Genomic DNA, 46869 nt, shown 5'->3' with positions numbered 1-46869 from the left:
CACGGCGGCATAAACTCCCAGCCGCCTATCAGCAGACTCGGTTTAACCGAGGACAACCTCCTGAGGCTCCACAGCTAACAAGCCGGACACCGGGGAGAGCGCGCCATAACCGTTAAAGCCATCGCGCAGGGAGGGCCGGGTCGTTCCGGCTGTACCTGTGGTTCCTGCCGCCTGCATTTTTTTCGCAGGCGGGCCACGGGCCTCAGCCGAGGCCCGGCCTTCCCTGCGCCCTCGATTTCCAGAGGGCGGACGAATTTGCAGAGCTCGGACGCGTGAGGCGTCGCGAGAAGGTCAGGCCATGCTCCGTCATTGCGAGCGAAGCGAAGCAATCCAGAGTCTTTACAACAGCCCTGGATCGCTTCGTCGCGTTGCTCCTCGCGATGACGGTGGAAGTGTGCAGAGATCCTTACCTGATCGGCGGTGCATACTGGACGCCGCCGGCGTTCCAGAGCTGGTTCATGCCGCGCGGAATCTTCAGCTTCGACTCGCTGCCGACGTTGCGCTCATAGACCTCGCCGTAATTGCCGACGTGACGGATCACGCGCGCGGCCCAGTCCTTGGTCAGGCCGAGGTCCTGGCCATAGCTGCCCTCGTTGCCGACCAGACGCATCACGTCCGGCTTCTTCGACTTCAGCGCCTCGTCGATGTTCTTGGAGGTGATGCCGAGCTCCTCGGCATTGATCATCGCGTACAGCGTCCACTTCACGATCATCATCCAGTCGTCGTCGCGCTGGCGCACCACGGGCGCGAGCGGCTCCTTGGAGATCAGGTCGGGCAGGATGTCGTGATCGCCGGGCTTCGACAGCGTCAGGCGCAGCGCGTAGAGCTGCGAGACGTCGGCGGTGAAGGTATCGCACTTGCCGCCGTCATACGCCTTGATGACGTCGTCGAGCTTGGGAAACTTCACCTCCTCGTACTTCATGTTGTTGGTGCGGAAATAGTCCCCGACGTTGAGCGCGTTGGTGGTGGAATCCTGCACGCAGACCTTGCTGCCGTTGAGGTCCAGCGCGGTCTCCAGCTTGCGCGCGCGCGGCACCATGAAGCCCTGGCCGTCGTAATAGGCGACCGCCGGGAAATACAGATCGTAATTCTGCTCGCGTGCCATCGACCAGGTGGTGTTGCGCGAGAGGATGTCGACCTTGCGGCTCTGCAGCTCCTTGAAGCGCTCACTGGCGTCGAGCGGCACGAACTTCGCCTTCTTCGGATCGTCGAAGATCGCAGCCGCCACGGCGCGGCAGAAGTCGACGTCGAAGCCGCTCCAATTGCCCTTGTCGTCGGGAATCGAGAAGCCGGGCAGCCCGGCGTTGACGCCGCACAGCACCTCGCCGCGGCGGATGGTCCGCTTCAAGGTGCGGGTGTCGTACATCTCATAGGTGACGGCGAGCGCCGCGACGAGGACGGCGACGGCGAGCCCGATCAGCAGGCCGCCTCGGAAAGTGCGCATGGTCAATCTCTTTCGGAAAATGTCAGGACAAAGCGATGGCTGGAAAATCGGCGGCCTTGGCCGCCGTCACAGTTCCGGCTTCTGCCGCACCACGATCTTGGTGCCGACGGGCACGCGGTCATAGAGATCGGCGACATCGGCATTCACCAGCCGGAAGCAGCCGGACGAAATCTTGCTGCCGATGGTCCAGGGCTGATTGGTGCCGTGGATGCGGTACACGGTGGTGCCCAGATACATCGCACGCGCGCCCAAGGGATTGCCGGGGCCGCCGGCCATGAAGCGCGGCAGATAGGGCTGGCGCTGGATCATCTCCGGCGGCGGCGTCCAATCCGGCCACTCGGCCTTCTTGGTGATCGACAGCAGCCCCTGCCACTGGAAGCCGTCACGGCCGACGCCGATGCCGTAGCGGATGGCGCGGCCACCCGGCTGCACCAGATAGAGGTGGCGTTCGGCGGTGGACACGATGATGGTGCCCGGCGGCTCGGTGGTGCGGAAATAAACCACCTGCTTGCGCCATTCGGGATCGAGCTCGTAGCCGTCATCGGCGACGAGGCCGGGCTGATCACCGGGATCCTCGGATTGGGCGAAACTGTGCGACGTAGACAGCGCCAGCGCGATGATGGCGCTGGTGGTACACAGCAGGCGACGGAAACTCGGCATTCAAAGCTCTCCTCAACGGACCCCTGCGAAGCTCGCCCGATCAAATCCACCCGCCAAATTTCAGGGGCATATTCGCAGCAAAGTCAAGGTGAGCGCGGGGCGCCCGCCGTCATCCAAGCTTCATCCAGAGCCGCAGCAGGAAGGCGACCGTGCCGACGGCCGCCACGCCAGCGAGCCATAGCACGACGAACCAGGCGAGGCGCTTCGCGAGCGGGGCAGGCTGCTCGGACGGCATCAATGATAGCCGCTGTCGTGCCCGACCTTGCCGCGAAACACCCAATAGGCCCAGCCGGTGTAGCCGAGAATCAGCGGCACCAGCACGAGCACGCCCGGCAGCATGATCAGTTGGCTGCGCTCCGGCGCCGCCGCCTGCCAGATCGTGATGCTCTGCGGCACGATGTAGGGGTACATGCTGATGCCGAGGCCGGCATAGGACAGCAAGAACAGCGCCAGCGCGAGAAAGAACGGCCAGCTATCGTGCTTCTGGGCGAGGTTCTTCATCATCAGCACGGTGACGCCGATGACGGCGAGCGGCACCGGCGCGGTGAGAATGATCGCCGGCCACCTGAACCAGCGGTCCGAATATTGAATGGTGAGCAGCGGCGTCCACAGGCTGACGGCGGCAATGGCGAGCAGCATCGCGAACAGCAGGACCCAGCTGATGCGATACGCCTTGTCGCGCAGGTCGCCCTCTGTCTTCAGGATCAGCCAGGTCGCGCCGAGCAGCGCGTAGCCGACCACGAGCGAGACGCCGGTGAGGATGCTGAACGGCGTCAGCCAGTCCCACCAGCCGCCGGCATAGTGCCGGCCCTCGACATGCACGCCCTGCAGAATGGCGCCGAGCGCGATGCCCTGCGCCAGCGCCGCGACCCAGGAGCCGCCGGCGAAGGCGAGGTCCCACAGATTGCGCTGGGCGCGGGTGCGCCAGCGGAATTCGAAGGCGACGCCGCGGAAGATCAGCCCAACCAGCATCGCGATCAGCGGCGCATACAGCGCGGGCATCAGGATCGCATAAGCGAGCGGGAAGGCGGCCATCAGGCCGCCGCCGCCGAGCACCAGCCAGGTCTCGTTGCCGTCCCACACCGGCGCCACCGTGTTGGTGATGATGTCGCGGTCCTGCTTGCCTGGAAACAGCGGGAAGAGGATGCCGAGGCCGAGATCGAAGCCGTCCATCACGACATAGATGAACACGGCGAGCGCGATGATGAAGGCCCAGAGGGTGGCGAGATCGATGGCGACGCTCATGATCCGACCGCTCCCTGCACGACGCCGGCGGCCGGCGTGATGCCGGCGGTGCGGACCGGCTGCTCGCTGCTCGGGCCCGGCTCACCGGGATGCGGCGGCTCGGCCATCAGGCGCAGGATGTACAGCACGCCGGCGGCGAAGATGATGAAATACACGATGATGAAGGCGAGCAGCGAGGCACCCACGGCCGGGGCTGCGAGCGGCGAAACGGAATCGGTGGTGCGCAGCAGCCCGTACACGGTGAACGGCTGGCGGCCGGTCTCGGTGGTGATCCAGCCGGCCATGACGGCGACGAATCCCGCTGGTCCCATCGCAATCGCGAAGCGGTGCAGGCCGCGATTGATGTACAGCCGGTCGCGCCAGCGCTCCCACAGGCTGAACAGGCCGAGCGCCATCATCAGGAGCCCCAGGCCGACCATGATGCGGAACGACCAGAAGGTGATCGGCACCGGCGGCCAGTCCTGCCGCGGCACGGTGTCGAGGCCGGCCATCGGCGCGTCGATCTGGTGCTTGAGGATCAGCGAGCCGAACTTAGGGATCCCGAGCGCCCATGTCAGCTCGCCCTTGGCCTGGTCCGGCCAGCCGAACAGATACAGCGGCGCGCCGTCCTTGTGGCTCTCGAAATGGCCTTCCATGGCCATGATCTTCACCGGCTGGTGCTCGAGCGTGTTGAGGCCGTGCTGGTCACCGACCAGGATCTGCAGCGGCGCCACTAGCGCCGCCATCCACATCGCCATCGAGAACATCACGCGCGGGCCCGGCAGGTGCGGATTGCGCAGCAGATGCCAGGCGCCGACGGCGCCGACCACGAGCGAGGTCGTCAGATAGGCCGCCAGCACCATGTGCACGAGGCGATAGGGGAAGGACGGATTGAAGATCACCTTGAGCCAGTCGACCGAGACGAACTGGCCGTCGGCGTTGACGGCGTAGCCGGCGGGCGTCTGCATCCAGGAATTGGCGGAGAGAATCCAGAACGCCGAAATAAGGGTGCCGACGGCGACCATCAGAGTGGCCAGGAAATGCAGCTTCGGGCCGACCCGCCTGAGGCCGAACAGCATGACGCCGAGAAAGCCGGCCTCGAGAAAGAAAGCGGTCAGCACCTCATAGGCCATCAAGGGACCGATCACCGGGCCGACCTTGTCGGAATAGACCGACCAGTTGGTGCCGAACTGATAGGACATCACGATGCCGGAGACGACACCCATGGCAAACGCGATGGCGAAGATCTTGAGCCAGTAGTTGAAGACGTTGAGATAGACGTCGCGGCCGGTCCACAGCCACAGCGCCTCGAGCACGGCGAGGTAGGACGCGAGCCCGATCGAGAAGGCGGGGAAGATGATGTGGAAGGTGACCGTGAAGGCGAACTGCGCGCGCGCCAGCTCAACCGCATCCAAACCGAACATTAGCACCGTCCGTCATTGCCACGGGGTTTGTAGCATCGCCCCATGACGGAAGATTGCACCGGCGCCGCGCGATATCAAATGGTCAAATCGCCCAAGGCGGCGCTGCAGGACCATAAACGACGAAGACCCGGCGGGGGCATCCGCCGGGTCTTCGGAGCAACCTTGGGAGGTGGAGGTTATCCTTGAATTTGCTCGCTCGAAACCGAGATCAGCTGGGGGACTGAGGCTCGGTCGATGGATAACGTTCTAGCGGCCGAAATTTTCCAGGTGATTTCGCCGATTGTTTCAATTGTTTCGTTCGGCGATTTTCGTGCGTCGTCTTTGGAACCCGTCGGGACATCAGCCCCGACGAGAATGAACCTTGGTCAGGCGGCGAGGCTGTGGACGCCGGCACAGCGCAGGAGCTCGGCGAGGTGCTTGCGGGCATAGAACATGCGCGTCTTCACCGTGCTCTGCGGAATGCCGATGATCTGCCCGACCTCCTCTACCGACTTCTCGTGGTAGTAGATCAGGGTGATGATCTCGCGATGGGCCGGCGACAGCTTGGCGACGCAGGCGCGCAGGATGGCGCTGGTGGTGGAGCGCTCGAGCGAGGTCTCCGGCGTGTCGGAGTCGTCGGCGATCTCGCGCACCTCGTCCTGGTCGATGTCCTCGAAGCGGCGCTGGCGCAGCGCGGTCAACGCCTTGAAGCGGGCGATCGACAGCAGCCACGTCGAGACCTGTGAGCGGCCCTCGAACTGCTTGGCGGTGCGCCAGACGTCCAGGAACACCTGGCTGACGAGGTCCTCGGCGATCGTGGTGTCGCGGACGATGCGCAGGATGAAGCGATAGACCCGCACATTGTGGCGCGCATAAAGCGTGTGCATCGCGGTGCGATCGCCATCGGCAATGCTCTCCAGGAGCATGCCGTCCGTGGTCGCCTGGGCTGCGATGATGCCCTGGCTGGCTGCGGAATTGATGGCAACGACGTTCTGCATGGCACTCTCCCGTTCCGCCGCCCCCTTGCGGCGTTTCGACGGGAGGGATTGTTAAGGAGCGCCCGTTTCGGGACGTCTGCACGAAAACAGGAAAATGGTTTCGTGCGCCTGCGGAAATGTTTCGTCGCGGCGCACATCGCGAAACACTCGTGGCGGAATTGTGCCCTATTCCAAGATACGGAACTGGATGTGGAAGCAGAGGCCGCTTCCACCGCCGCCGACCGGCCGTCCTCAGGCCTTCTCGCCCGCCGGCGAGAACAGGTAGCCGCCGCCGCGGATGGTACGGATCACCGCCGGCTTGGTCGGATCCGGCTCGATCTTGCGGCGGATTCGCATGATTCTCAGGTCCACGGCGCGGTCGAATGCCTCGGCATCGCGGGCATTCGCCAGCTCGAGCAGCCGTTCGCGCGACAGCACCCGCTTCGGGTTGGCAGCGAACACTTTGAGCAGGCCGAATTCGGACGCTGTCAGCGGGTGCTCGTTGCCCTCGTCATCCCGCAGCGCCTGGGCATCGAGATCGAGCCATTTGGTGCCGAACCGCACCAATTGCGGGTCCTTCGCCTGGGCGGGAGCGGAGTCCGTAGCGGCCGCCGCAGTCTTGGCCGGCCCACTGCGGCGCAGCACGGAGCGGATCCGGGCCATCAATTCGCGCAATTCGCACGGCTTGGCGACGTAATCGTCGGCCCCGAGCTCGAGCCCCACCACCCGGTCGATCGGGCTGGCGGTAGCGGTCAGCATGATCACCGGGATGTTGGTGCGGCCCTTGAGATCGCGGATGATCGACAGGCCGTCCTCTTCGGGCATGTTGAGATCGAGCACGACGAGATCTGCCGGGCCGGTCTCGATGGCGCTGCGCAGGCTCTTGCCGCCGTCGCACAGCGTCACCGCGAAGCCGTGCATCTTGAGGTAATCACCCACCATTTCGCGGGCAGGGGCCTCGTCGTCGACGATGATGATGTGCTGGCTCTGACTCATGACAATTCGGCCGCCGGCAGTGTGATCGTGAAGGTCGATCCGGATCCCGGCCCATCGCTTCTGGCCGTCACCTCGCCACCATGCATGTCGACGATGCGTTTGACAATCGACAGGCCGAGCCCGGTCGAGCTCTCGCCGGCGGTCGGCTTGGCCGACAGCCGCTGGAACCGGCCGAACAGGCGGCCGAGATCCTCCGGCGACAGCCCGGCGCCCTGGTCGGTGACGCCGATGATGGTGTTGTCGCCATCGTCGGCGGCATTCACGGTGATCCTGCCGCCGATCGGGCTGTACTTGATCGCGTTGCTCAGGAGGTTGTCGATCGCCTCGCGGATCCGGTCGATGTCGCACATGGTCGACAGATGCGGCGGCGCCGACACGGCAATGACCTGCTGCTTGTTGAGCGCGAGCGGCTGGTTGGCCTCGACCACCTCGTGGACCAGGGCAGCGATGTCGACCGGCTCACGGCGGATGGTGATGTCGAAGGCGTCGGCCATCGCATCCGAGATCAGGTGGTCGACCATCGACGTCAGCCGCCTGGCAGCATCTCGGATATGTCCGACCTGGCTGGTGATGCCGTCGGCGGAGGCGCCGGTCGCGATCAGCTCGGTCAGCATCTCCGTGCGGCCGAGGATGACGCCGAGCGGATTCTTCAGGTCGTGGGCGACGGTGCCCAAAATCTCGTTCTTGAAGCCGTTGGCGCGCTGCAGCCGCAGCCATTGCGCCGACAGCCGCCGGTTGGCCTGCATCAGCGCGCGGGTGCGCTGGGCGACGCGGTCCTCAAGCTGGGTGTTGGCCTCATGCAGCTGCTGATAGAGGATCACGTTGTCGAAGGCGATCGACAGCCGGCTGGAGAAGATCTCGACCAGCGAGCGATCGGTCTCGGACAGCGGCCGCTCCGCCTGCAGCAGCACCACGACCTCGCGCCCCGAGCCGGTGCGGACATAGAGCACGGTGCGATGGTCGGCGAATTCGTTGCTGCGCTGCCTGAAGGCGGCCTCCACCATGTCGCGCAGATCCGGATCGAGCGAGCGCGAGGTGACGGCGCCGGAGAAACGGCTGTAGCAGCCGGAGCCGGCCAGCACCGAAAAATCGTCGGTCTGGCTGCCGTCGTCGCGCAGCACCAGGATGCCTGCGCAATCCACGTTCAGCAGCGACGCGATCTGGGTCAGCACGCCCTCGGCCAGCCGTTGCATGGACTTGAAGTCGTACAGCGTCGAGGCGGCGTCGATGATGATCTCGAGGCCGCGCCGGGTCTGTACCATGCGCTCGAGCTGCTGATAGCTGCGCAGCGCGGCGGTGAGCGAGGTGAACAGCTTGTCGGCGGTGAGCTCGGTCTTGGCCTTGTAGTCGTTGATGTCGTACTGGACGATGACGCGCCGCTCCGGCGCCTGACCCGGCTGTCCGGTGCGGAGGATGATGCGGACGGTCTCGTTCTTGATCTCGTTGCGGATGTATTCGACGAGCTCGAGCCCGGCGACGTCGGTCTCCATGATGACGTCGAGCAGCACGGCCGCGATGTCGGTGTGCTCCCGCATCAGCGCGCGGCCTTCGGCCGCCGAATAGGCGGACAGGATTTCGAGCCCCTGGCCGTTCAGGCTGTAATCCGACAGCGCAAAGCGGGTGCCCTCGTGCACGGCATGGTCGTCGTCGATGACGGCGATCTTCCATTTCCGGGCCGAACCGTCATCCTCGTCGAAACCGGCATCCTCGATCAGTTGGAGGACATCGTCCTGTTCGGCCATTGCGTCGTTCCGTCGCCCATTGCTGTCTCGGCGCCGCCCTTGGCGACCCGCGGCATGATAATCCGAAAGGTGGTGCCTTGTCCCTCGCGGGATTCCAGCATCATGCGGCCGCCGAGCTGCTGCGTCACCAGATTGTAGACGATATGCAGCCCGAGCCCCGTTCCCCCTTCGTTGCGGCGTGTCGTGAAGAACGGATCGAAGGCCTGACGCTGGACGTCGGGGGTCATGCCGGCCCCGTTATCGGCGAAAATGATCTCGATGTCATCCGCGCCGCGCGGCCGCGCCGTAATCGAGATGGTGCCCGCGCGTCCGTCGACAAAGGCATGATTGACGGCGTTGAGGAACAGGTTGGTGAGGATCTGACCGTAGAACCCGGGATAGCCATCGATGAAAAGTCCCTCGGGTACGTCGACCGCAAGCGTGATCGGCGCGCGCTTGAGCACCGGCTTGAGGCTGGTGATGATCTGATCGGTCGCCTCGCTCAGGACGAAGGTCCGTCGCTCCGCGTGGGAGCGGTCGACCGCGACCTGCTTGAACGATTGGATCAGCTCGCCGGCGCGCTGCAGATTGGCGACCAGCTGCTCGGATGCATCGCGCGAGGAGCGCACGAACTCCTCCAGCTGCGACCGGCGCAGGCCGCCTTCGGGCGACCGCAGTGCGGCCTCGAACATCTCGACCCGGCGCGCGAAGCTGGAGGCCACCGTCAGGCTGATGCCGATCGGATTATTCACCTCATGTGCGACGCCGGCGACGAGCCCGCCCAGCGCCGCCAGCCGCTCGGCATCGATCAGGTTGCGCTGCGCGGCGTTGAGTTCGAGCAGCGCGCTCTCGGCCTTTTCCTTCGCGGCGCGGAGCTCGTCCTCGGTCTTGCGCTTGGCGATTGCGTTCTCGCGGAAGGTCTCGACGGCGCGGGCCATCGCGCCGACCTCGTCACGCGCCTCGGTGCCCTGGACCTCGCGGTCGTAGTCGCCCAGCATGATCGCGCGCATCGAGGCCATGATCTGCTGCAACGGCAGCCGGATCGACAAGGCGATCAGCACCCCGGCGGACAGGATGACTCCCAGGAAGATCACGGCGATCGAGAGGACGCGACGGGAGATGTCCTTCAACGTCCGGTCGAAGGTCGCCTGCGCCTTCTGCTCGTGCTGGCGCATCTTCACCGACAGGCCGTCGATGGCGCCGATGGTTTCGGCCTGGCTCGCATCGATGGTGTTGCGCAGCAGTTCGGTGCGGTTGGTGAGCTGATCGGTGAGCTTGGAGAATCCTGCGCGCAGCGCCGCGGTCCGGGCTGACAGTCGCTGCAGCGCCAGCCGCTGCAGATCATTGTCCGCAAGACTCGACATCACCGGGATGGTCTTCTCGATCGTCTCCGTGTTGCGGCGCGCGTCGTCGGCGGAGGCGGGCGCGAGCGACAGATAGTAGGAATTGGCCGCGACCAGCATCGCGGTGAAGGCCTCGCGCGACTTGCCGAGCGAGGGCCAGATCTGCGCGTCGCGATGGCCGGTCGCGCCTTCGATCACCGAATAGAGCCCGGCGATGTCGCGGGCGGGGCCGAGAACCTCTTCCTCATAGGTCTTGGAGATCGTCGCCTGCAGACTGCGCAACTCGCCGAAGCCGTCCAGGAAACGCACGGTGACGCGCTCCAGCTCCTCGACCGACCCCGACAGCATCGGGTCGGTCGAGGCGCGCGTCGTGAGCGTCCCGAGCACGGCCTCGCGCAGCAGCAGGATCTCGGCGAACAGCTCCGGGCTCGGCTGATTGATGTAGCGATGAATGAGGTTCTGCAGCCGGCTCGTCTCGCTTTCGAGCAGGGCCAGCACCTTGTCGGATTCGCGGACCTGGCGAACGTCGTCCCAAGCCGTGCCCAGCACCGTCGCGCCGTTCCAGATCAGCGCCGCCAGCACGATCACGACAGCCGAGTTGAGCGCGGCGATCGAGAGGATGCGCCAGCGGATCGGAACCGCCCGCAGCGCGCGAACGATCCGTGCCCGCCCCAGGACCGCCAGACTGAGCGGCCGCGCGACGGATTTCCGCTGCTCGGATCGCGCCACGATCGCTACCTCGGGCCGGTCGTGCGGAGCCTGCCTGCGTCCGCTCTGCCGCGCTCTGCCGCGCTTGTATGCTGCGGCGCAGCCAGTCGCGACGCCGAGCATGAAAGGGACGAGCGGTACCGCGCGCCCGCCTCAGCGCGCATCAGCACCGGCGTGACGTCCACTCTCGAGATCGACGAAAGATGGGCGCGGTACACAGGCAACACTCTTCCCCCTGATGATGAGGTCGGCCCGGACATGAAAAGGTTCAATGCACTCCCGAACAGGTGCTATAAGGCCATTCTGACGTCAAAGCGATACGCGTCAATGGTTTGTTGATAGGCTATTGCAGCCTTGGGTTGTTGGACCCCATTTTCGGTCCGATTGCGATCTCAGCCCGGGCAGATTCATTCATCGAATTGGAGTTGGCTCCCGTTGACGGTCCTCTTGCGTTCTGTTTCGTCTGCAATCCTGCTCTGGACGGTTGTTTGCGCAAGCACGGCCCAGGCCGCGACCGAGATCATGTGGTGGCATGCGATGTCGGGTGAGCTCGGCAGGCAGGTCGACAGACTGGCCGCCGACTTCAATGCGTCGCAGTCCGACTATCGCATCGTGCCGAGCTACAAGGGCAGCTATACCGAGACCGTGACGGCGGCCATCTTCGCGTTCCGCTCGCGCAGCCAGCCGGCCATCGTGCAGGTCAACGAGATCGCGACCGCGACGATGACGGCGGCGAAGGGCGCGATCTACCCCGTCTACGAGTTGATGCGCGACGAGCAGGAGAGCTTTTCGCCGTCGGCCTATCTGCCCGCGATCGCCGGCACCTATGCCGACGCCGACGGCAACATGCTGTCGTTTCCGTTCAACGCCTCCACGCCGATCCTCTACTACAACAAGGATCAGTTTCGCGCGGCCGGGCTGGATCCGGGCGCGGCGCCGAAGACCTGGCCCGAGCTCGGCAAGGCTGCCCGGCGGCTGCGCGACAACGGCGTCGCCTGCGGCTTCACGACGTCGTGGCCGGCCTGGATCAACGTGGAGAATTTCTCGGCCTTCCACAATCTGCCGATCGCCACCCGCGCCAACGGCTTTGCCGGACTGGACGCCGTGCTGACGTTCAACAATCCGCAGGTCACGCGGCACATCGCCCAGCTCGCGGAATGGCAGAAGGGCAAGGTCTTCGACTATGGCGGCCGCGGCCAGGCAGCCGAGCCGCGTTTCCAGAAGGGCGAGTGCGGCATCTTCATCGGCTCCTCGGCGACGCGCGCCGACATCAAGGCGAATTCGAAGTTCGAGGTCGGCTACGGCATGATGCCGTACTGGCCTGACGTTGCGGGCGCGCCACAGAATTCGATCATCGGCGGCGCGACGCTGTGGGTGCTGCGTGACCGTCCCGCGGCCGAGTACAAGGGCGTTGCCAAGTTCTTCGCCTATCTGTCGCGGCCCGATGTTCAGGCCGCCTGGCACCAGAATACGGGCTATCTGCCGATTACGCAGGCGGCATTCGATCTGACGCGCGCGCAGGGCTTCTACGACCGTAATCCGGGAGCAGCGATCTCGATCGAGCAGGTGACGCTCAATCCTCCCACGGAGAATTCGCGCGGCCTGCGGCTGGGCTCGTTCGTGCTGATCCGTGATGCCATCGAGGACGAGATGGAGCAGGCCTTCAGCGGCCGCAAGCCGGCGCAGGCGGCGATCGATGCGGCCGTCGACCGCGGCAACCGTCTGCTGCGCCAGTTCGAGCGCGCGAGCCCGGATCGCTGAAAATGGCTTTGCCACCGGTCGCCGATAGCGCGCAGCTCCGGCGCCTCCGTGCCGACGCGACGCGCTGGCTGCCGGCTGCACGCGATATTGCGCGCGACCATGGCTACGACGACGCGCGGCTGGCGCCGTTCGCGGCGGGCACCAATCTGGTTCTCGCGCTGAACGACGGACTGATCCTGAAAGTCTTCCCGCCGTTTCATCGCGGCAAGTTTCAGTTCGAGCGGGCGGCCTTGCGCGTGCTCGCCGGTGGCGTCGGCGACGTCCGTACCCCCGACCTGCGCCATGAGGGGGAGCGCGACGGCTGGTGCTATCTGATCATGACCAGGCTCGGCGGCATGCCTGCTTCGGATGTCTGGCGGCAACTACAGGAGCAGGACAAGCAGCTCTTGCTCAGGCAGGTCGGTCGTCTGATCGCCGCCGTGCAGCGGGTCCCGCCTGGCGAGCTGCTCGCGCTCGGTCCGCGCTGGTCGGATTTTTTGAGGATGCAGATGGCCGGATGTCATGCACGCCATCAGAGGCTCGGCTTGCCGCCGACGCTGCTCGCCGGGCTGGACGATCTCCTGCGCGAGGCCGCAGCACTGCTGCCGAAGGATCCGCCGCCGGTCATCCTGACCGGTGAATACATTCCGGAGAATTTCCTCGTCACGCGCAGCGGTGATGGCTGGCAGCTGAGCGGGCTGTTCGACTTCGGAGACGTCATGACCGGTCTTGGCGAATATGATCTGCTCGGGCCGAGCGCCTTCATGGCAGCGGGTCAGCCCGGGCGCGTGCGTGCCTTGTTCGATGGTTACGGATTTGCCCTGGAGGACATCAACTGGCAGTTGAAGCGACGGCTGCTCGCCTTGATGCTACTGCACCAGGCGAGCGATCCCGTTCGCCACATCTGCATTCCGGATTGGCCGGCCAAGGTCCGCGACTTCGACGAGCTGCAGGCGCTGATCTGGCCGGAGTGATCCCCAACCGGGGCGGCGGTCCAACAGGCGTTGCGTAAATCTGTCGCAGGCTATTTGAGGTGGTTATAAATGCAGCAAATATGCAGCTTTGTATGCAATAGGGGGCATCGAGCTGTGCCACTCGGTGAAGGCGCGTCGATATTTCAATAGCTTAGCTTTCGGCCGGGCTTGGCACGAAGCTTGCGATCACTGTTCCCGACAGTCGTTATTCTCGGGAGCATTTGATGAAGCGTCGCGATTTTCTGAAATCCGTGTCCGGTCTGGCTGCGGGGGCCGCGCTGCCAATGGCGCCGGCCATCATGTCTTCCGCCAAGGCCGATGCGCGGTCCGAGACGCTGCTGATCGTGTCCGAAGGCGGTCCCAACAACCTCGACATCCACGGCGTCGGCACCAACGTACCGGGCTACGAGGTGTCCTGGAACTGCTATGATCGCCTGATCAGCCACGAGATGAAGAGCGGCCCCGGCGGGGTGCCGTACTATGACCGCGACAAGTTCAAGCCCGAGCTCGCCGAGGACATGACCATCGGCGACATGTCGGCGACCTTCAAGCTGCGCAAGAACGCCAAATTCCACGACGGCACGCCGGTCACGGCCAAGGACGTGAAGTGGTCGCTCGATCGCGCCGTCAGCGTCGGTGGCTTCCCGACCTTCCAGATGAGCGCGGGCTCGCTGACCAAGCCGGAGCAGTTCGTCATCGTCGATGACCACACCGTGCGCGTCGACTTCCTGAAGAAGGACCGGCTGACGATCCCCGATCTCGCCGTCATCGTACCCTGCGTGGTCAACTCGGAGCTCGTGAAGAAGAACGCGACCGACAAAGACCCATGGGGGCTCGAATATACCAAGCAGCAGACCGCGGGCTCCGGCGCCTACAAGGTGACGAAGTGGACCGCCGGTACCGAAGTGATCATGGAGCGCAACGATGACTGGGTGTGCGGTCCGCTGCCGAAGATCAAGCGCGTGATCTGGCGCATGGTGCCGCAGGCCGGCAACCGCCGCGCGCTGCTCGAGCGTGGCGACGCCGACATCTCCTATGAGCTGCCGAACAAGGACTTCCAGGAGATGAAGTCGAACGGCAAGCACACCGTGATCTCGCTGCCGATCTCCAACGGCATCCAGTATATCGGCATGAACGTGACCAAGCCGCCGTTCGACAATCCCAAGGTTCGGCAGGCGCTCGCCTATGCGATGCCCTATCAGAAGATCATCGACGCCGTGATGTTCGGCCTTGCCAATCCGATGTTCGGTGCGCCGTCCGACAAGGCGACCGAGGTGGCGTGGCCGCAGCCGACGAAATATTTCACCGACATGGTGAAGGCGAAGGCGCTGCTGGCAGAAGCCGGCTACCCCAACGGCTTCGAGACCACGATCTCGTTCGACCTCAATTTCGCGCAGGTCAACGAGCCGCTGTGCGTGCTCGTGCAGGAGAGCCTCGCCCAGCTCGGCATCAAGACCACGATCAACAAGGTGCCCGGCGCCAACTGGCGCACCGAGCTGAACAAGAAGGAGATGCCGCTCTTCACCAACATCTTCTCCGGTTGGCTCGATTACCCCGAGTACTTTTTCTACTGGTGCTATCACGGCAACAATTCCGTGTTCAACACGATGAGCTACAAGTCGCCCGAGATGGACAAGCTCATCAACGGCGCGCGCGACGCCGCCGCGACCGGGGACAAGGCCACGTACGACGCCGACGTGAAAGGCTTCGTCGATCTCGCCTTCGCCGAGGTGCCGCGCATTCCGCTATATCAGCCGTTCGTCAACGTCGCGATGCAGAAGAACATCTCCGGCTATCAGTACTGGTTCCACCGCAGGCTCGACTATCGGGCTCTGGTGAAGGGGTGAGGACGTGGGTGACCTCGGTGGTGTGAGCCCAGCTCTCTCATTCCCTCCCCCCTTGTGGGGGAGGGGCAGGGAGGGGGGTAGCCGCACCCACTGTCGCCGCGGCTTACCCCCCTCCCCAACCCTCCTCCACAAGGGGGGAGGGAGCAGACAGCGCCGCGCTGTGGGATCTGGGCCAATTCGGGCGGGGGGCTGCCCATGCTGAGCCTTATCGCCAAGCGCCTCTCCTTCGCGATTCCCTCCCTGATCGGCGTCGTGATCGTCACCTTCCTGCTCACGCGTGCGCTGCCCGGCGATCCCGCGGCGTATTTCGCCGGCCCTGCGGCGACCAAAGAGGCCGTCGAGCAGATCCGCAAGAAGCTCGGCTTCGACAAGCCGCTGGTCGAGCAGTTCTTCCGCTACACCGTCGATCTCGCCCATGGCGATCTCGGCAGTTCGCTGACCACAGGCCAGCCGGTCGCCAGCGAGATTCGCAACCGACTGCCGGCCTCGGCCGAGCTGACCTTGCTCGGTCTGTTGGTATCCGTCGCGATTGCGCTGCCGCTCGGCGTGCTCGCGGCGACGCGGCCGGGGTCGTGGATCGACCATACCTGCCGTATCGTCACGACCGCGGGCGTCTCGCTGCCGGTGTTCTTCACCGGGCTGGTGCTGGTCTATGTGTTCTACTTCCGGCTCGGCTGGTCACCGGCGCCGCTCGGCCGGCTCGACGTGTTTTATAGCGCGCCGGACCCCGTGACCGGCTTCTACCTCATCGATACGCTGATCGCGCGTGACGGTGAGGCGTTTCGCTCGGCGCTGAGTCAGCTGATCCTGCCCGCCGCCACGCTCGCGATCTTCTCGCTGGCGCCGATCGCGCGCATGACGCGCGCCTCGATGCTGTCGGTGCTGTCGTCGGAATTCGTGCGCACGGCGCGCGCCTCGGGCCTATCGCCCGCGACGGTCACCGTGACCTATGCGTTCCGCAACGCCATGCTGCCGGTCATCACGACGCTGTCGATGGTGTTCTCCTTCCTGCTCGGCGCCAATGTGCTGGTGGAGAAGGTATTTGCCTGGCCCGGCATCGGCTCCTACGCGGTCGAGGCACTGATCGCCTCGGACTTCGCGCCGGTGCAGGGCTTCGTGCTGACGATGGCTGTGATGTACGTCGTCCTGAATCTCGTCATCGACATTCTCTATGGCGTCATCGATCCCCGTGTGAGGCTGGAAGGATGAGCTCCGTCGCGCCGACCATTGAGCCTGCCACCGTTCCCTCGCGAATGTCGGGACTGTCAGCCCTGATCGGGCACACGCGCTATGTGCTGGCCGAGAACAAGGTCACGGGCTTCGCCTTCGGCCTCCTGGTCGTGATCCTGTTCGCCGCGGTCTTCGGTCCGTGGATCGTCCCGTATGATCCGCTCGCGAGCGACACGGCGTCGGCGCTGAAGCCGCCGTCGGCGGCGCACTGGTTCGGCACCGATCAGCTCGGCCGCGACATTTTCAGCCGTGTCGTCGTCGCGACCCGCCTCGACACCTTCATCGCGATCGCCTCGGTCGCGCTGGTGTTCTTCCTGGGCGGTCTTGCCGGCGTCGCCGCCGGCTTCTTCGGCGGCTGGACCGATCGCATCGTCGGCCGCATCGCCGATACGATCATGGCATTCCCGCTGTTCGTGCTGGCGATGGGCATCGTCGCCGCGCTCGGCAACACCGTGCAGAACATCATCATCGCCACGGCCATCGTGAACTTCCCGCTTTACGCGCGGGTCGCGCGCGCCGAGGCCAATGTCCGCCGCAACGCCGGCTTCGTTCAGGCGGCGCGGCTGTCGGGCAACAGCGAGCTGCGCATTCTGCTCGGCCACATCCTGCCCAACATCATGCCGATCATGATCGTGCAGATGTCGCTGACGATGGGCTACGCGATCCTCAATGCCGCAGGCCTGTCGTTCATCGGCCTCGGCGTGCGGCCGCCGACGGCGGAATGGGGCATCATGGTTGCCGAGGGTGCCTCCTTCATGGTGTCGGGCGAATGGTGGATCGCGCTGTTTCCGGGCCTTGCGCTGATGATCGCGGTATTCTGCTTCAACCTGCTCGGCGATGGCCTGCGCGACATCGTCGATCCGCAGCGCAGGACGTGAAGCGATGAGCGCGCCACAAAGAGACTCCGTCATTGCCGGGCTTGACCCGGCAATCCATCCCTTGGAACAGGCCTTCCCTGGCTTGATGGATGCGCGGGTCAAGCCCGCGCATGACGGTCGTAACAAGCGGAGCCATGGATGACCGCCCAGCCGCTGCTCGACGTTCGCGATCTCACCGTCGAATTCTCCACCCGGCGCGGTATCGTCAAGGCCGTGCAGCATGTCGACATCTCCGTCGCCAAGGGCGAGACGCTCGCGATCGTCGGCGAGTCCGGCTCGGGCAAGTCCGTGACGTCCTACGCGGTGATGCGCATCCTCGACCGTGCCGGACGGATCGCCGAGGGCTCGGTGATGTTCTCGGGGATCGACGTCAAGGCGGCCGAGGAAAGCGCGATGCGCGATCTGCGCGGCCGCGAGATCTCGATGATCTTCCAGAACCCCCGCGCGGCCCTCAATCCGATCCGGAAAGTGGGCCAGCAGATCGAGGACGTGCTGAGGCAGCACGCCCAGGCGGCCGCGACTGATCGCGCCGAAAAGGCGATCGCAGCGCTCGAGCAGGTCAAGATCGCCCGCCCGCGCGAGCGCTACCACGCCTATCCGTTCGAATTGTCCGGCGGCATGTGCCAGCGCGTCGTCATCGCGCTGGCGCTGGCCTGCAACCCGCAGCTCCTGATCGCCGACGAGCCGACCACCGGCCTCGACGTCACCACGCAGAAGGCGGTGATGGATCTCGTGGTCGAGCTGACCAGGAGCCGGGGCATGTCGACCATCCTGATCACGCATGATCTGGGTCTCGCCGCTGCCTATTGCGATCGCGTCGTGGTGATGGAGAAGGGCCGGGTGGTCGAGACCGCCAGGGCCGCCGACATCTTCGCCAACCCGCAGCATCCCTACACGCGCAAGCTGATGCGGGCGACGCCGCGCCTCGGCGTGTCCTTGCGCGAATTGCTGCCGGAGGAGGAGGCGTCGCAGCAACCTCACTCCGTCATGGCCGGGCTTGACCCGGCCATCCATCCCGTTGCGCGAGACTCGTCGAAGGTGATGGACCCCCGGGTCAAGCCCGGGGGTGACGAGCGGAGTGGGGAGGACGACCGGAGTGCGAGGAGCACCAAGCCGCTCCTTCTCGTCGACAAGCTGGTCAAGGAATATCCCCGCCAGGGCGCCTCGGCGACATTGTCAAAGCTGTTCGGCCGCAAGCCGGCGGTCGAGCCGGAGATGTTCCGCGCCGTCGACGGCATCAGCTTCACGGTCGGTCATGGCGAGAGCGTCGGCCTGGTCGGCGAATCCGGCTGTGGCAAGTCGACGACGTCGATGATGGTGATGCGGCTGCTCGACCAGAGCTCGGGCCGCATCAGCTTCGATGGCGAGGAGATCGGCAACATCCTGCCGCAGGCCTTTGCCCGGCTGCCGCTGCGCAGCCGCATCCAGATGGTGTTCCAGGATCCGACCGACAGCCTCAATCCGCGCTTCACCGCGGCGCGCGCCATCGCTGATCCGATCCTGCAATTGGGTGACATCAAGGGACGCAATGCGGTCCGCACGCGCTGTGAAGAGTTGGCCACCATGGTCGGCCTGCCGCTCGATCTGCTCGACCGCTTTCCGCACCAATTGTCGGGCGGCCAGAAGGCGCGCGTTGGCATCGCCCGCGCGATTGCGCTGCACCCGAAGCTCGTCATCCTCGACGAGCCCACGGCGGCGCTCGACGTCTCCGTGCAGGCGGTCGTGCTCAATCTGCTGCAGGATCTCAAGCAGAAGTTAGGTATGAGCTATCTGTTCGTCTCCCATGATTTGAATGTGGTGCGGCTGTTGTGCGATCGTGTGATCGTGATGCGGTCGGGCCGAATCGTCGAGGAGGGCACCTCCGAACGTGTGCTAGGTCATCCGCAGGATGCCTATACGCGCGAGTTGCTGACGGCGATTCCGCACCCGCCATTGCCGGCGCATTGAGCGCGAAAGCTTGAAGGGAAGAGCTGATGGCGGAGCCATTGGACGATTACATCGACGCGGTCGGGCGTGCATTGGCTCTGCCGATCGAGGACGCGTGGCGCCCGGCGATTCGCGCCAATCTCGAGGTCTCGCTGAAGATGGCGAAGCTGGTCGACGAATTCTCCCTGCCTGACGAAGCCGAGCCTGCCAGTGTCTTCACCGCTTGATCCTGCCGACATGACCGCGAGCGCCATCGCGGCCGCAGTCGCCACCCGCAAGCTCTCCGCCGTCGAGGCCACCGATGCTGCGCTGGCGCGGATTGCGGCGAGCGATGGTGTGCTGAATTCGTTTACGGACATCACCGCCGAGCGTGCGCGAGCGAGGGCGCGCGCCGTGGATGCGGCCATCGCTGCGGGCAAGCCCGTCGGCCCGCTCGCCGGCGTGCCGTTTGCGGTGAAGAACCTGTTCGACGTCACGGGGCTGCCGACCCGGGCCGGCTCCAGGATCAACCGCGATCGCCCGGCGGCGACGCGGGACTCGACGCTGATCGCGCGGATGGAAGCCGCCGGCGCGGTGTTGATCGGTGCGCTCAACATGGGCGAATACGCCTACGACTTCACCGGCGAGAACGTGCACGACGGCCCGTCGCGCAATCCGCATGATCCGACGCGGATGAGCGGCGGCTCGTCGGGCGGCTCGGGCAGCGCCGTCGGCGGCGGCCTGGTGCCGATCGCGCTGGGCTCCGACACCAACGGCTCGATCCGCGTGCCGTCCTCGTTCTGCGGCATCTTCGGCCTGAAGCCGACCTATGGTCGGTTGTCGCGCGCGCGCTCGTTTCCGTTCGTCATGAGTCTGGATCATCTCGGTCCGTTCGCGCGCTCAGTCGAGGATCTCGCGCTCGCCTATGACGCCATGCAGGGGCCCGATCCGGACGACGCCGCGTGCACCACGCGGGCACCGGAACCGGTCTCCGGTCGGTTCTCGCAAGCCATCGGCGATCTGCGCATCGCCCTTGCCGGAGGGCACTTCCAGAAGAATCTGTTTCCCGAAGCCGCCGAAGCGGTCGCTCGTGTCGCGGCCGCGCTGAAGGTCACCGAGGTGATCGAGGTGCCCGAAGCGGCGCGCGCCCGCGCCGCGGCTTACGTCATCAGCACCACCGAGGGCGCCTCGCTGCATCTCGACCGGCTGCGCACGCGCCCGGGTGATTTCGATCCGGCGGTGCGCGACCGCCTGATTGCGGGTGCGATGATTCCGGCGCCGATGGTCGACCGCGCGCAGAAGTTTCGCCGCTGGTACCGCGCCCGGGTGCTGGAGCTGTTCAAGTCCGTCGACGTGCTGATCGCGCCGGCAACGCCCTGCGTTGCACCCAAGCTTGGGCAGACGACCTTCGTGCTCGACGGCGTCGAGCTGCCGGTGCGCGCCAATATCGGCATTCATACCCAGCCGATCTCGTTCATAGGGCTTCCCGTCGTCGCCGTTCCGATTCCGCTCGAGCCGATGCCCATCGGCGTGCAGATCATCGCGGCGCCGTGGTGCGAACATGTCGCATTGCGTGTGGCCCACGCCTTGCAACAGCTTGGCGTCGCCGCTGCGCCGGCCCCGCGAGGAGTTCTGGAGAATGGAAGTCGATCTGCCTGACGTCGTCGCGGAAGTCACCGCGCAGTTCCAGCGTTATGAACAGGCGCTGATCAGCAACGACGTCGCCGTGCTCGACGAGCTTTTCAAGCAGGACTCCCGCACGCTGCGCTACGGCATCGGCGAGAACCTCTACGGCTACGGCGAGATCGCGGCATTTCGCGCCGCGCGCTCGCCGGCCGGGCTGATGCGGCGGACCGCGCGCACCGTGATTACCGCTTACGGCCGTGACGCGGCGGTCGCCTCGACGCTGTTCTATCGCGACACCGCGCCCGGCAAGGTCGGACGCCAGATGCAGACCTGGATCCGGTTTCCGGAAGGCTGGAGAATCGTCGCTGCCCATGTCAGCATCATCGATGAAGCAAAAGGCGGCTGAGGATGAGCCTGGACGATCTTCCGCCGCGAACGCGGCAGCGGCCCGCCCGCGACTCCGAGATCAAGCGCATCGACCGCGCGCCGCCTGCGGTTGCGAAGATCACCCGCGCCGAGGAGTTGCGCCTGCAACTCGCCGATGAGATCGTGCGCGGCGCGCTGGCGCCGGGGGCGCCGCTGGACGAGACCGAGATCGCCAAGCGCTTCAATGTCTCGCGCACGCCGGTGCGCGAAGCGCTGCGTCAATTGGCGACTTCCGGGCTGATCGAGGCGCGTGCACATCGCGGCGCGGTGGTGGCGCGACCGTCGGCCGACCGTCTCACCGGCATGTTCGAGGCGATGGCCGAGCTCGAGGGCCTGTGCGCCGGTCTCGCGGCGCAGCGCATGACGCCGGTCGAGCGGCAGCGGCTGGAAGCCATCCACGAGGAGCTGCGCAATCTCAGCCACGCCGGCAATCCCGAGCGCTTCCACGAGGTCAACGAGCGCTTCCACAACGCGATCTATGCCGGCGCGCACAATGCCTACATCGCCGAGATCACCTTGGCGACGCGGGTGCGCGTGCAGCCGTTCCGCCGCGCGCAGTTCCGCAATCTCGGCCGCCTCGCCAAGTCGCATGCCGAGCACGACCGCGTCGTCGTCGCCATCCTGCGCGGCGACAAGGCCGGCGCGGCGAGTGCCATGAAAGCCCACATCGAGCTGGTGCGCGGCGAATACGAGATCTACGCGGTGTCGGTGTAGCTCTTCGTTCGAGCGGTAGGGTGGGCAAAGCAGCCGCCGTTAGGCGGCAGCGTGCCCACCATCGGGCCACGGACTCCGCGGCGAAACGGTGGGCACGGCGCAACCGCGATCTCGCTCGTTGGGACAGTACGGGCGCGCCTTTGCCTACCCTACGGCAGCGCACGCAATCATGACGCGCGAAATAGATCAGCCCTTCTGCGCCATATACGCTCGCCAGCCGCCGAACTCCGAGATGTCGCGGGCGCCATCGAGCGCGGCCGGCTCGACGAGGAAGCCCTTGGCGGTGCGGCCGTCCGCCAAGCGGATGGTGCCGACCGACAGCGGCGGCGGAATCAGGTTGACGAATTTGCCGAAGCTCGCCGCCGACAGCGCCCAGAGCTCGACCGCCATCGAAGTACCCTGGCCGTCGTCGATCCGCAGCATGCCGGGCTTGGGCGGCGTGGTCGACAGCGCGTAGAGCTTGTAGTCAGGCGCGGTGGTCGTTGCTTCCAGCAGGCGGCCGCCGAGAGCGGTCAGCTCGTGATTGAGCGCCATGCCAGAGAGATGCGCGCCGACGACGACGACGGCGATCTCGTCGCCGTGCAGTGACGGCGACACGGGCGCGAGCGGCGGCTGCGGTGTCGCCTTGGCGCCGACCGGCAGCGCCGTGTCGGCATGGAAGGCGCGGCCGAGACTGGCGAGCGCCGCATCGCGGCCGGCAGGCGCCAGCAGGGTGATGCCGAACGGGACGCCGTCGCTGCGCATCGCAGCCGGCACGGCAAGCCCGCAGAGATCGAGCAGGTTGACGAAGTTGGTGTAGGTGCCGAGCCGGCTGTTCAGCTCGATCGGGTTCGCGAGCACGTCCGATGTCGTGTAGGCGGTCGGCGCGGTCGGCAGCACCAGCGCGTCGACATTGGCGAAGGTGCGCTCGGCCACCTTGCGCAGGGCCTGCAGGCGGTACAGCGCAGCAAAGGTCTCGGCCGCGCTGCCGCGCGCGCCGCCGATGGTGATCTCGCGCGTCACGGGGTGGATCGCATCGGGATCGGAGGCGAGGAGATCGCGGATCACGAGATAGCGCTCGGCGACCCAGGGGCCTTCATAGAGCAGCCGCGCGGTCTCGTAGAACGGCTCGAGGTCGAACTCGACCAGCTGGGCGCCGAGCTTGACGAAGCGCGCGGCCGCAGCGCCATAGGCGGCGTCCGCTGCCTTGTCGCCGAAGAAGATCAATTGCCCGGGGCGGGGAATGCCGAGCTTCACGCCCTCGGGAAATGCCGTCACGGCCGCAAGCGGCCGGTCGCGCGAGAACGGATCGAGCGGATCCGGCGCCGCCAGCACCGAGAGCGCCGCGACGGCGTCGTCGACCGTCAGCGAGAACACCGAAATGCAGTCGAGCGTGCGGCAGGCCGGCACCAGGCCGGACGTCGAGATCATGCCGAGGCTCGGCTTCAGGCCGACGATGTTGTTGAGCATTGCCGGCACACGGCCGGAGCCTGCCGTATCCGTCCCGAGCGACAGCGGCACGAGACCCGCTGAGACCGCGACCGCCGAGCCGGAGCTCGATCCGCCCGGCACGAGATCGGCGTGAACGGGATTTCTCGGGATGCCGTAGGGCGACCGCACCCCGACGAGGCCGGTGGCGAACTGGTCGAGATTGGTCTTGCCGATGATGATGGCGCCGGCCGCGCGCAGCCGCGCCACCGCCGTGGAATCGCGTGCGGGCGTGTAGGCAAAGGCCGGGCACGCCGCTGTTGTCGGCAGGCCTGCAACGTCGATGTTGTCCTTGACCGCGACGGGCACGCCGTAGAGCGGCAGCGCCGCGGCGTCCCTGGCCGCGAGGCTCTCGGCTTCGGCCAGGGCATCCGTCTCGTCGCGGAGGCTGATGAAGATGGCGGGGTCGTTGTGCGCGCGGATGCGGGCGAACGTGCGCGCGACCGTGTCCTTTGGCGTCGTCAGGCCGGCACGATGGGCGGCAACGATCTCGGCGACGGTCTCGGTCACGCCGCGCTCCGAATCTGTCGTGATCCCGATGTCTGGCTTGCCATTTCCTTGCGCTCCGCTTCGCCGATACGGCTGCAAACGTAGCAAGCCACATGCCATTGTGTACACGGCGCAGACGCCGGGTCTGAGACGAAAAATCTTGTCTGTCAGAGGGTTGGGAGCTGGTGGGCAACGCTGCAGGTCGACGGATCGTCGCGGATCTCGGCGCGTTGCCTAATTGGCGGGCAGTCCTGGGCTAAGGGAGCCGCCTACCACCCGCGCCGTCCGGTGTCGCCGCCGGTGATCCGCGCGAGGCGCGCCTCCGTCGCCGAGCTCGCGCTGCGGGAGCTCTGGAAGGGGGCAGACGGCGTGCGGCTGACAGGGGTGCCGCCGGACAGCTGTGCGTCGTCAGCCCCGCTGGGGAAGAACAGCAGCGCAACGCTCAGGCCGAGATTGACCAGGGCGCCAACCCACGTGCCGTGGTGCGATGATGTCGCCGCGTATTCGGGAAACCGGCCGGCGATCACGTAGTCCAGCACCATGACGGCGATCCAGGCCGGGATCACACAGACCGGGTCCCAGCCGATGTCGCGAAAGCGCATCGCCTGCAGCATCAGGTTCGCCACCAGGCACAGGCCGATCAGCACCACGATCGGCAAGCTCACCGTCAGCTCCGACTTCTGAGGGGCGAGGGCGGCAAGACCGACGGCCACGACCACGATCAGAACCACCGAAACCAGTGCAAGACCGAGCGAGGCGAGAAAATATTGCAGACGGCCGAGACGCGCATTGAAACCGAAAATGAACCCCAACATCCGCCTCTCCCCGCAGGCCGCGCCGCAATCGGGAGCGCGGCCGACACGGCATATCAGGGCGAAATTGCCGCGCGCCTTCGCCGATAGCTAGAATTTGAAGGATCGAGTGCGACGGCGCTTTCGCGCTGCGGGATCTCATGCGGCCGAAAATATATCGTTGCTAAAGCAACTAATATGTGGAACGATCGACCCGATCAGCAATGGAGGCGCGGGATGATCCGCGTCTCGAAGAAGGGACGGGAACGTCATGCGCAGCCTGCTCGCCGCAGGCGCGGCCGCTTGCGCGCGCGCCAACAGATTGCCGCAGCGAACGGGTCAGCCGTTCGGCGGCTCCTGCCTGAGTGGCTCAGCTCGCGCCCGTGACGGCGTCGAGATTGTCGTGGATTCGGCGCAGCAGCGTGATCAGGACTTCCCGCTCATCCTTGTCGAGACAGGCGAGCAGACGCCGCTCGCGTTCCAGCGCGGCGATGATGACCTTGTCGTGCGTCGCGCGGCCCTTGGCGGTCAGCGAGATCGAATGGCTGCGGCCGTCCTCCGGATCGTTGCGGATCGCGATCAGGCCGCGGCCCTTCATCAGCGCCAGCGTACGGCTGACCGGCCCCTTGTCGAAGCCGATCACGCTGCAGATGCGCGAGGCCGGGATGCCCGGCTCGATCGCCAGCAGCGACATGATACGCCATTCGGTGACGTTGACGCCGAAATTGCGCTGATAGAACGCGGTGGCGCTGTTCGACAGCTTGTTGGCGATGAAGGTGATGAAGGCCGGCACATAGCGGTCGAGATCGAGCGTGAGGCCTTGCCCCTCAGCTTCGCGCGGCTGCGCCTTGCGCGGCGTCCCGGATTTCTCGCTCATGATCCCCAACGTCCATGCATCGCCACTCATACGGATACGAAAAGCCGCATGACAAGGCCAAACTTCGGGAGCTCCGCATGAACCCAACAGGTCTTTCCCCCGCTGCCGGTGTTGCGCCGGTCATCCCGCACCTCGCCGTCGACCCGTTCTCGTATGAATTCTTCGACGATCCCTATCCCGCGCATCAGGAGATGCGCGAGGCCGGCCCCGTCGTCCATCTGGACGCGTGGAACGTCTACGGCGTCGCCCGCTACGCCGAGGTCTATGCCGTTCTCAACGATCCCCAGACGTTCTGCTCCAGCCGCGGCGTGGGCTTGAGCGACTTCGCCAAGGAGAAGCCGTGGCGGCCGCCGAGCCTGATCCTCGAGGCGGATCCGCCGGCGCATACGCGCACCCGCGCCGTGCTGAGCAAGGTGCTGTCGCCGGCCGTCATGAAGCGGCTGCGCGACGGCTTCATCGCCGCGGCCGAGGCCAAGGTCGACGAGCTCGTAGGCCGTGGCTCGTTCGACGTGATCCCCGATCTCGCCGAGGCCTATCCGCTGTCGGTGTTTCCCGATGCGCTCGGGCTGAAGCCGGAGGGGCGCGAGCATCTCATTCCCTATGCGAGCCTGGTGTTCAACGCGTTCGGTCCGCCGAATGAGCTGCGCCAGCAGGCGATCGAGCGCTCGGCGCCGCACCAGGCCTATGTCACGGAGCAGTGCCAGCGCGACAATCTCACGTCCGGCGGCTTCGGCTCCTGCATCCACGCCTTCACCGATAGCGGCGACATCACGCCGGCCGAAGCGCCATTGCTGGTGCGCTCGCTGCTGTCGGCCGGGCTCGACACCACCGTCTACGGCATCGGTGCTGCGGTCTATTGCCTCGCGCGCTTCCCCGATCAATGGGCGCGGCTGCGCGCCGATCCGTCGCTGGCGCGCAACGCGTTCGAGGAGGCCGTGCGGTTCGAAAGCCCGGTGCAGACCTTCTTCCGCACCACCACGCGTGACGTCGAACTCGGCGGCGTCACGATTCCCGAAGGCGAGAAGGTGCTGATGTTCTTAGGTAGCGCCAATCGCGACCCGCGCCGCTGGGAGCAGCCCGACGCCTACGACGTCACCCGAAAAGTCTCCGGCCATGTCGGCTTTGGCTCGGGCATCCACATGTGCGTCGGCCAGCTCGTCGCGCGGCTCGAAGGCGAGGCGGTGCTGACGGCGCTCGCACGCAAGGTCGGGAGCATCACGATGAGCGGCGAGCCGAAGCGCCGCTACAACAACACGCTGCGCGGGCTGGAGAGCCTGCCGGTCACCTTTACTCCAGCCTGAGCTGTACCATGACCACGATCACCTTCATCCATCCCGACAACCGCAGCGAAAGCGTGGAGGCCGAGGACGGCGCCAGCGTCATGCTGGCGGCCCTGACCCACGGCATCGACGGCATCGTCGCCGAATGCGGCGGCAACGCCGTCTGCGCCACCTGCCACGTCTATGTCGATGACGCCTGGACCGGGAAGCTCGATCCGGTCTCGGACGATGAGGACGCGCTGCTCGACGGCACCGCCGCCGAGCGCCGGACGAACAGCCGGCTGTCCTGCCAGATCAAGGTGCAGCCGGCGCTGGCCGGACTGGTGGTGCGCATTCCGGATCGGCAGGGCTGATTTCGCAACTGGAGACGATCTCCAGTCGCAACGACAACAATCAAACAAGCAACACACGGGGAAGGACATCATGAAGCAGCTCAATTCGTGCGCGCTGGCGCTGGTCGCAATATTCTGCCTTGCAGGCGCGGCGCGGGCCGGCGAGATCTCGGACAATGTCGTACGCGTCGGCGTGCTCAACGATATTTCCGGCATCTTCCAGGACACCAACGGCATGGGCTCGGTCGAGGCCGCGCGCATGGCGGCGGAGGATTTCAACGGTGGCGGTAAAGGCATCAAGGTCGAGATCGTCTATGCCGATCACCAGAACAAGGCCGATGTCGGCTCGGCGATCACGCGCAAATGGCTCGATGTCGACAAGGTCGACGCCGTCGTCGACGTGCCCAACTCCGCGGTCGGCCTCACCGTCAACGAGCTGCTGCGCAACAGCCGCATGACGTTCCTGGCCTCGTCCACCGCGAGCTCCGATCTGACCGGCAAGGCGTGCTCGCCCAACACCATTCAGTGGGTCAACGACGCCTGGGCGACCGGCAACACCACGGCAGCCGCGATGATGGGCCGCGGTGGCAAGGACTGGTACTTCATCACGGTCAACTACGCGCTCGGCCAGGGCATCGAGGCGGAGGCCACCAACTACATCGAGAAGCACGGCGGCAAGGTGCTCGGCTCGGCCAAGCATCCGCTCGGCACGACGGACTTCGCCTCGTTCCTGCTGCAGGCGCAGGGCTCGAAGGCCAAGGTGATCGGGCTGGCGAATGCCGGCGGCGACACCATCAATGCGGTCAAGCAGGCGTCCGAGTTCGGCATTCAGCAGGGCGGCCAGTCCCTGGTCGCGTTCCTGCTGTTCATCAATGATATCCACGGTATGGGCCTGAAGGCGGCGCAGGGCCTGCAACTGCTCGAAGCCTTCTACTGGGACATGGACGACGACACCCGCGCCTTCGCCAAGCGTTTCGCGGCGCGCCCCGGCATGAACGGCAAGATGCCGAGCGGCAATCAGGCCGGCGTCTATGCCTCGACGCTCGCCTATCTCAACGCGGTTGCGGCCACCGGCAGTGACGATGCCAAGGACGTCGTGCCGCAGATGAAGACGGTGAAGGGCAAGGACAAGCTGTTCGGCGATGTGACGATCCGGGCCGACGGCCGCGTGATCCACCCGATGTATCTGTTCGAGGTCAAGAAGCCGGATGAGTCGAAATATCCTTACGACTACTATCGTCTGGTCTCGACGATTCCGGCCGAGCAGGCGTTCCGGCCGATTGCGGACGGTGGTTGCGCGCTGGTGAAGTGACGCTCGTTGCGAGTGATACCGAGAGTATCGCAGCCGGCCGTGTCAGGCTGACGCGGCCGGTTCTGCCGTGCTGCGGTATCCTTAACAGGCACTATAGTTCTTGCCTTTGTCCGTTTCCGGGAATTATGGTGCATGGATCGATGACCCGCAGGATCAGCACCGCGCGACGGATGCTGCGGCGAAACGCCGCCGCTGGTCGTGCTACTGCGTGCCGGCGACGAAACAACGATAAGAACGATTTGCTTGAGGGGAGGGAAGACCATGAAGAGGTTCTGGCTGGCAGGCGCCGCGGCGCTGCTGTTTTCGAGCACGGCCTTCGCCGGCGACACCATCAAGATCGGCTTCGTCTCGACGTTCAGCGGTCCGACCGCCGTGATCGGCAACGACATGCGAAATTCGTTCGAGCTCGCGCTCGACCATCTCGGCCGCAAGATCGACGGCAAACCGGTCGAGGTGATCTACGAGGACGACCAGCAGAAGCCTGACGTCGGCAAGCAGAAGACCGAGAAGCTGGTGCAGTCCGACAAGGTCGATTTCATCGTCGGCTACATCTGGTCGAACGTGCTGCTGGCGTCGCTGAAGACCGCGGTGGATTCCCAGACCTTTCTGATCTCGGCCAATGCCGGCCCGTCGCAGCTCGCCGGTGAATTGTGCTCTCCTTACGTGTTCTCGACCTCCTGGCAGAACGACCAGACGCCGGCCGCGATGGGCCTCTACATGAACCAGAAGGGCGTCAAGTCGGTGTTTCTGATCGGCCCGAACTATGCGGCCGGCAAGGACATGCTGGCGGGCGTGAAGAGCACCTTCAAGGGCCAGGTCGTCGGTGAGGAATACACGGTGTGGCCGAGCCAGCTCGACTTTTCCGCCGAGCTCTCCAAGGCGCGCGCCTCGGGCGCCGAATCCATCTTCGTGTTCTATCCCGGCGCTGCCGGCGTGCAATTCCTCAATCAATATTCGCAGGCCGGCCTCAAGGAGAAGATGCCGCTCTACACCGCCTTCACCGTCGACGAATTGTCGCTGCCGCTGCAGAAGGACAATGCGATCGGCGTGCCCGGCGCCCAGGAATGGGTCAACGACCTGCCGAACGAGCAGAACAAGAAATTCGTCGCCGACTACCGCAAGAAATACACCGGCCTGCGTCCGACCTATTACGGCGCCCAGGCCTATGATGCGGCGCAGCTGATCAACAGCGCCGTGGTTGCGGTCAAGGGCGACACGTCCAAGAAGGACGCGATGAAGGCCGAGATGGAGAAGGCCAACTTCAAGTCGCTGCGCGGCTCCTTCAAGTTCGGCAACAACCACATCCCGATCCAGAACTTCTACCTGCAGGACGTGGTCAAGGACGCCGACGGCCAGCTGTCGCTGAAGATGGTCGCCACCATCGTCGAGAACGACCAGGACCGCTTCCACGACAAGTGCCCGATGAAGTGAGCGGAAAGAATTCCGAGCCAGGGGACGAAACAGGCCTGGAATTTGCTTGAAGCTTAAAACATCTCCGGCCTAAGATCGGGATGGACATGGCGGCAGCGCCTGGAACGGGTTCTGCCGCCGTCTTTTTGAGCGTGAAGTGAGGGGCATGCTTCTCGTCGTCGAACAATTCCTGAACGGGCTGCAGTTCGGACTGCTGCTGTTCCTGCTGGCCGCCGGCCTGACGCTGGTGTTCGGCATCATGGACCTCGTCAACCTCGCCCACGGCTCGCTCTACATGATGGGCGCCTATTTCGCGGCGACCTTCGTGGCCTGGACCGGCAGCTTCGTGCTCGGCGCGGTCATGGCGCTCGGTGCCACGCTTCTGCTCGGCATCGTGCTCGAATTCACGGCACTACGCCATCTCTATGGGCGCGACCATCTCGACCACGTGCTCGCGACGTTCGGCCTGATCCTGTTCTTCAACGAGGCCGTCCGGCTGATCTGGGGCCCGGCGGGACTGGCGCTGCCGCTGCCGTCCTGGCTCGCCTTCCCGGTCACGATCCTGCCCGGCATCCAATATCCGGCCTATCGGCTTGCGATCATCGTCGTGGCGTTGCTGGTGGCGCTTCTGCTCTATCTCGGCGTGATGAGGACGCGGATCGGCATGCTGATCCGCGCAGGCGCCTCCAACCGCGAGATGATCGGCGCGCTCGGCATCAACATCAAGCTGCTCTACACGTTGGTGTTCGGCCTCGGCGCCGCGCTCGCCGGCCTCGCCGGGCTCATGCAGGCGCCGATCCTCACGGTGCAGATCGGCATGGGCGAGAACATCCTGATTCTCGCCTTCGTGGTGATCGTGATCGGCGGCATCGGCTCGATCCGCGGCGCCTTCATCGCGGCGATCATGATCGGCCTGATCGATACCATGGGCCGCGCCTTTCTGCCCAATCTGCTGCGCCAGGTCCTGAACTCGGCCGCGGCCTCCACTGCGGCGCCGGCGATGTCGTCGATGCTGATCTATCTCCTGATGGCGATCGTGCTGGTGGCGCGGCCTGAAGGTCTGTTTCCGGCCAACCGCAGATGAAGTCCTCGCTCAACGTTTCGACCATCGTGGCCATCATTGTCGTGGCCGGCCTGGTGCTGCTGCCGGTCTATTCGAACCTCTCCGGCAATATCTTCATCCTTACGCTGTTCACCCGCATCGTGATCCTGGCGCTGGCGGCCGTCAGCCTCAACCTGATCATGGGCTATGGCGGCATGATGAGCTTCGGCCATGCCGCCTATCTCGGCATCGGCGGCTACGCCGTCGGCATCCTGGCGCAGGAGGGCATCGGCTCCGGTTATGCACAGTTCGCGGTCGCCATCGCGGTTTCGGCGCTCTACGCGCTGGTCATCGGCGCGCTCTCCTTGCGTACCCGCGGCGTCTATTTCATCATGATCACGCTGGCCTTTGCGCAGATGGCCTACTACGTCGCGTCCGGCCTCGCCCGTTACGGCGGGGATGACGGGCTCACCGTCTACAAGCGTAGCGATTTCGGTGGCCTCATCAATCTCGGCAACCGCGTGCAGTTCTATTATCTCTGCCTGTTCTGCCTGCTCGCCGTCGTCGTGCTGGTCTGGCGCATCGTCAATTCGCGCTTTGGTCTCGTGCTGCAGGGCCTGCGTTCCAACGAGCAGCGCATGCAGGCGATCGGCTTCCCGTCGAAGCGCTACAAGCTGGCCTGCTTCGTCATCGCCGGCATGCTGTGCGGGCTGTCCGGCGCGCTGCTCGCCAACAACACCGATTTCGTCAGCCCTGCCGTGATGTACTGGACCCGCTCCGGCGACCTCATGGTGATGGTCATCCTCGGCGGCATGGGCACCCTGATGGGGCCAGTCGTCGGCTCGGTGGTGTTCCTGGTGCTGGAAGAGGTGCTGTCGCAGATCACCGAATATTGGGCGCTGATCATGGGGCCGCTGCTGCTCCTGATCGTGCTGTTCGGCCGCGGCGGCATCATGGGCATGCTCGGGAGGTTGAACCGTGGCTGAACCTCTGCTTCGCGTCGACAATCTCGTGCGCCGGTTCGGCGGCATCGTCGCGACTGATCACGTCTGTCTCGACGTTGCCAAGGGCGAGATCCACGCCATCATCGGGCCGAACGGCGCCGGCAAGACCACGCTGATCAGCCAGCTCACCGGCCACCTGGCGCCGCATGCGGGTCGCATTTTCTTAGGGGGCCGCGACATCTCGCATTTCCCCGCCTATAAGCGCAGCGCGCTGGGGCTGGCGCGTTCGTTCCAGATCACCTCGCTGCTGACGGACTTCACCGCAGCCGACAATGTCGCGCTTGCGGCGCAAGCCCATGACGGCAAGCACTCGTTCCGTTTCTTCGCCGCCGCGCGCAAGGACAAGCCGCTGCGTGCCGCCGCGCACGCCGCGCTGGAGCGCGTCGGTCTCGGCCATCGCGCCGATGTGCTGGTGTCGAAGCTAAGCCATGGCGAGCAGCGCGAGCTGGAGCTCGCGGTCGCGCTCGCGACCAAGCCGCAGCTCCTGCTGCTCGACGAGCCGATGGCCGGCCTGGGGGTGACCGAGTCGCAGCGCATGGTGAAGCTGCTGAACGAGCTGCGCAAGGAAGTGTCGATCGTGCTGGTCGAGCATGACATGGAGGCGGTGTTCGCGCTCGCCGACCGCATCTCGGTCCTCGTCTATGGTCGCATCATCGCCTCGGGCAAGCCGGACGAGATCCGGCAGAACGAGGAGGTCAAGCGCGCCTATCTCGGCGATCAGCACGTGGTGGTCGGCCATGGTTGATCTGGGGACAAGCGCCATGCTGCTCGAGGTCGACGGCATCGAGACCTGTTACGGCCTGAGCCAGGTCCTGTTCGGCCTGTCGTTGGCGATCCGTCCCGGCGAGATGGTCTCGCTGATGGGCCGCAACGGCATGGGCAAGACCACCACGATCCGCTCGATCATGGGTCTCACCCAGGCGCGCGCCGGCCTGATCCGCTTCAGCGGTCAGGAGACACGAAAGCTGCCGTCCTACAGGATCGCTCAGCTCGGCATCGGCCTGGTGCCGGAGGGACGGCAGATCTTTCCGAATCTGACCGTCACCGAGAATCTCGTGGCGGCCTCGACCAACCGGCTCGGCGCGTCCGATCCCTGGACGCTCGACAAGATCCACGCGCTGTTTCCGCGGCTCGCCGAACGCGGCAGCAACATGGGCAACCAGCTCTCCGGCGGCGAGCAGCAGATGCTGGCGATCGGCCGCGCCCTGATGACCAACCCGAAACTCCTCATTCTCGACGAGGCGACCGAGGGTCTGGCGCCGTTGATCCGAGAGGAGATCTGGAACTGCCTGTCGCTGCTGAAATCGCGCGGGCAGTCGATCCTGGTGATCGACAAGAATGTCGGACATCTGACCCGCATCTGCGACCGCCACTACATCATCGAGCGTGGCCGCACCGTGTGGCACGGCACGTCGGAGCAACTGATGGCCGAGCCGGAGCTGCAGCACCGCTATCTGGGTATTTGAGGGCGGCGCGCTGCCGGCTATTCCGACGTGGATGCGGATTGACTCAAATCAAGATCGCGTCGGGCGTTGGGCGTAGATTTTGATTGCTGCCCCGACATGCGCTGATTTTTCGCCTTGAGGCGCGGCTTGGACGGGATTATTTTTCCAGGGTAGTAGTTTGTTTTTCCTTTTATCAGAGGTTGAACAAATGCGTGCACCTCGTATTCGAATCGAATCACCACAGAAGGCCGTGGCCGGCCTGCGCGGCTTCTGGTCTGTTCATTCTGACCTTGAGACGGGGCTGTGTCTCGCCTTCATGCTGATCGTCGGAATCATCGTGAAAATGACGCCGCCACTCTAGACCTCAGCGATGGAACGGGATGTACTTCTGGTACTCCTTCGGCACCCGGCTGCGATAGCGTGACGGCACCGTGCCGCTGCGCAGGGAGTCCTCGACTTCCTTGCGCGTGCTGGTCCTCGTCCGCGTCTTCTTCGGCGCGGTCGCCTCGCTGGCCGGCTTGGCGTCGCCGGGTTTCTCGGCCGAGGCGGCTGGTGCGGGAGTGGCTGTCGGCGTGGGGCTTGCGGCGGGAGCAGGTTGCGCCGGCGCATCGGGAGCGGGCGCGCTCTGCGCGAAGGCTGCATCGGCGGCGAGGCTGAGAGCCAGAATGGTTGCCAATGCGATCCCGGAAGACCTGATCATATCAACGAGACTCCAAATCACTGCGACTGACGTGCCTGCCTGATGATGTCGCCCCCGTGCACCGGACGGTTCATGCGGTCGTTGCATGACCGGCGTCGGCTGACGTGCCACCTCGCCCAAGAAGAATTCTGAGTGCCGAATTTTTGAGCACAGCGTGCCGCCGGTTCCATTGAATCGCAAGCATTTTTCCCTGGCACGCGGATTGCTCCTCTCGTTGCTCAGAGTTGGCAGCTAGGGTTCCGGTTCTCCATCGAGAATGCTGGTCCGAGAGCAGCCGCCAGGGGAGAGCCCTGGTGCACGGCGGGATAAAAACCCGGGAGACCTCAGTGGCCGCGCTTGGCAGGCACGAGGTTCTTCATGCCAGTCCGCGGTCAGAAAACCGATGAGGGACTGGACATGGCAAAAGCGCGAAATCTGTTTGTTGCACTGCTCGCTGCATCGACGCTGGCGACCGCATCGCTGTCGCCCGCGTCAGCTGAGAAGAAGAAGGAATTCAATATCGCCTGGACGATCTATGTCGGCTGGATGCCGTGGCCGTATGCGGCCGAGTCCGGCATCGTCAAGAAATGGGCCGACAAATACGGCATCTCGATCAAGGTCACCCAGATCAACGACTACGTCGAGTCGATCAACCAGTACACCGCCGGCAAGTTCGACGGCGTCACCGTCACCAACATGGATGCGCTGACCATCCCCGCCGCCGGCGGCGTCGACACGTCGGCCATCATCATGGGCGACTATTCCAACGGCAATGACGGCGTCGTGCTGAAGAAAGGCAAGACGCTGGCCGACATCAAGGGCCAGAAGGTCAACCTCGTCGAGCTCTCGGTGTCGCACTATCTGCTGGCGCGCGGCCTCGAGACCGTGAAGCTGTCCGAGAAGAACATCAAGACCGTCAACACCTCCGACGCCGACATCGTCGCCGCTGCGAAGTCGCCCGACACCACCGCGGTCGTGACCTGGAATCCGCAACTCCTGGAGGTGAAGGCCGAGCCGGGCGCGACGCTGGTGTTCGACTCCAGCAAGATCCCCGGCGAAATCGAGGATCTCCTGGTCGTCAACAGCGCGACGCTCAAGGACAATCCCGAGCTCGGCAAGGCGCTGGTCGGCATCTGGTACGAGACCATCGCGCTGATGAAGGAACAGAGCGAGAAGGGCAAGGCCGCGCGCGAGGCGATGGCCAAGCTGTCGGGCACCGATCTCGCCGGTTTCGAGACCCAGCTCAAGACCACGTTCATGTACTATGAGCCGAAGGACGCGCTCGCCTTCATGACCGGACCAGAGCTGCCGAAGATCATGGATCTCGTGCGCACCTTCTGCTTCGATCACAATCTGCTTGGCGAGAAGGTGAAGTCGAAGGACGCGGTCGGCATCTCCACGCCAACGAAGGCGCTGGGCTCGGCCAGCAACGTGAAGCTGCGCTTCGATCCGACCTTCATGAAGATGGCGGCCGAAGGGAAGCTCTGACCGTGTTCCCGCCGGGCAACCAGTGTCTCCCCTCATCCTGAGGAGCTTGCGCGAGCGCAAGCGTCTCGAAGAATGACGCCCGGATCGGGGCCTCATGGTTCGAGACGGCGCTGGCGCGCCTCCTTTCAATGAGGAATGACGGAGTCTGTCGATGCCGCGTGCCATGAACGTCGTTCCGAACCGGGGCAGCCGGCTGTTGCTGGCCCTGTTGCCGTTCCTGCTGATCGCGCTGATCTACGTGGTCGGGTCGGCGCAGCGGCGCGCGGACAATCCCGACGACAAGCTGCTGCCGCCGGTCTCCGAGATGGTCGCGACCTCCAAGCGGCTCGCGACCGAGCCTGATCGCCGCTCCGGCGACTACGTGCTGTGGTCCGACACGGCGGCGAGCCTGCAGCGCCTCGCGCTCGGGCTCGGCATCGCGGCGGTGATCGGGCTCGTGCTCGGACTCGCCATCGGATTGCTGCCGGTGGCCGGCGCCGGCTTCGGCACGCTGGTCGCGGTGCTGTCGATGATCCCGCCGATGGCGGTGCTGCCGGTTCTGTTCATCGTGTTCGGTCTCGGCGAATTGTCCAAGGTGGTGCTGATCGTCATCGGCGTCACGCCGACGCTGGTGCGCGATCTCTCACTCGAGGTGCAGGCCATGCCGCGCGAGCAGCTGATCAAGGCGCAAACGCTCGGCGGCTCGACCTGGCAGGTCGCGATCCGTGTCGTGCTGCCGCAGATCATGCCGCGCCTGATCAAGTGCCTGCGGCTGATGATCGGCCCGGCGTTCCTGTTCCTGATCTCGGCGGAGGCCATCGCCTCCGACGTCGGGCTCGGCTACCGCATCTTCCTGGTCAGGCGCTATCTGTCGATGGACGTGATCTTGCCCTATGTCGTCTGGATCACGCTGCTCGCCTATCTGTTCGACCTGGCCTTGGTGTGGATCGGCCGGCGCGCGTTCCCCTGGGCATATGACGGCGGAGCGCGCTGATGAGCACGCTGTCGTTCCGGAATGTCTGGGTCGAATACGGCAACCAGGTGGTGCTCGAACGCATCAATCTCGAGATCGCCTCCGGTACGTTCCTGTCGATCGTCGGTCCTTCCGGCGCGGGCAAGAGCACCTTTCTGCGTCTGATCCTCGGCCAGGAGAAGCCGACGCAAGGCGCCGTGCTGCTCGACGGCCAGCCTTTCCCGGCCGAGCCGGGGCCGGACCGCGGCATCGTGTTCCAGCGCTACTCGGTGTTTCCGCATCTGACCGTGCTCGGCAACGTGCTGCTCGGCTATGAGCTCGCCGCCTGCCCGTTCACGGCGCGGCTGTTCGGGTCGGCGCGCAAGGAGGCGATGGAGAAAAGCCTCGCGCTGATCGAGGCCGTCGGCCTGGCCGAGCATCGCGACAAATATCCAAGCGCATTGTCCGGCGGCATGCAGCAGCGCCTGGCGATTGCGCAGGCACTGGCGAAGCAGCCGCGCGTGCTGCTGCTCGATGAGCCCTTCGGCGCGCTCGATCCCGGCACCCGCGCCCAGATGCATTCGCTGATCAAGCCGCTGTGGCGCGAGCACAACATGACCATCGTGATGGTCACCCACGACATCAAGGAGGCGTTCGGCCTCGCCACGCGGCTGATCGCACTCGACCGGCCGCGCAAGGATCCGCAGGCGCCGGAGCGGTTCGGCGCGCGCATCACCTACGACCTCGATCTCACCCGCGACAGCGCCGTGCCCGTGCTCGGCTTCATCCGCGCCAGCGTGCAGGCGGCGCAATAGTCAGTTCAAGAAACGTCGAAAGAAACGAAGGAGAGTCTTCATGTCATTCCCATCCATGCGCAGGTCACGCCGTGCCGGCTTGCAGCCGCAGCGCCAGAGCATGCGCCGCCACCATCCGGACTTCGACAAGATGGCCACCCAAGGCTGGCAGGCGCTGGAGGCCGAGGGCAAATTGCCAAGCAACGGCTGGCGCAAGGAGCGGCAATGGGCGCTCGACATGGGTCTGCCCGGCGCCGACAGCCTGACCGATCGCGAGATCCCGACCTTTGCGCGCGGCGAGCTGCCGCATTTCGCCGGGATCAACACCTTCATGAAGGCGCCGTATGTCGAGAACGTCCGTGACGTCGCCAAATACGACGCCGCCGTGATCGGCATTCCCTTCGATTCCGGCACCACCTATCGCCCCGGCACCCGCTTCGGGCCGCAGGGCATCCGCCGCATCTCCGCGCTCTACACGCCCTACAACTACGAGCTCGGGGTCGACCTGCGCGAGCAGATGACCCTGTGCGATGCCGGCGACGTCTTCACCATTCCCGCCAACCTCGAAAAGAGCTTCGACCAGATCAGCCGCGGCGTCGCGCATGTGTTCTCGTCCGGAGCGCTGCCGATCATGCTCGGCGGCGACCATTCGATCGGCTTCCCCTGCGTGCGCGGCATCGCTGAGTGTACCGACAAGCGCATCGGCATCATTCATTTCGACCGCCACATCGACATCCAGGAGAAGGATCTCGACGAGCGCATGCACACCACGCCCTGGTACTGGGCGACCAATTTGCCGAACGTGTCGCCGACCAACCTGGTGCAGCTCGGCATCGGCGGCTGGCAGGTGCCGCGCGAGGGTGTCGAGGTCGCGCGCAAGCGCAACACCAACGTCCTCACCATCGCGGACATCGAGAAGATCGGCCTGGAGAAGACGGCGGAGATCGCGCTCGAGCTGGCCTGGAAGGATGCCGACGCGGTCTACATCTCGTTCGACGTCGACTCCATCGATTGCGGCTTCGTGCCCGGCACCGGTTGGCCCGAGCCCGGCGGCTTCCTGCCGCGCGAGGCGCTCAAGCTGCTCGGCCTCGTCGCCGCCGAGGGCCTATGCGGCCTCGAAGTGGTCGAGGTCTCGCCGCCCTATGACACCTCGGACATCACCGCGCTGATCGGCGTCCGCGTCGTCGTCGAGGCGCTGGGCTCGATGGTCGCCCATGGCAAGCTCGGCAGCCACAAGTCCATCATCAACAAGCCGGTCAGCTATTGAGGCCTGCGATGCGACATCACCACCACCACGGCGATCACCACCACGATCATGGCCATCCGCATGATCACGACCATCATCATGACCATCCGCCGCACGGCCCCGGGCACAACCATGCGCACGGGCGCGCACCGGTGCAGTGGCAGACGCCGCACCAGCCGGAGGGCGCCAAGCCGGTCGCGGTGACCGAGCCCGACCTCGACAAGGTCGAGGCCGCCTTCGTCGACGGCTTCATCGCCGCCCCCGATCCGACCAGCTTCCTGCGGCTGGCGCGCATCCCGTTCGAGATCCTGCGCGATGGCGCCAGCCTCAAGCTGCTGCGGGTGGAGATCGACGCGCTGACCGATGTCGGCAGCCTGACGCCGCATCTCGGCGGCGGCACCTTCCGCTACGATCCGCTGCCGTCGAACTTCATCTCACGCCGCCGCCGCCTCCGCTTCATCTATTTCGACGGCGCCGGCCTGTTGCCGCTGACCTATGCGGAGCTGCGGGAGATCGAGTGACCAGCTCAGAACTCAAGGCAGCGGCGTTCGCTTGAGCGCCGCCGCAAGCGCCTCGAAGCGACCGGCGACTTCCGGCAGCACGAATGCGCGCACGGTCGAGGCCGCCGCGACGCCGATCACCAGCACGATGACATATTGAGCGGCGAGCAGCAGCGTGACGCGCCGGAGCCAGTGCGATCGCGGGCGCTCGGCGGTGCGCGCCGCGACCGGCGGCGGCGCATCGGAGGCGATCAGCCAGTCGTCGTGCTCTTGCGAGGATTCGGACATTTGCTCAGTGCCCCGAGAGCAATTGCTCGAGGCGCGATTTGAGCTGCCTGTTGGCGCGCTCCTGCAGGCGCAAGGCGCGCGCCGTTTCGAGATCGATCACCTCGCCATCGTCGTGATGGAAGGCGAGGCCGGCGCCCGCGCCGTCGCGCCACACCATCTGCGCCGGTCGTGACCATCCGCGCCGTTCGATGCTGATCTCGACACGGTCCGGCAGCAGCACGCTGCCCTCGAGCTCGACCTTGACGCCGCGGTGGTTGAAATTGCGCACGACGCAGGCCAGCGTCGAGCAGCCTGAATTGAAGGTCAGCACGCCGCCATAGTAGACGCGCTGGCGAACTTCACGACGACGATTTTGCATCCCACGTCCTCCAGTGACTTAACGATTGATTAAGCAATCGGAGGGTGTGTGGCGAGTCTCGCCGGTATTGAAATGTGGGTGGTGGTTAATGCGTACCGGACGCTTGCGGCGCGATCGAAGTCGCAGGACGTCTCACGCCCGCGCGAACATCCGGGCGTCGCCCGTCAGCACCGGCTGCACGGCATCGCTCAGCCGCACAGCGGCTGCCTCGACCGACAGCCCCGCCGTATCGACCACCGCATTGGCCCTTGCGTACAGCGGCTCGCGGCTCGCCAGGATGTTGCGCAGCTCGGCCATCGCCGAGCGGTCGTCGGCCATCGGGCGCAGGTCACCTTGTTTGCGCACACGCCCCATGTGCTCCTCCGGCTCGGCCTTGAGCCAGATGGTGTAGAACGAGGTCAGGATCAGGTCGAAGGTGACCGGCTCGGAGACGATGCCGCCGCCGGTCGCCAGCACCATCGGCTCCTTGCGCGCGAGCAGTTGCACCAGGGCGGCCTGCTCCATCCGGCGAAAGCCTTCCTGGCCGTAGAGCGCGATGATCTCGGCAACCGAAAGCCCGTTCTGCCGCTCGATCTCCTTGTTCAGCTCGACGAAGCTCCAGCCGATCCGCTCCGCCAGCATCTTGCCCAGCGTCGACTTGCCGGCGCCGCGCAGGCCGATCAGCGCAATGCCTGAGAACGAACGCCGCAATGGCGCCGATGCGCTGCCGGCAAGCAGCTCCTTGACCTCCGCGATCTGGCTCGGGCTCGCTTTCTTCAGGAGATCGCGAATGACCGGCCAGTCCGGCGATGGCTCGCCGCTGGGGATGATGTCGTCGAGCGGCGCGTTGATCGCATTGGCGATCCGGCGCAGCAGCACGATCGAGACATTGCCTTTGCCGCTCTCGAGCTGGGCGATGTAGCGCTCGGAAATCCCGGAGACCTCGGCCAGCACCTTGCGAGACATGCCGGCGAGGCCGCGCATCCGCCGCACCCGCTGGCCCAGCTGGTCGAGGAAATCGGTCTCGGCCGCGCACTGGCCGTCGTCACGCGGGGCATCGCTGTGTGGCGTCATATCCCTGAGGTACTCTTTTGACCAGGAAACATAATGCCGGGAAGGATTGACAGCAAGCGATGTTGGTGGCCTTGTATGAACTATAATTCAAAAATCCGGGGAGAATGCCGTGAAGTCGTACAATGCGGTATCGTGGTTGCTTGACCGCAATGTCGAGGCGGGCCGCGGCGACAAGCTCGCCTATACGGACACGGTCTCGGAGCTGACCTATCGCGGTCTGCAACAGCAGACCTGCCGCGTCGCCAACATGCTGCGCCGCCTTGGCGTCCGCCGCGAGGAGCGCGTGGCGATGATCATGCTCGACACGGTGGATTTCCCCGCGGTGTTTCTCGGCGCGATGCGCGCCGGCATCGTCCCGGTGCCGCTCAACACGCTGCTGACGTCAGAGCAATACGCCTATGTGCTCGCGGACTGCCGCGCCCGCGTGCTGTTCGTCTCCGAGCCGCTGTACCCGGTGGTGAAGGACATCGTCGGGCGAATGCCCGATCTCGACTGTGTTGTTGTCTCCGGCAGCAAGGCGTTCGGCCACAAGCTGCTGTCCGAGGAGCTCGCGCGCGAGAGCGATCAGTTCGACACGGTCGCGACCCATGAGGATGAGCCGGCGTTCTGGCTGTATTCATCCGGTTCGACCGGCATGCCCAAGGGCGTGCGCCATCTGCATGGCAATCTCGCCGCGACCGCCGACACCTATGCCAGCCAAGTGCTCGGCATCCGCGAGAGCGATGTCTGTCTGTCAGCCGCAAAGCTGTTCTTCGCCTATGGCCTCGGCAATGCGCTGACCTTCCCGCTGTCGGTCGGCGCAACCACGATCCTCAACTCCGAGCGCCCGACGCCGGCGCTGATGTTCAAGCTCCTCAACCGCTACAATCCGACCATCTTCTACGGCGTGCCGACCTTGTTCGCCGCGATGCTGCACGATGAGTCGCTGCGCCATGAGAAGGCCGGCAGCGCTCTGCGCATCTGCACCTCGGCCGGGGAGGCGCTGCCGGAATCGGTCGGCAATGCCTGGAAGGCGCGGTTCGGCGTCGACATTCTCGATGGCGTCGGCTCGACCGAGCTGCTGCACATCTTCCTGTCCAACGTGCCCGGGGACATCAAATACGGCTCATCGGGGCGCCCTGTGCCGGGCTATCAGGTTCGTCTTGTCAACGAGGCCGGCCAGGACGTGCCGGACGGCGAGGTCGGCGAGATGCTGGTGCATGCACCGTCCGCCGGTGAGGGCTACTGGAATCAGCGCCACAAGACCCGCTCGACCTTCGAGGGCTATTGGACGCGAACCGGCGACAAATATGTCCGCGACGCCGATGGGCGCTACACCTTCTGCGGCCGCTCCGACGACATGTTCAAGGTCTCCGGCATCTGGGTGTCGCCGTTCGAGGTCGAGAGCGCCCTGATCACGCATCCCTCCGTGCTCGAAGCGGCCGTGGTGCCGGAAGCCGATCCGGAAGGCCTGTTGAAGCCCAAGGCCTATGTCGTGCTGCGCCCGAGCGTCGATCGCTCGACCCTGCACGAGGCACTGAAGGAACACGTCAAGCAGAAGATCGGCCCGTGGAAATATCCGCGCTGGATCGAGGTGGTGGACAGCCTGCCGAAAACCGCGACCGGCAAGATCCAGCGCTTCAAGCTGCGCGAGGGGGCACATTAGCTGTCATTGGCTGTCATTCCCGCGCGCGCCGCAGTCGCGAACCCGGAAGCTCGACGTGGGTGAGATCAAGCGACAGACAATCTCAAGATTCCGGATCGGCCCAGCTTCGCTGCGCCGTCCGGAATGACGGGGCCGGGATATGTGCATGGTGACGCAACTCATCGCCGCGAACTCCGCTCGGCTCTCTCCCCCCTTGTGGGGGAGAGGTGGAGAGGGGGGTGCCACGCGCGCCGGTGCGTGTGGCTTACCCCCCTCCCTAGCCCTCCCCCACAAGGGGGGAGGGAACGAGGGAGCGAGCTGCGGGAGCATTTTACATCACGTGCAGACGGAGCGGTCGCGATGGCGCTAGCTGCATCAGGCTTCCTCACCATCGACACCGCTCAACTCGAATATCGCCTGATCGGTCCACAGCCCTCCGACGCGCCATGCATCGTGCTGCTGCACGAAGGCCTCGGCTCGGTCGGCCTGTGGGGCGATTTTCCCGACAAGCTCCAACAAGCCACCGGCGCCTCCGTGTTCACCTATTCGCGCGCCGGCTACGGCGGCTCAAGCCCGGTGATGCTGCCGCGGCCGCTCGACTACATGCAACGCGAGGCCCGCGATGTGCTGCCGAAGCTGCTCGATCAGATCGGCTTTCAGCGCGGTCTCCTCGTCGGCCATTCCGACGGCGCCTCGATCGCGGCGATCTACGCCGGCGGCCGCGCCGATCATCGCCTCGACGGCATCGTGCTGATTGCGCCGCATGTCATCGTTGAGGACGTCTCGGTCTCCTCCATCGCCGCTATCAAGACCACTTACGAAACCACGGAGCTGCGCACCAAGCTCGGCCGCTGGCACAAGGACGTCGACAACGCGTTTTACGGCTGGAACGGCGCCTGGCTCGATCCGGCATTTCGGGCCTGGGACATCACCGGCGACCTCGCCTATATCCGCGTCCCCGTCGCGGTGATCCAGGGCGTCGACGACCAGTACGGCACCATCCGCCAGGTCGAGATCATCCAGGAGGAGTGCTACTGCCCGGTCGAGGTGACGATGCTGCCCAACACCGGCCATTCCCCGCATCGCGAGTCGCCTGACGCCACCTTGCGGGTCATTGCCGAGTTCGCGGCCGCGACCTTGCCGGCCCCGGCATCACGAACATGAAACAAAGTGCATGTTTCGGCTTTTTGTCGTAGACGTCAGCCGAAACATGAATTATTGTGCATCTCAACGATAAGCACTCCAACGAAGGGTGACTCATGGCCGGGGAAGACCGCGTGCTCGCGGGAGGCAAGACGTTCATCGATTTTCAGACCGATCCCTCTCGCTACAGGCATTGGAAGCTGTCGATCGACGGTGACGTGGCGACGCTCGCCATGGACGTCGACGAGAATGGCGGCCTGTTCGAGGGCTATCAGCTCAAGCTCAATTCCTATGATCTAGGTGTCGACATCGAGCTGGCGGACGCCGTGCAGCGGCTGCGCTTCGAACACCCCGAGGTGAAGGTGGTCGTGCTGCGCTCGGCCAAGCCGCGTGTGTTCTGCGCCGGCGCCAACATCCGCATGCTCGCGGGCGCCACCCATGCCCACAAGGTGAACTTCTGCAAGTTCACCAACGAGACCCGCAACGGCTTCGAGGATTCCAGCGAGAATTCCGGCCAGCGCTTCATTACCGTGGTGAACGGCACAGCGGCCGGCGGTGGCTATGAGCTCGCGCTCGCCACCGACCACATCATCCTCGCCGATGACGGATCGTCCTCGGTGTCGCTGCCGGAGGTTCCGCTGCTCGCCGTGCTGCCAGGCACCGGCGGCCTGACGCGCGTCGTCGACAAGCGCAAGGTGCGCCGCGATCGCGCCGATGCGTTCTGCACGACGGAAGAGGGGGTCAAGGGCAAGCGCGCCGTGCAGTGGCGGCTGGTCGATGAGATCGCGCCGAACTCCAAGGTCGATGCCAAGGTGGCCGAGCGCGCCAAGGAGTTCGCGGCCGCCTCCAAGCGCAACGGCAGCGGCAAGGGCGTTGCGCTCACGCCGCTCAAGCGCGTGATCGATGCGTCGAGCGTGCGCTACGGCTTCGTCAACGTCGACATCGATCGCGCCGCCCGCATCGCCACGATCACGATCTCGGCCCCCGAAGCCGCGCCGCCCGCCGACATCGACGGCATGATCGCGCAGGGCGCATCGTTCTGGCCGCTGCAGGTTGCGCGCGAGCTGGATGATGCCATCCTGCATCTGCGCATCAACGAGCTCGGCATCGCCATGCTGGTGTTCAAGTCGCATGGCGAGCGCGCCCAGGTGCTGGCCCATGACGCCTTCCTGGAGGCCAACAAGGCGCATTGGCTGGTCAACGAGATCCGTCACTATTGGAAGCGCGTTCTGAAGCGCATCGATGTCACGTCGCGGACGCTGGTGACCTTGGTTGAGCCCGGCTCCTGCTTTGCCGGCACACTCGCCGAGCTCGTGTTCGCCTCCGACCGCTCCTACATGCTGATCGGCACCATCCAGGGCGACAACCGTCCGGCGCCGGCGATCGAATTGTCGGCGATGAATTTCGGCCCCTATCCGATGAGTCACGGCCTGACGCGGCTGGAGTCGCGCTTCCTCGCGGATCCCAGCGATCTCGAGCGTGTCCGCGCGCAGACTGGCAAGCCGCTCGAGGCCGATGAGGCCGAGGAGCTGGGCCTCGTCACCTTCGCGCTCGACGACATCGACTGGGAGGACGAGATCCGCGTCTTCCTCGAGGAGCGCGCCAGCTTCTCGCCGGACAGCCTCACGGGTCTCGAAGCCAATCTGCGCTTCGCCGGCCCCGAGACGATGGAATCGAAGATCTTCGCCCGCCTCACCGCCTGGCAGAACTGGATCTTCCAGCGCCCCAACGCGGTCGGCGAGGAGGGCGCGCTCCGGCGCTACGGCACCGGCGAGCGGCCGCAATACGACATGACGCGAGTGTAAGGGGAGCGAATAGGGAGTGGCGAATAGCGAATAGGGAAGGATGTCTGGAACCCCTATTCGCTACTCGCCATTCGCTACTCGCCTCCAACAGATCAAAGCCCCCGGGAGGTCTCCATGAACATGAACATCATGAACGTCGATTACTCGACCAAGATTCCGAACAACGTGAATCTCGCCGAGGACCGCCAGGTCCTCAAGGCGCTGGAAGGCTGGCATCCCGGCTATGTCGACTGGTGGAATGACATGGGCCCCGAGGGCTTCCAGCAGTCGCTGGTTTATCTGCGCACGGCCTATTCGGTCGATCCGCGCGGCTGGGCCAAGTTCGACTACGTCAAGATGCCGGACTATCGCTGGGGCATTCTCCTTGCTCCGCAGGAAGAGGATCGCAAGATCCCGTTCGGCGAGCATTATGGCGAGCCGGCCTGGCAGGAGGTGCCCGGCGAATACCGCGCGCTGATGCGCCGCCTGATCGTGATCCAGGGCGACACCGAGCCGGCCTCGGTCGAGCAGCAGCGCCATCTCGGCAAGACCGCGCCGTCGCTCTACGACATGCGCAATCTGTTCCAGGTCAACGTCGAGGAGGGCCGTCACCTCTGGGCGATGGTCTATCTGCTGCAGAAATATTTCGGTCGCGACGGCCGCGAGGAGGCCGACGAGCTGCTGCGCCGCCGCTCGGGCGACGCGGATTCCCCGCGCATGCTCGGCGCCTTCAACGAGAAGACGCCGGATTGGCTGTCGTTCTTCATGTTCACCTACTTCACCGACCGCGACGGCAAGATGCAGCTGCACTCGCTCGCTCAGTCCGGCTTCGATCCGCTGTCGCGCACCTGCCGCTTCATGCTGACCGAGGAGGCGCATCACATGTTCGTCGGCGAGACCGGCGTCGGCCGCGTCATCCAGCGCACCGTCGAGGCGATGCGGGCCGCCAGGATAGATGATCCCACCGACATCGCCAAGGTCCGCGCGCTCGGCGTCATCGATCTGCCGACGATCCAGAAGAAGCTGAATCTGCACTACACGCTGTCGCTCGACCTGTTCGGCTCGGAGGTCTCGACCAACGCTGCGAACGCCTTCAATGCCGGCATCAAGGGCCGCTATCACGAGACCCAGATCCAGGACGATCACCAGCTCAAGAACGCGACCTATCCGGTGCTCAAGCTGGTCGACGGCGAGATCAAGCGGGTCGACGAGCCGGCGCTGACCGCGCTCAACATGCGCCTGCGCGACGACTACTCGCAGGACTGCGTCAAGGGCCTGTTGCGCTGGAACAAGATCATCAGCACGGCGGGCTACGACTTCCAGCTCAAGCTGCCGCATACCGCCTTCCACCGCGCCATCGGCGAGTTCAAGGACGTCCATGCGACGCCCGACGGCATCCTGATCGACGAGGGGACCTGGGCCAAGCGCAAGAGCGACTGGCTGCCCTCGACCGATGACGGCGCCTACATCTCCTCATTGATGAAGCCGGTCACCGAGATCGGCGAGTACGCGTCGTGGATCGCGCCCCCGAAGGTCGGCATCGACAACAAGCCGGGTGACTTCGAGTACGTGAAGATCGAGACTTGATGAGAGGCGAATAGCGAGTTGCGAGTAGCGAATAGGGGAAGTAGCCTATTCGCTATTCGCTATTCGCTATTCGCTATTCGCTATTCGCTATTCGCTATTCGCTATTCGCTATTCGCTATTCGCTATTCG

At 65.1% G+C, this 46869-nt stretch carries 43 protein-coding genes and 1 riboswitch; of the genes, 27 read left to right on the top strand and 16 right to left on the bottom strand.

Annotation, left to right across the window (positions count from 1 at the left end; all coding sequences use genetic code 11):
- Nucleotides 1-406 precede the first annotated feature (406 nt).
- From QX126_RS31975 to QX126_RS31935, 9 genes are all read right to left on the bottom strand, one after another.
- Entirely contained in the window at nucleotides 407-1444 is a 1038-nt protein-coding gene (locus QX126_RS31975; RefSeq protein WP_315740558.1) for an amino acid ABC transporter substrate-binding protein, read from the bottom strand.
- A 66-nt stretch (nucleotides 1445-1510) separates the two neighbouring features.
- Entirely contained in the window at nucleotides 1511-2104 is a 594-nt protein-coding gene (locus tag QX126_RS31970; RefSeq protein ID WP_315740557.1) for a L,D-transpeptidase, read from the bottom strand.
- 109 nt (nucleotides 2105-2213) lie between these two features.
- Entirely contained in the window at nucleotides 2214-2339 is a 126-nt protein-coding gene (locus QX126_RS31965; RefSeq protein WP_315757675.1) for a DUF2474 family protein, read from the bottom strand.
- Nucleotides 2339-3349, bottom strand: coding sequence for a cytochrome d ubiquinol oxidase subunit II (gene cydB / locus QX126_RS31960; protein WP_315786395.1), 1011 nt, complete (start codon nucleotides 3347-3349; stop codon nucleotides 2339-2341). The genes QX126_RS31965 and cydB overlap by 1 nt, the downstream gene beginning before the upstream one ends.
- The gene (locus QX126_RS31955) at nucleotides 3346-4752 is read right to left on the bottom strand and encodes a cytochrome ubiquinol oxidase subunit I (protein WP_315786392.1); all 1407 of its coding nucleotides are present in this window, start codon (nucleotides 4750-4752) and stop codon (nucleotides 3346-3348) included. Before QX126_RS31955 ends, cydB begins: the two co-directional genes overlap by 4 nt.
- A gap of 365 nt (nucleotides 4753-5117) precedes the next feature.
- On the bottom strand, nucleotides 5118-5729 hold the full coding sequence (locus QX126_RS31950) for a sigma-70 family RNA polymerase sigma factor (protein ID WP_315773723.1): 612 nt from the start codon (nucleotides 5727-5729) through the stop codon (nucleotides 5118-5120).
- Nucleotides 5730-5960: 231 nt separating this feature from the next.
- Nucleotides 5961-6704: a response regulator gene (locus QX126_RS31945; protein ID WP_315740552.1), complete on the bottom strand. Its 744-nt coding sequence runs from the start codon at nucleotides 6702-6704 to the stop codon at nucleotides 5961-5963.
- Complete coding sequence (locus tag QX126_RS31940) at nucleotides 6701-8446, bottom strand: DUF3369 domain-containing protein (protein WP_315757672.1); 1746 nt, start codon at nucleotides 8444-8446, stop codon at nucleotides 6701-6703. The genes QX126_RS31945 and QX126_RS31940 overlap by 4 nt, the downstream gene beginning before the upstream one ends.
- Entirely contained in the window at nucleotides 8416-10401 is a 1986-nt protein-coding gene (locus tag QX126_RS31935; protein ID WP_409998914.1) for an ATP-binding protein, read from the bottom strand. The genes QX126_RS31940 and QX126_RS31935 overlap by 31 nt, the downstream gene beginning before the upstream one ends.
- Before the next feature lie 510 nt (nucleotides 10402-10911).
- Here QX126_RS31935 and ugpB point away from each other — a divergent pair.
- The 10 genes from ugpB (at nucleotide 10912) to QX126_RS31885 (ending at nucleotide 21816) form a co-directional block, all read left to right on the top strand.
- Nucleotides 10912-12237 carry a sn-glycerol-3-phosphate ABC transporter substrate-binding protein UgpB gene (gene ugpB / locus QX126_RS31930; RefSeq protein ID WP_315786390.1) on the top strand — a complete coding sequence of 442 codons (1326 nt, stop codon included), beginning with the start codon at nucleotides 10912-10914 and terminating at the stop codon, nucleotides 12235-12237.
- Nucleotides 12238-12239: 2 nt separating this feature from the next.
- The gene (locus QX126_RS31925; RefSeq protein WP_315740549.1) at nucleotides 12240-13190 is read left to right on the top strand and encodes an aminoglycoside 3'-phosphotransferase/choline kinase family protein; all 951 of its coding nucleotides are present in this window, start codon (nucleotides 12240-12242) and stop codon (nucleotides 13188-13190) included.
- Nucleotides 13191-13414: 224 nt separating this feature from the next.
- Nucleotides 13415-15037, top strand: a complete 1623-nt coding sequence (locus tag QX126_RS31920; protein WP_315786388.1) for an ABC transporter substrate-binding protein — start codon at nucleotides 13415-13417, stop codon at nucleotides 15035-15037.
- Between the two features lie 195 nt (nucleotides 15038-15232).
- The gene (locus QX126_RS31915; protein ID WP_315786385.1) at nucleotides 15233-16246 is read left to right on the top strand and encodes an ABC transporter permease; all 1014 of its coding nucleotides are present in this window, start codon (nucleotides 15233-15235) and stop codon (nucleotides 16244-16246) included.
- Entirely contained in the window at nucleotides 16243-17145 is a 903-nt protein-coding gene (locus QX126_RS31910; protein WP_315786382.1) for an ABC transporter permease, read from the top strand. The genes QX126_RS31915 and QX126_RS31910 overlap by 4 nt, the downstream gene beginning before the upstream one ends.
- A gap of 138 nt (nucleotides 17146-17283) precedes the next feature.
- Complete coding sequence (locus tag QX126_RS31905) at nucleotides 17284-19092, top strand: ABC transporter ATP-binding protein (protein WP_315786378.1); 1809 nt, start codon at nucleotides 17284-17286, stop codon at nucleotides 19090-19092.
- Between the two features lie 26 nt (nucleotides 19093-19118).
- A complete protein-coding gene (locus QX126_RS31900) occupies nucleotides 19119-19298 on the top strand; it encodes a DUF4089 domain-containing protein (protein ID WP_315717108.1) in 180 nt (59 codons plus the stop codon).
- A gap of 10 nt (nucleotides 19299-19308) precedes the next feature.
- Nucleotides 19309-20709, top strand: coding sequence for an AtzE family amidohydrolase (locus QX126_RS31895; protein ID WP_315786402.1), 1401 nt, complete (start codon nucleotides 19309-19311; stop codon nucleotides 20707-20709).
- Nucleotides 20690-21082 (top strand): oxalurate catabolism protein HpxZ, encoded by a 393-nt coding sequence (gene hpxZ / locus QX126_RS31890; RefSeq protein WP_315740543.1) that lies wholly within the window; start codon nucleotides 20690-20692, stop codon nucleotides 21080-21082. Before QX126_RS31895 ends, hpxZ begins: the two co-directional genes overlap by 20 nt.
- Nucleotides 21083-21084: 2 nt before the next feature.
- The gene (locus tag QX126_RS31885; RefSeq protein ID WP_315740542.1) at nucleotides 21085-21816 is read left to right on the top strand and encodes a GntR family transcriptional regulator; all 732 of its coding nucleotides are present in this window, start codon (nucleotides 21085-21087) and stop codon (nucleotides 21814-21816) included.
- Between the two features lie 186 nt (nucleotides 21817-22002).
- On the opposite strand, the gene atzF is transcribed toward QX126_RS31885, so the two are convergent.
- The 3 genes from atzF to QX126_RS31870 form a co-directional block, all read right to left on the bottom strand.
- Complete coding sequence (gene atzF / locus QX126_RS31880) at nucleotides 22003-23793, bottom strand: allophanate hydrolase (RefSeq protein WP_315786376.1); 1791 nt, start codon at nucleotides 23791-23793, stop codon at nucleotides 22003-22005.
- 248 nt (nucleotides 23794-24041) lie between these two features.
- Nucleotides 24042-24587 (bottom strand): DUF805 domain-containing protein, encoded by a 546-nt coding sequence (locus QX126_RS31875; RefSeq protein ID WP_315786373.1) that lies wholly within the window; start codon nucleotides 24585-24587, stop codon nucleotides 24042-24044.
- A 346-nt stretch (nucleotides 24588-24933) separates the two neighbouring features.
- Nucleotides 24934-25440 (bottom strand): MarR family winged helix-turn-helix transcriptional regulator, encoded by a 507-nt coding sequence (locus QX126_RS31870; RefSeq protein ID WP_315740539.1) that lies wholly within the window; start codon nucleotides 25438-25440, stop codon nucleotides 24934-24936.
- 77 nt (nucleotides 25441-25517) lie between these two features.
- Between QX126_RS31870 and QX126_RS31865 the strand changes: the two genes are divergently transcribed.
- The 8 genes from QX126_RS31865 (at nucleotide 25518) to QX126_RS31830 (ending at nucleotide 33286) form a co-directional block, all read left to right on the top strand.
- Nucleotides 25518-26741 carry a cytochrome P450 gene (locus QX126_RS31865; protein WP_315786370.1) on the top strand — a complete coding sequence of 408 codons (1224 nt, stop codon included), beginning with the start codon at nucleotides 25518-25520 and terminating at the stop codon, nucleotides 26739-26741.
- 8 nt (nucleotides 26742-26749) lie between these two features.
- On the top strand, nucleotides 26750-27073 hold the full coding sequence (locus tag QX126_RS31860) for a 2Fe-2S iron-sulfur cluster-binding protein (protein ID WP_315786368.1): 324 nt from the start codon (nucleotides 26750-26752) through the stop codon (nucleotides 27071-27073).
- A gap of 70 nt (nucleotides 27074-27143) precedes the next feature.
- Nucleotides 27144-28364 (top strand): ABC transporter substrate-binding protein, encoded by a 1221-nt coding sequence (locus QX126_RS31855; RefSeq protein WP_315786365.1) that lies wholly within the window; start codon nucleotides 27144-27146, stop codon nucleotides 28362-28364.
- Nucleotides 28365-28625: 261 nt separating this feature from the next.
- Nucleotides 28626-29795: an ABC transporter substrate-binding protein gene (locus QX126_RS31850; protein WP_315740535.1), complete on the top strand. Its 1170-nt coding sequence runs from the start codon at nucleotides 28626-28628 to the stop codon at nucleotides 29793-29795.
- Nucleotides 29796-29940: 145 nt separating this feature from the next.
- On the top strand, nucleotides 29941-30858 hold the full coding sequence (locus QX126_RS31845; RefSeq protein WP_315740534.1) for a branched-chain amino acid ABC transporter permease: 918 nt from the start codon (nucleotides 29941-29943) through the stop codon (nucleotides 30856-30858).
- Entirely contained in the window at nucleotides 30855-31802 is a 948-nt protein-coding gene (locus QX126_RS31840; protein WP_315786362.1) for a branched-chain amino acid ABC transporter permease, read from the top strand. The genes QX126_RS31845 and QX126_RS31840 overlap by 4 nt, the downstream gene beginning before the upstream one ends.
- Nucleotides 31795-32565, top strand: coding sequence for an ABC transporter ATP-binding protein (locus tag QX126_RS31835; RefSeq protein WP_315740532.1), 771 nt, complete (start codon nucleotides 31795-31797; stop codon nucleotides 32563-32565). The genes QX126_RS31840 and QX126_RS31835 overlap by 8 nt, the downstream gene beginning before the upstream one ends.
- A 16-nt stretch (nucleotides 32566-32581) precedes the next feature.
- Entirely contained in the window at nucleotides 32582-33286 is a 705-nt protein-coding gene (locus tag QX126_RS31830; protein WP_315740627.1) for an ABC transporter ATP-binding protein, read from the top strand.
- Nucleotides 33287-33629: 343 nt separating this feature from the next.
- Here QX126_RS31830 and QX126_RS31825 read toward each other — a convergent pair whose 3' ends face one another.
- Entirely contained in the window at nucleotides 33630-33965 is a 336-nt protein-coding gene (locus tag QX126_RS31825; protein ID WP_315740531.1) for a hypothetical protein, read from the bottom strand.
- A 220-nt stretch (nucleotides 33966-34185) separates the two neighbouring features.
- Nucleotides 34186-34287: riboswitch (guanidine-I (ykkC/yxkD leader) on the top strand.
- A gap of 74 nt (nucleotides 34288-34361) precedes the next feature.
- On the opposite strand from QX126_RS31825, the gene QX126_RS31820 reads away from it, so the two are divergent.
- From QX126_RS31820 to QX126_RS31800, 5 genes are all read left to right on the top strand, one after another.
- Complete coding sequence (locus QX126_RS31820) at nucleotides 34362-35432, top strand: putative urea ABC transporter substrate-binding protein (RefSeq protein ID WP_315786360.1); 1071 nt, start codon at nucleotides 34362-34364, stop codon at nucleotides 35430-35432.
- A 151-nt stretch (nucleotides 35433-35583) separates the two neighbouring features.
- Complete coding sequence (locus tag QX126_RS31815; RefSeq protein ID WP_315740529.1) at nucleotides 35584-36405, top strand: ABC transporter permease; 822 nt, start codon at nucleotides 35584-35586, stop codon at nucleotides 36403-36405.
- Nucleotides 36405-37178: an ABC transporter ATP-binding protein gene (locus tag QX126_RS31810; protein ID WP_315740528.1), complete on the top strand. Its 774-nt coding sequence runs from the start codon at nucleotides 36405-36407 to the stop codon at nucleotides 37176-37178. The genes QX126_RS31815 and QX126_RS31810 overlap by 1 nt, the downstream gene beginning before the upstream one ends.
- Nucleotides 37179-37218: 40 nt before the next feature.
- Nucleotides 37219-38424, top strand: a complete 1206-nt coding sequence (locus QX126_RS31805) for an agmatinase family protein (RefSeq protein WP_315786357.1) — start codon at nucleotides 37219-37221, stop codon at nucleotides 38422-38424.
- 131 nt (nucleotides 38425-38555) lie between these two features.
- Nucleotides 38556-38924, top strand: a complete 369-nt coding sequence (locus QX126_RS31800; RefSeq protein WP_315786399.1) for a hypothetical protein — start codon at nucleotides 38556-38558, stop codon at nucleotides 38922-38924.
- Between the two features lie 12 nt (nucleotides 38925-38936).
- Here the strand turns inward: QX126_RS31800 and QX126_RS31795 are convergent, their stop codons facing one another.
- The 3 genes from QX126_RS31795 to QX126_RS31785 all read right to left on the bottom strand — a co-directional run bounded on the left by QX126_RS31795 (nucleotide 38937) and on the right by QX126_RS31785 (nucleotide 40602).
- Entirely contained in the window at nucleotides 38937-39191 is a 255-nt protein-coding gene (locus tag QX126_RS31795) for a hypothetical protein (RefSeq protein ID WP_315786355.1), read from the bottom strand.
- A 4-nt stretch (nucleotides 39192-39195) separates the two neighbouring features.
- Nucleotides 39196-39549, bottom strand: coding sequence for a PilZ domain-containing protein (locus tag QX126_RS31790; protein WP_315786352.1), 354 nt, complete (start codon nucleotides 39547-39549; stop codon nucleotides 39196-39198).
- 132 nt (nucleotides 39550-39681) lie between these two features.
- Entirely contained in the window at nucleotides 39682-40602 is a 921-nt protein-coding gene (locus QX126_RS31785; protein ID WP_315786350.1) for a helix-turn-helix transcriptional regulator, read from the bottom strand.
- Between the two features lie 109 nt (nucleotides 40603-40711).
- Between QX126_RS31785 and QX126_RS31780 the strand changes: the two genes are divergently transcribed.
- The 4 genes from QX126_RS31780 (at nucleotide 40712) to boxB (ending at nucleotide 46740) form a co-directional block, all read left to right on the top strand.
- On the top strand, nucleotides 40712-42247 hold the full coding sequence (locus QX126_RS31780; protein WP_315786349.1) for a benzoate-CoA ligase family protein: 1536 nt from the start codon (nucleotides 40712-40714) through the stop codon (nucleotides 42245-42247).
- 339 nt (nucleotides 42248-42586) lie between these two features.
- Entirely contained in the window at nucleotides 42587-43390 is an 804-nt protein-coding gene (locus tag QX126_RS31775; RefSeq protein WP_315786347.1) for an alpha/beta hydrolase, read from the top strand.
- 95 nt (nucleotides 43391-43485) lie between these two features.
- Nucleotides 43486-45174: a 2,3-epoxybenzoyl-CoA dihydrolase gene (gene boxC, locus QX126_RS31770; protein ID WP_315786344.1), complete on the top strand. Its 1689-nt coding sequence runs from the start codon at nucleotides 43486-43488 to the stop codon at nucleotides 45172-45174.
- Between the two features lie 114 nt (nucleotides 45175-45288).
- Nucleotides 45289-46740 (top strand): benzoyl-CoA 2,3-epoxidase subunit BoxB, encoded by a 1452-nt coding sequence (gene boxB / locus QX126_RS31765; protein WP_315786341.1) that lies wholly within the window; start codon nucleotides 45289-45291, stop codon nucleotides 46738-46740.
- Nucleotides 46741-46869 lie beyond the last annotated feature (129 nt).

The organism is Bradyrhizobium sp. SZCCHNPS1003 (assembly GCF_032381555.1).
GTDB lineage: Bacteria > Pseudomonadota > Alphaproteobacteria > Rhizobiales > Xanthobacteraceae > Bradyrhizobium.
The sequence above is the reverse complement of the archived record's forward strand: the minus strand, read 5'-3'. Positions and strand labels throughout refer to the sequence as shown.

What these genes read in the sequence shown, in the direction of transcription:
- QX126_RS31805 (WP_315786357.1), top strand. Translation starts at nt 37,219, where the DNA reads ATGTCATTCCCATCCATGCGCAGGTCACGCCGTGCCGGCTTGCAGCCG.
- QX126_RS31955 (WP_315786392.1), bottom strand. Translation starts at nt 4,752, where the DNA reads ATGTTCGGTTTGGATGCGGTTGAGCTGGCGCGCGCGCAGTTCGCCTTC.
- QX126_RS31860 (WP_315786368.1), top strand. Translation starts at nt 26,750, where the DNA reads ATGACCACGATCACCTTCATCCATCCCGACAACCGCAGCGAAAGCGTG.
- QX126_RS31775 (WP_315786347.1), top strand. Translation starts at nt 42,587, where the DNA reads ATGGCGCTAGCTGCATCAGGCTTCCTCACCATCGACACCGCTCAACTC.
- QX126_RS31845 (WP_315740534.1), top strand. Translation starts at nt 29,941, where the DNA reads ATGCTTCTCGTCGTCGAACAATTCCTGAACGGGCTGCAGTTCGGACTG.
- QX126_RS31840 (WP_315786362.1), top strand. Translation starts at nt 30,855, where the DNA reads ATGAAGTCCTCGCTCAACGTTTCGACCATCGTGGCCATCATTGTCGTG.
- QX126_RS31870 (WP_315740539.1), bottom strand. Translation starts at nt 25,440, where the DNA reads ATGAGCGAGAAATCCGGGACGCCGCGCAAGGCGCAGCCGCGCGAAGCT.
- QX126_RS31975 (WP_315740558.1), bottom strand. Translation starts at nt 1,444, where the DNA reads ATGCGCACTTTCCGAGGCGGCCTGCTGATCGGGCTCGCCGTCGCCGTC.
- hpxZ (WP_315740543.1), top strand. Translation starts at nt 20,690, where the DNA reads ATGGAAGTCGATCTGCCTGACGTCGTCGCGGAAGTCACCGCGCAGTTC.
- QX126_RS31820 (WP_315786360.1), top strand. Translation starts at nt 34,362, where the DNA reads ATGGCAAAAGCGCGAAATCTGTTTGTTGCACTGCTCGCTGCATCGACG.
- QX126_RS31905 (WP_315786378.1), top strand. Translation starts at nt 17,284, where the DNA reads ATGACCGCCCAGCCGCTGCTCGACGTTCGCGATCTCACCGTCGAATTC.
- QX126_RS31950 (WP_315773723.1), bottom strand. Translation starts at nt 5,729, where the DNA reads ATGCAGAACGTCGTTGCCATCAATTCCGCAGCCAGCCAGGGCATCATC.
- boxC (WP_315786344.1), top strand. Translation starts at nt 43,486, where the DNA reads ATGGCCGGGGAAGACCGCGTGCTCGCGGGAGGCAAGACGTTCATCGAT.
- cydB (WP_315786395.1), bottom strand. Translation starts at nt 3,349, where the DNA reads ATGAGCGTCGCCATCGATCTCGCCACCCTCTGGGCCTTCATCATCGCG.
- QX126_RS31910 (WP_315786382.1), top strand. Translation starts at nt 16,243, where the DNA reads ATGAGCTCCGTCGCGCCGACCATTGAGCCTGCCACCGTTCCCTCGCGA.
- QX126_RS31895 (WP_315786402.1), top strand. Translation starts at nt 19,309, where the DNA reads ATGACCGCGAGCGCCATCGCGGCCGCAGTCGCCACCCGCAAGCTCTCC.
- QX126_RS31885 (WP_315740542.1), top strand. Translation starts at nt 21,085, where the DNA reads ATGAGCCTGGACGATCTTCCGCCGCGAACGCGGCAGCGGCCCGCCCGC.
- QX126_RS31785 (WP_315786350.1), bottom strand. Translation starts at nt 40,602, where the DNA reads ATGACGCCACACAGCGATGCCCCGCGTGACGACGGCCAGTGCGCGGCC.
- QX126_RS31825 (WP_315740531.1), bottom strand. Translation starts at nt 33,965, where the DNA reads ATGATCAGGTCTTCCGGGATCGCATTGGCAACCATTCTGGCTCTCAGC.
- QX126_RS31790 (WP_315786352.1), bottom strand. Translation starts at nt 39,549, where the DNA reads ATGCAAAATCGTCGTCGTGAAGTTCGCCAGCGCGTCTACTATGGCGGC.
- QX126_RS31925 (WP_315740549.1), top strand. Translation starts at nt 12,240, where the DNA reads ATGGCTTTGCCACCGGTCGCCGATAGCGCGCAGCTCCGGCGCCTCCGT.
- QX126_RS31810 (WP_315740528.1), top strand. Translation starts at nt 36,405, where the DNA reads ATGAGCACGCTGTCGTTCCGGAATGTCTGGGTCGAATACGGCAACCAG.
- QX126_RS31815 (WP_315740529.1), top strand. Translation starts at nt 35,584, where the DNA reads ATGCCGCGTGCCATGAACGTCGTTCCGAACCGGGGCAGCCGGCTGTTG.
- QX126_RS31855 (WP_315786365.1), top strand. Translation starts at nt 27,144, where the DNA reads ATGAAGCAGCTCAATTCGTGCGCGCTGGCGCTGGTCGCAATATTCTGC.
- QX126_RS31795 (WP_315786355.1), bottom strand. Translation starts at nt 39,191, where the DNA reads ATGTCCGAATCCTCGCAAGAGCACGACGACTGGCTGATCGCCTCCGAT.
- QX126_RS31940 (WP_315757672.1), bottom strand. Translation starts at nt 8,446, where the DNA reads ATGGCCGAACAGGACGATGTCCTCCAACTGATCGAGGATGCCGGTTTC.
- boxB (WP_315786341.1), top strand. Translation starts at nt 45,289, where the DNA reads ATGAACATGAACATCATGAACGTCGATTACTCGACCAAGATTCCGAAC.
- QX126_RS31850 (WP_315740535.1), top strand. Translation starts at nt 28,626, where the DNA reads ATGAAGAGGTTCTGGCTGGCAGGCGCCGCGGCGCTGCTGTTTTCGAGC.
- QX126_RS31945 (WP_315740552.1), bottom strand. Translation starts at nt 6,704, where the DNA reads ATGAGTCAGAGCCAGCACATCATCATCGTCGACGACGAGGCCCCTGCC.
- QX126_RS31920 (WP_315786388.1), top strand. Translation starts at nt 13,415, where the DNA reads ATGAAGCGTCGCGATTTTCTGAAATCCGTGTCCGGTCTGGCTGCGGGG.
- QX126_RS31915 (WP_315786385.1), top strand. Translation starts at nt 15,233, where the DNA reads ATGCTGAGCCTTATCGCCAAGCGCCTCTCCTTCGCGATTCCCTCCCTG.
- QX126_RS31965 (WP_315757675.1), bottom strand. Translation starts at nt 2,339, where the DNA reads ATGCCGTCCGAGCAGCCTGCCCCGCTCGCGAAGCGCCTCGCCTGGTTC.
- QX126_RS31875 (WP_315786373.1), bottom strand. Translation starts at nt 24,587, where the DNA reads ATGTTGGGGTTCATTTTCGGTTTCAATGCGCGTCTCGGCCGTCTGCAA.
- QX126_RS31830 (WP_315740627.1), top strand. Translation starts at nt 32,582, where the DNA reads ATGCTGCTCGAGGTCGACGGCATCGAGACCTGTTACGGCCTGAGCCAG.
- QX126_RS31900 (WP_315717108.1), top strand. Translation starts at nt 19,119, where the DNA reads ATGGCGGAGCCATTGGACGATTACATCGACGCGGTCGGGCGTGCATTG.
- QX126_RS31865 (WP_315786370.1), top strand. Translation starts at nt 25,518, where the DNA reads ATGAACCCAACAGGTCTTTCCCCCGCTGCCGGTGTTGCGCCGGTCATC.
- QX126_RS31970 (WP_315740557.1), bottom strand. Translation starts at nt 2,104, where the DNA reads ATGCCGAGTTTCCGTCGCCTGCTGTGTACCACCAGCGCCATCATCGCG.